At 39.7% G+C, this 57671-nt stretch carries 56 protein-coding genes and 3 tRNA genes (2 of these 59 running past the window's edge); 28 read left to right on the plus strand and 31 right to left on the minus strand.

The window, feature by feature from the left end:
* Both gss and DPV97_RS01785 read right to left on the minus strand, forming a co-directional pair.
* A protein-coding gene (gss, locus tag DPV97_RS01780) for a bifunctional glutathionylspermidine amidase/synthase (RefSeq protein ID WP_070715126.1) crosses the window boundary here: on the minus strand, nt 1–800 show its 5' end (the start). The gene continues 1090 nt to the left of window position 1, outside the view; 800 of the gene's 1890 nt are visible here — the first part of the coding sequence; it begins with the start codon at nt 798–800; its stop codon lies off the left edge, out of view.
* Nucleotides 801–968: 168 nt separating this feature from the next.
* A complete protein-coding gene (locus tag DPV97_RS01785) occupies nt 969–2042 on the minus strand; it encodes a tRNA/rRNA methyltransferase (RefSeq protein ID WP_070715124.1) in 1074 nt (357 codons plus the stop codon).
* A 149-nt stretch (nt 2043–2191) separates the two neighbouring features.
* Here DPV97_RS01785 and pssA point away from each other — a divergent pair, with 149 nt between their 5' ends.
* The 3 genes from pssA to bamJ all read left to right on the plus strand — a co-directional run bounded on the left by pssA (nt 2192) and on the right by bamJ (nt 5208).
* A complete protein-coding gene (gene pssA / locus DPV97_RS01790) occupies nt 2192–3559 on the plus strand; it encodes a CDP-diacylglycerol--serine O-phosphatidyltransferase (protein ID WP_070715122.1) in 1368 nt (455 codons plus the stop codon).
* A gap of 125 nt (nt 3560–3684) precedes the next feature.
* Nucleotides 3685–4554, plus strand: a complete 870-nt coding sequence (gene asd / locus DPV97_RS01795) for an archaetidylserine decarboxylase (RefSeq protein WP_070715120.1) — start codon at nt 3685–3687, stop codon at nt 4552–4554.
* A 21-nt stretch (nt 4555–4575) separates the two neighbouring features.
* On the plus strand, nt 4576–5208 hold the full coding sequence (gene bamJ / locus DPV97_RS01800) for a BamJ family beta-barrel-assembly machinery protein (RefSeq protein WP_070715118.1): 633 nt from the start codon (nt 4576–4578) through the stop codon (nt 5206–5208).
* Nucleotides 5209–5243: 35 nt separating this feature from the next.
* Here the strand turns inward: bamJ and DPV97_RS01805 are convergent, their stop codons facing one another.
* On the minus strand, nt 5244–5537 hold the full coding sequence (locus tag DPV97_RS01805; RefSeq protein WP_243585034.1) for a hypothetical protein: 294 nt from the start codon (nt 5535–5537) through the stop codon (nt 5244–5246).
* 197 nt (nt 5538–5734) lie between these two features.
* Nucleotides 5735–6844, minus strand: a complete 1110-nt coding sequence (gene proB / locus DPV97_RS01810) for a glutamate 5-kinase (RefSeq protein WP_070715116.1) — start codon at nt 6842–6844, stop codon at nt 5735–5737.
* A 141-nt stretch (nt 6845–6985) separates the two neighbouring features.
* Here proB and folA point away from each other — a divergent pair, with 141 nt between their 5' ends.
* A complete protein-coding gene (folA, locus tag DPV97_RS01815; protein WP_070715114.1) occupies nt 6986–7486 on the plus strand; it encodes a type 3 dihydrofolate reductase in 501 nt (166 codons plus the stop codon).
* Nucleotides 7487–7563: 77 nt separating this feature from the next.
* Here folA and pfkA read toward each other — a convergent pair whose 3' ends face one another.
* The 4 genes from pfkA to dprA form a co-directional block, all read right to left on the minus strand.
* Nucleotides 7564–8529, minus strand: a complete 966-nt coding sequence (pfkA, locus tag DPV97_RS01820; protein ID WP_049373141.1) for a 6-phosphofructokinase — start codon at nt 8527–8529, stop codon at nt 7564–7566.
* A 110-nt stretch (nt 8530–8639) separates the two neighbouring features.
* Nucleotides 8640–9233 (minus strand): HI_0983 family protein, encoded by a 594-nt coding sequence (locus DPV97_RS01825; protein ID WP_070715113.1) that lies wholly within the window; start codon nt 9231–9233, stop codon nt 8640–8642.
* Nucleotides 9226–10002 carry a peroxide stress protein YaaA gene (gene yaaA, locus DPV97_RS01830; protein WP_070715111.1) on the minus strand — a complete coding sequence of 259 codons (777 nt, stop codon included), beginning with the start codon at nt 10000–10002 and terminating at the stop codon, nt 9226–9228. The genes DPV97_RS01825 and yaaA overlap by 8 nt, the downstream gene beginning before the upstream one ends.
* A 63-nt stretch (nt 10003–10065) precedes the next feature.
* Complete coding sequence (gene dprA / locus DPV97_RS01835) at nt 10066–11184, minus strand: DNA-processing protein DprA (RefSeq protein ID WP_070715109.1); 1119 nt, start codon at nt 11182–11184, stop codon at nt 10066–10068.
* Nucleotides 11185–11706: 522 nt separating this feature from the next.
* Here dprA and leuA point away from each other — a divergent pair.
* From leuA to DPV97_RS01865, 6 genes are all read left to right on the plus strand, one after another.
* Nucleotides 11707–13254, plus strand: a complete 1548-nt coding sequence (leuA, locus tag DPV97_RS01840) for a 2-isopropylmalate synthase (protein ID WP_046953339.1) — start codon at nt 11707–11709, stop codon at nt 13252–13254.
* Nucleotides 13255–13429: 175 nt separating this feature from the next.
* Nucleotides 13430–14506: a 3-isopropylmalate dehydrogenase gene (gene leuB / locus DPV97_RS01845; RefSeq protein ID WP_070715107.1), complete on the plus strand. Its 1077-nt coding sequence runs from the start codon at nt 13430–13432 to the stop codon at nt 14504–14506.
* 77 nt (nt 14507–14583) lie between these two features.
* Complete coding sequence (leuC, locus tag DPV97_RS01850; protein WP_070715105.1) at nt 14584–15993, plus strand: 3-isopropylmalate dehydratase large subunit; 1410 nt, start codon at nt 14584–14586, stop codon at nt 15991–15993.
* A 10-nt stretch (nt 15994–16003) separates the two neighbouring features.
* Nucleotides 16004–16606 carry a 3-isopropylmalate dehydratase small subunit gene (gene leuD / locus DPV97_RS01855; protein ID WP_005696826.1) on the plus strand — a complete coding sequence of 201 codons (603 nt, stop codon included), beginning with the start codon at nt 16004–16006 and terminating at the stop codon, nt 16604–16606.
* 174 nt (nt 16607–16780) lie between these two features.
* Entirely contained in the window at nt 16781–20473 is a 3693-nt protein-coding gene (gene metH / locus DPV97_RS01860) for a methionine synthase (RefSeq protein ID WP_070715103.1), read from the plus strand.
* 92 nt (nt 20474–20565) lie between these two features.
* A complete protein-coding gene (locus tag DPV97_RS01865; protein ID WP_070715101.1) occupies nt 20566–21678 on the plus strand; it encodes a phospholipase D family protein in 1113 nt (370 codons plus the stop codon).
* A 93-nt stretch (nt 21679–21771) separates the two neighbouring features.
* Here DPV97_RS01865 and DPV97_RS01870 read toward each other — a convergent pair whose 3' ends face one another.
* On the minus strand, nt 21772–22974 hold the full coding sequence (locus DPV97_RS01870) for an ATP-binding protein (RefSeq protein ID WP_070715100.1): 1203 nt from the start codon (nt 22972–22974) through the stop codon (nt 21772–21774).
* 249 nt (nt 22975–23223) lie between these two features.
* Here DPV97_RS01870 and DPV97_RS01875 point away from each other — a divergent pair, with 249 nt between their 5' ends.
* A complete protein-coding gene (locus DPV97_RS01875) occupies nt 23224–23691 on the plus strand; it encodes a hypothetical protein (RefSeq protein WP_070715098.1) in 468 nt (155 codons plus the stop codon).
* A gap of 90 nt (nt 23692–23781) precedes the next feature.
* On the opposite strand, the gene DPV97_RS01880 is transcribed toward DPV97_RS01875, so the two are convergent.
* The 6 genes from DPV97_RS01880 to DPV97_RS01905 form a co-directional block, all read right to left on the minus strand.
* Nucleotides 23782–25203, minus strand: coding sequence for a sucrose-specific PTS transporter subunit IIBC (locus tag DPV97_RS01880; protein WP_070715096.1), 1422 nt, complete (start codon nt 25201–25203; stop codon nt 23782–23784).
* A 128-nt stretch (nt 25204–25331) separates the two neighbouring features.
* Nucleotides 25332–25417 (minus strand) — tRNA-Leu (locus DPV97_RS01885).
* A gap of 20 nt (nt 25418–25437) precedes the next feature.
* Nucleotides 25438–25785, minus strand: a complete 348-nt coding sequence (secG, locus tag DPV97_RS01890; RefSeq protein ID WP_049367934.1) for a preprotein translocase subunit SecG — start codon at nt 25783–25785, stop codon at nt 25438–25440.
* Between the two features lie 116 nt (nt 25786–25901).
* A complete protein-coding gene (locus DPV97_RS01895; protein WP_070715093.1) occupies nt 25902–27845 on the minus strand; it encodes a DNA topoisomerase III in 1944 nt (647 codons plus the stop codon).
* Between the two features lie 4 nt (nt 27846–27849).
* Nucleotides 27850–28452 carry a recombination mediator RecR gene (recR, locus tag DPV97_RS01900; RefSeq protein WP_070715092.1) on the minus strand — a complete coding sequence of 201 codons (603 nt, stop codon included), beginning with the start codon at nt 28450–28452 and terminating at the stop codon, nt 27850–27852.
* 61 nt (nt 28453–28513) lie between these two features.
* On the minus strand, nt 28514–28843 hold the full coding sequence (locus tag DPV97_RS01905) for a YbaB/EbfC family nucleoid-associated protein (protein ID WP_005696839.1): 330 nt from the start codon (nt 28841–28843) through the stop codon (nt 28514–28516).
* Nucleotides 28844–28978: 135 nt separating this feature from the next.
* On the opposite strand from DPV97_RS01905, the gene DPV97_RS01910 reads away from it, so the two are divergent.
* On the plus strand, nt 28979–30070 hold the full coding sequence (locus tag DPV97_RS01910) for a metallophosphoesterase (RefSeq protein ID WP_070715090.1): 1092 nt from the start codon (nt 28979–28981) through the stop codon (nt 30068–30070).
* 45 nt (nt 30071–30115) lie between these two features.
* Here DPV97_RS01910 and DPV97_RS01915 read toward each other — a convergent pair whose 3' ends face one another.
* The 7 genes from DPV97_RS01915 to mutY form a co-directional block, all read right to left on the minus strand.
* On the minus strand, nt 30116–31486 hold the full coding sequence (locus tag DPV97_RS01915) for an L-serine ammonia-lyase (protein WP_070715088.1): 1371 nt from the start codon (nt 31484–31486) through the stop codon (nt 30116–30118).
* A gap of 35 nt (nt 31487–31521) precedes the next feature.
* The gene (locus DPV97_RS01920; RefSeq protein ID WP_070715086.1) at nt 31522–32760 is read right to left on the minus strand and encodes an HAAAP family serine/threonine permease; all 1239 of its coding nucleotides are present in this window, start codon (nt 32758–32760) and stop codon (nt 31522–31524) included.
* Nucleotides 32761–33048: 288 nt separating this feature from the next.
* A tRNA-Asn gene (locus DPV97_RS01925) sits at nt 33049–33124 on the minus strand.
* A gap of 2 nt (nt 33125–33126) precedes the next feature.
* Nucleotides 33127–33202: transfer RNA gene (locus tag DPV97_RS01930), tRNA-Phe, on the minus strand.
* A 228-nt stretch (nt 33203–33430) separates the two neighbouring features.
* Entirely contained in the window at nt 33431–34510 is a 1080-nt protein-coding gene (gene mltC / locus DPV97_RS01935; RefSeq protein WP_049363303.1) for a membrane-bound lytic murein transglycosylase MltC, read from the minus strand.
* A gap of 9 nt (nt 34511–34519) precedes the next feature.
* A complete protein-coding gene (locus DPV97_RS01940) occupies nt 34520–34792 on the minus strand; it encodes an oxidative damage protection protein (RefSeq protein WP_005696845.1) in 273 nt (90 codons plus the stop codon).
* A complete protein-coding gene (gene mutY, locus DPV97_RS01945; RefSeq protein WP_070715083.1) occupies nt 34785–35903 on the minus strand; it encodes an A/G-specific adenine glycosylase in 1119 nt (372 codons plus the stop codon). The genes DPV97_RS01940 and mutY overlap by 8 nt, the downstream gene beginning before the upstream one ends.
* Before the next feature lie 192 nt (nt 35904–36095).
* On the opposite strand from mutY, the gene rpmE reads away from it, so the two are divergent.
* Nucleotides 36096–36308 carry a 50S ribosomal protein L31 gene (gene rpmE / locus DPV97_RS01950; RefSeq protein WP_070715081.1) on the plus strand — a complete coding sequence of 71 codons (213 nt, stop codon included), beginning with the start codon at nt 36096–36098 and terminating at the stop codon, nt 36306–36308.
* Between the two features lie 133 nt (nt 36309–36441).
* On the opposite strand, the gene DPV97_RS01955 is transcribed toward rpmE, so the two are convergent.
* Nucleotides 36442–38646, minus strand: coding sequence for a FepA family TonB-dependent siderophore receptor (locus DPV97_RS01955; protein WP_070715078.1), 2205 nt, complete (start codon nt 38644–38646; stop codon nt 36442–36444).
* Between the two features lie 253 nt (nt 38647–38899).
* Here DPV97_RS01955 and DPV97_RS01960 point away from each other — a divergent pair, with 253 nt between their 5' ends.
* The 3 genes from DPV97_RS01960 (at nt 38900) to DPV97_RS01970 (ending at nt 41986) form a co-directional block, all read left to right on the plus strand.
* The gene (locus tag DPV97_RS01960) at nt 38900–39607 is read left to right on the plus strand and encodes a 7-cyano-7-deazaguanine/7-aminomethyl-7-deazaguanine transporter (protein WP_070715076.1); all 708 of its coding nucleotides are present in this window, start codon (nt 38900–38902) and stop codon (nt 39605–39607) included.
* Nucleotides 39608–39621: 14 nt separating this feature from the next.
* Nucleotides 39622–40938 (plus strand): MFS transporter, encoded by a 1317-nt coding sequence (locus DPV97_RS01965; RefSeq protein WP_070715074.1) that lies wholly within the window; start codon nt 39622–39624, stop codon nt 40936–40938.
* A gap of 220 nt (nt 40939–41158) precedes the next feature.
* Nucleotides 41159–41986: a class II glutamine amidotransferase gene (locus DPV97_RS01970; protein ID WP_070715072.1), complete on the plus strand. Its 828-nt coding sequence runs from the start codon at nt 41159–41161 to the stop codon at nt 41984–41986.
* Nucleotides 41987–42055: 69 nt separating this feature from the next.
* Here the strand turns inward: DPV97_RS01970 and gorA are convergent, their stop codons facing one another.
* A complete protein-coding gene (gene gorA, locus DPV97_RS01975) occupies nt 42056–43426 on the minus strand; it encodes a glutathione-disulfide reductase (protein WP_070715071.1) in 1371 nt (456 codons plus the stop codon).
* Nucleotides 43427–43659: 233 nt separating this feature from the next.
* On the opposite strand from gorA, the gene DPV97_RS01980 reads away from it, so the two are divergent.
* Together DPV97_RS01980 and hemH are read left to right on the plus strand one after the other, a co-directional pair.
* Nucleotides 43660–44079 carry a hotdog fold thioesterase gene (locus DPV97_RS01980; protein ID WP_049375425.1) on the plus strand — a complete coding sequence of 140 codons (420 nt, stop codon included), beginning with the start codon at nt 43660–43662 and terminating at the stop codon, nt 44077–44079.
* A complete protein-coding gene (hemH, locus tag DPV97_RS01985; protein ID WP_049375424.1) occupies nt 44076–45047 on the plus strand; it encodes a ferrochelatase in 972 nt (323 codons plus the stop codon). Before DPV97_RS01980 ends, hemH begins: the two co-directional genes overlap by 4 nt.
* A gap of 238 nt (nt 45048–45285) precedes the next feature.
* Here hemH and DPV97_RS01990 read toward each other — a convergent pair whose 3' ends face one another.
* Together DPV97_RS01990 and epmA are read right to left on the minus strand one after the other, a co-directional pair.
* The gene (locus tag DPV97_RS01990) at nt 45286–46344 is read right to left on the minus strand and encodes a porin (RefSeq protein ID WP_049367034.1); all 1059 of its coding nucleotides are present in this window, start codon (nt 46342–46344) and stop codon (nt 45286–45288) included.
* A 191-nt stretch (nt 46345–46535) separates the two neighbouring features.
* A complete protein-coding gene (gene epmA / locus DPV97_RS01995; RefSeq protein WP_049375423.1) occupies nt 46536–47519 on the minus strand; it encodes an elongation factor P--(R)-beta-lysine ligase in 984 nt (327 codons plus the stop codon).
* 279 nt (nt 47520–47798) lie between these two features.
* Here epmA and frdA point away from each other — a divergent pair, with 279 nt between their 5' ends.
* The 4 genes from frdA to frdD are packed head-to-tail and all read left to right on the plus strand — an operon-like array spanning nt 47799 to nt 51138.
* Nucleotides 47799–49598 carry a fumarate reductase (quinol) flavoprotein subunit gene (gene frdA, locus DPV97_RS02000; RefSeq protein WP_032822607.1) on the plus strand — a complete coding sequence of 600 codons (1800 nt, stop codon included), beginning with the start codon at nt 47799–47801 and terminating at the stop codon, nt 49596–49598.
* Complete coding sequence (locus DPV97_RS02005) at nt 49591–50361, plus strand: succinate dehydrogenase/fumarate reductase iron-sulfur subunit (protein ID WP_005696861.1); 771 nt, start codon at nt 49591–49593, stop codon at nt 50359–50361. The genes frdA and DPV97_RS02005 overlap by 8 nt, the downstream gene beginning before the upstream one ends.
* A 10-nt stretch (nt 50362–50371) precedes the next feature.
* A complete protein-coding gene (gene frdC / locus DPV97_RS02010) occupies nt 50372–50782 on the plus strand; it encodes a fumarate reductase subunit FrdC (RefSeq protein ID WP_070715069.1) in 411 nt (136 codons plus the stop codon).
* An 11-nt stretch (nt 50783–50793) separates the two neighbouring features.
* A complete protein-coding gene (gene frdD, locus DPV97_RS02015) occupies nt 50794–51138 on the plus strand; it encodes a fumarate reductase subunit FrdD (RefSeq protein ID WP_070715067.1) in 345 nt (114 codons plus the stop codon).
* A 150-nt stretch (nt 51139–51288) separates the two neighbouring features.
* On the opposite strand, the gene rplI is transcribed toward frdD, so the two are convergent.
* The 5 genes from rplI to infA all read right to left on the minus strand — a co-directional run bounded on the left by rplI (nt 51289) and on the right by infA (nt 53095).
* A complete protein-coding gene (rplI, locus tag DPV97_RS02020) occupies nt 51289–51738 on the minus strand; it encodes a 50S ribosomal protein L9 (RefSeq protein WP_070715066.1) in 450 nt (149 codons plus the stop codon).
* A 14-nt stretch (nt 51739–51752) separates the two neighbouring features.
* Nucleotides 51753–51983, minus strand: a complete 231-nt coding sequence (gene rpsR, locus DPV97_RS02025) for a 30S ribosomal protein S18 (RefSeq protein ID WP_005696867.1) — start codon at nt 51981–51983, stop codon at nt 51753–51755.
* Between the two features lie 11 nt (nt 51984–51994).
* Nucleotides 51995–52321: a primosomal replication protein N gene (gene priB / locus DPV97_RS02030; protein WP_005627623.1), complete on the minus strand. Its 327-nt coding sequence runs from the start codon at nt 52319–52321 to the stop codon at nt 51995–51997.
* Complete coding sequence (gene rpsF, locus DPV97_RS02035) at nt 52308–52685, minus strand: 30S ribosomal protein S6 (RefSeq protein WP_005627620.1); 378 nt, start codon at nt 52683–52685, stop codon at nt 52308–52310. Before rpsF ends, priB begins: the two co-directional genes overlap by 14 nt.
* Nucleotides 52686–52876: 191 nt before the next feature.
* On the minus strand, nt 52877–53095 hold the full coding sequence (infA, locus tag DPV97_RS02040; protein WP_005627617.1) for a translation initiation factor IF-1: 219 nt from the start codon (nt 53093–53095) through the stop codon (nt 52877–52879).
* A gap of 326 nt (nt 53096–53421) precedes the next feature.
* Between infA and DPV97_RS02045 the strand changes: the two genes are divergently transcribed.
* The 6 genes from DPV97_RS02045 to DPV97_RS02070 all read left to right on the plus strand — a co-directional run.
* A complete protein-coding gene (locus DPV97_RS02045) occupies nt 53422–54099 on the plus strand; it encodes a glycosyltransferase family 25 protein (RefSeq protein ID WP_070715062.1) in 678 nt (225 codons plus the stop codon).
* Nucleotides 54092–55123: a glycosyltransferase family 9 protein gene (locus DPV97_RS02050; RefSeq protein WP_049374776.1), complete on the plus strand. Its 1032-nt coding sequence runs from the start codon at nt 54092–54094 to the stop codon at nt 55121–55123. Before DPV97_RS02045 ends, DPV97_RS02050 begins: the two co-directional genes overlap by 8 nt.
* Before the next feature lie 41 nt (nt 55124–55164).
* A complete protein-coding gene (gene rsmA / locus DPV97_RS02055; protein WP_070715061.1) occupies nt 55165–56028 on the plus strand; it encodes a 16S rRNA (adenine(1518)-N(6)/adenine(1519)-N(6))-dimethyltransferase RsmA in 864 nt (287 codons plus the stop codon).
* Between the two features lie 15 nt (nt 56029–56043).
* Nucleotides 56044–56871: a bis(5'-nucleosyl)-tetraphosphatase (symmetrical) ApaH gene (apaH, locus tag DPV97_RS02060; RefSeq protein WP_070715060.1), complete on the plus strand. Its 828-nt coding sequence runs from the start codon at nt 56044–56046 to the stop codon at nt 56869–56871.
* A gap of 9 nt (nt 56872–56880) precedes the next feature.
* Nucleotides 56881–57504 (plus strand): glucose-6-phosphate 1-dehydrogenase family protein, encoded by a 624-nt coding sequence (locus tag DPV97_RS02065; RefSeq protein WP_070715058.1) that lies wholly within the window; start codon nt 56881–56883, stop codon nt 57502–57504.
* A 100-nt stretch (nt 57505–57604) separates the two neighbouring features.
* On the plus strand, nt 57605–57671 hold the start of the coding sequence (locus tag DPV97_RS02070; protein WP_070715056.1) for an NAD(P)/FAD-dependent oxidoreductase. It continues 1268 nt past the right edge of the window; 67 of the gene's 1335 nt are visible here — the first part of the coding sequence; the start codon lies at nt 57605–57607; the stop codon falls past the right edge of the window.

Raw genomic sequence — 57671 nt, forward strand, 5'->3', positions numbered from 1 at the left:
AACTCATGTTGTGCTGTTTCAGATATCGTAAAATAGCGATATTGATCCGAATGGCTGACTTTATGCCCTCCCATAGCCTTCACATAGGCAGCTTCAAATTCATTTTGCTCATTCAGCCATTTATGCTCAAACTGACCGTTGTTTTCAATATGTTCTGCATGAATTTCAAGTTTCTCTTTTTCTGGCGTTGGCTGTGGCAGACTGTATTCGGTGTCTTCCGTTTGGATCATCCAACCTAAAATTTCGGTATCATCAAAGGTATCATGCAAAAAATAGCCTGTTTCAGAAACTGTCATCGGTAATTCACGCGTCCATTGCTGCCCGCTAGGTAAGCGAGAGTGAATCACGTTTTGCTCAGCAATGCGGATTTTATCCTCTAAGACTTCGGTAATGATCGCCACATGCCCCGTATGTTTAAATTCGCCTCCCTCTTGCCAAATTAAAAGGGCTCCAGCTTCAGGCTTACGTTTGCAGCCATTTGCAAAGGCTTGTAAGGGTAATAAGGCATCATTGACCACTTGACGTAAAAATCGTAGAGAAAAGATCTCATAAGCCATTCCCACATCAGTAAACACCATGCCATGATTGAGGTATAAATAACGGCGCGCAAATTCCACACACTGCCATTTATAGCCCATGTACTCTCTTCCTAAATAACTGCGAAAGGCAGCATCATCCGGATACTCTTTCTCATCGGCTGTATGATAATCGGATGAATAAATCGCAATGCCACCCGGCGCATAGCCTAATAAGCTCCCGAAAGGATCGTGTGTACTGATGTTTGCTGAACGTTCAGGCATAAAAACTCCCCGTTAAATAACAACTAGAAACAGTATAGATCTTTTGTCTGATTCCCCCAAAGGCTTTTAAAAGAAATATCAAAATTTGAATCCCATACAATTTTGAAAAAGAAAAAGGGCTGACGGATGTCAGCCCCAAAACAAACCTAAAAATAACCGCACTTAAGGTTATTTCACATACCAATGTGCTAATAAAATCCCTGTATTTACTGCAATATTTAATCCTGCTTTTAATGGATTGCTTAAAGAAAGACGCACATTTACATCTTGTTTCTCACGAATATCGTCCGTACTACCTTCACTCAATACCAACGCGACTTTCTCTGCAAATTTGAGTTGTTCCAACGCAACGCCTTGCTTATTGGTTGATACATGAATAATCTGATAGCCAGCCTTACGTAAAGCCTCTAAAGCGATTTCAGTACTTTCTGTTTCTAAAATACGAATATGCTCCATCCCGCCTTCAGCTACACGCATCGCAGCCGGTGCATAAAGCTGTTCAACTTGATTTGTTACCACATTTTTAATGCCATAGAAGGCACAAGTACGCACAACGCCACCTAGGTTTTGCGCATTATTGACTTGATCAAGCACGACTAAACAGTCTTCTTGATGCGGTACATCTAAATAACCTAGCAAAGAAAGAGTACGTTGTTTTTTCACTAACATACAAATTCCGCCATGATGCTCCGTGCCGCTTACTAAGCTTAGCTCATCACTATCCACCACGTGATACACTTTTTTATTTGCGGCTAAATAACTGAAAATCTCGCCAATTCGATGCGCCATTTGCACCGTTGCCCATACGCGAACGATGCTCTCTGGACGTTCTGCAAACAATTCTAAGCATGCATTTTCACCATACACTTTCATTTCTTCAGCGCGATTCTTTTTAATTTTCTCTGGTGCTCGTGGTGATAATGCGCCCGTTTTCTTTTCTTTCGCTTTATAACTCACGCCAGTGCTTTTTACTGTTACTTTTACCGAGCCACTTTCACCATTGGCTTTATTTAATGAAAGTTCAGCAATTTTCGGCTCTCTCACTTCTTGCTGTTGGAAACCTCGAGAAGGTTTACGATCATTCCATTTTTTATCAAAGTGCGGGCGATTTCCCTCACGTTTTTCATTATTACGACGATTATCAAAGCGACGTTCTTTGTCATTAAATGCGCGTTTTGGGGTACGCTCTTGAAAAGATTTGGTAGAATTTGCTTGTAATGACGGTTTGCGTGAATTGCTCATAATTTTCTTCTCGAAGGAATAATTGGATAATAATTCGCCAAAAAATGCGGAAATTTGTGAGCATTATAACGAAAAAAAACCTTTTTTCTATCAATCCTCAAAGGAAATATTGTAAACTAGGGCATTAATTTTTAGTGTAGAGATAGATTATGTTAATCAATAAAGCTAAACGAGCAGAACAAAATTTAAAAAATTTACCTTTTCTTCCTTTACAGGCAGAACAGGTTGAGTTTCTGTTTAGTCCACTTGAATTCAAAGCACAAATTATAGAATTAATTCGCCAAGCTAAAAAACGTATTTACGTGACTGCACTTTACTGGCAAAAAGATGAAGCGGGACAAGAAATTCTCAATGAGATTTATCGCGTAAAACAAGATCATCCTGAATTGGATGTGAAAATATTAGTGGATTGGCATCGCGGACAACGCAATTTACTCGGTGCAGAAAAATCTGCCACTAACGCTGATTGGTATTGTGAACAACGCCAAACCTATCAACTTCCCGATGAACCGAATATGTTCTTCGGTGTGCCAATTAATACCCGCGAAGTCTTCGGTGTATTACATATTAAAGGCTTTGTGTTTGACGATACCGTCCTTTATAGCGGTGCAAGTATCAATAACGTGTATTTACAACAACAAGATAAATACCGTTACGACCGCTACCAAAAAATCCATAATGCTGCACTGGCAGACTCGATGGTTAATTTCATCAATGATTATTTATTGGATTTCACTGCGGTACATCCATTAGATGTAGCTAATCGCCCTCGCACCAAAGAAATTCGTAGTGCAATAAAAGCTTATCGTAAAAACTTATCTGCCCATGCTGAATATCAGTTGGAAAGTGCGGTTAGTTTTTCAGATGTTTTAACCATTTCACCACTTTTTGGTTTAGGTGCATCAGGCAACGAATTAAACCAAGTTATCGAAGATTTATTCTTACAAGTGCAGGAAAAATTGGTGATTTGCACGCCTTATTTCAACTTCCCTCGCACGCTAAGAAGTAAAATTGCCCATTTGTTAGAACAAGGTAAACGTGTCGAAATTATCGTGGGTGATAAAGTCGCGAACGATTTCTATATTCCACCAGAGCAGCCGTTTAAAATGGCAGGTGCATTACCTTATTTATATGAAAGCAATCTTCGTCGTTTCTGCGAGAAATTTGATGCTTACATTAAAAATGGCCATTTAACAGTGCGTTTATGGAAAGATGGCGATAACACTTATCACCTCAAAGGTGTTTGGGTGGACAATCAGTATATTCTTTTAACAGGGAACAATCTGAATCCTCGTGCATGGCGTTTAGATGCGGAAAATGGATTATTAATCCACGATCCAAAACAAGAACTTCTGTCACAAGCGGAAAAAGAATTATCACATATCCGCCAACATACCAAAGTATTGCAAGATTATTCTGAATTAGAAGAATTGACGCAATATCCTGAACCGGTGCAAAAACTGTTGAAGAAATTTGCTCGGATTCAGGCAGACAAATTGGTCAAAATGATTTTATAAATACAAAAAGAAGCCGGCAAATGTCGGCTTCTTGCTTTCATCTTGCGCAAAAACATCGACTAACATTGCACAAGTGAAATAAGTTGTTATAATCGCCCGACTTTTTAATCTTATTGGAGAAATCAATGAACCCAATTTATTATTGGCAACGCCTAAAAGTTGCATTTCAATATGTGATGCCACAAATCTATATGACACAAGCAGCAGGTTGGTTAGCTAAACAAAAATGGGGCGCAGTGACACATTTTGTGATTAAAGCGTTTGCAAAAAAATACAACATTGATATGAGCATTGCTGAAAAAGAAAAATTCAGTGATTACGCCAGTTTTAATGAATTCTTTATCCGTCCATTAAAAGAAAATGCACGACCAATTAACCAAAATTCAACCGCACTTTGTTGCCCTGCGGATGGCCGTGTAAGTGAATGTGGACACATTGAAGATGACCGCCTATTACAAGCGAAAGGCCACTTCTTCAGCTTAAACGATTTATTAGCGGAAGATAAAGATTTAACCGAGACCTTTAAAAATGGGGAATTCATCACCACTTATTTATCACCACGTGATTATCACCGTGTACATATGCCATGTGATGGTACACTTCGCAAAATGATTTACGTGCCGGGTGATTTATTCTCCGTCAATCCATTTTTAGCGAAACATGTGCCGAACCTCTTTGCTCGTAATGAGCGTGTAATTTGTGTCTTTGATACTGAATTCGGCACCATGGTACAAATCTTAGTGGGGGCAACAATCACTGCGAGTATCGGCACGGTTTGGGCTGGCGTTATTAATCCGCCACGTCATAACGAAGTAAAAGTATGGACTTATGAAGGTGAAAGTGCGGTTAAATTAAGCAAAGGTCAAGAAATGGGTTGGTTCCAACTTGGTTCTACCGTAATTAATTTATTCCAAGCCGGCCAAGTGAAAATTACCGATCACTTAAGTGTTGATGAACCTGTTCGCATGGGTGAAATCTTGGCATTGAAAAAATAGTTTTACAACAAAGGAAAAAACATGACAGCTCAAATTTTTGAACAAGTAAAATTAGAAAGTATTTCTGAAAAAGGTAGCTATGGTATCGGTTTACAAATCGGTCAACAATTAGCAGATAGCCAAATGGATATTTCTGTTGAAGCGGTAGCAAAAGGCATTTTCGACGCGTTAAACCGCAATCAACCGGCATTAGAAATTAATGATTTAATGCATTCTGTTCAAGCCCTTCAACAACAAGCGGCTGAAGCACAACAAGCGCAATTTAAAGCGATTGAAGAAGAAGGTAAAAAATTCTTAGAAGAAAACGCGAAAAAAGCGGGCGTAAAAATTACTGACAGCGGTTTACAATACGAAATTCTAACCGAAGGTAACGGTAACAAACCAGCTGCAACGGACAAAGTACGTGTTCACTACACAGGTACATTACCAGATGGTACTGTATTCGATAGCTCTGTTGCACGTGGTACACCTGCTGAATTCCCGGTAAATGGCGTAATTCGTGGTTGGGTTGAGGCATTACAAATGATGCCTGTTGGTTCTAAATGGAAACTCACTATTCCATACGAACTTGCTTACGGCGAACGTGGTGCAGGTGCATCTATCCCACCATTCTCAACCTTAGTGTTTGAAGTCGAATTACTCGATATCCTTTAAAACGAAAAAGTGTGGTTAATTTTAACCGCACTTTTTTATTCTTCGTCGTCTTCTCTATAACGATCATTATCGTCATAATCATAGGTTAAGATCGCATCCTCATCATAACCCGCTATATCAATCTGAACGCCATTTGAGCCAGCATCAAATCCATTAAACCATGCGGTTCTCAGCTCCTCAGGTACTCGTCGGCCACAAAAGTTAATTCGTTTATTCAATTGAGATTGGCTTTGCGCTTGGAAATCTTTCCCTACTCGATAACCATCTAAGTACCAGTCATCTTTATCATGACAAGCCGCCGTATTTAAACATTTTACGCGTTTGCTCACTGAAATTGGGCTACAATGTTTTACATAATAGCCCTGTGTACAAGCACTATAGCCCAACAGCTAAAACGGTCGCTATTAATCTCATGTTGTCTCCTTTTACTACTTAATGTCGGGCTATCGCCCTTTTTATGGTTTTATAGACCGATAAAATAAAAGGAAGGTTCAGAAAATATGAGAGTTCTGATTTCTATTGCACGCTAAAGCACTATCATATCATCACGATGTAACGCGACAGCACCGTACTCATAACCAAGAATTTGCTCAATATCTTGAGATTTTTTCCCTTTGATTAATTCTAATGCATCGCTGTTATAACGAGGCATACCGAGTGCAATCACTTTACCTGAGGTATTCTTAATTTTGACGACTTCACCACGTGAGAAACGCCCTTCCACAGCCGTAATTCCTGCAGGCAGTAACGATTTATTCTGTACTAACATGGCATTTTCAGCGCCTTCATCAATCATTAACATGCCCGCTGATGGTGCTGCAAATAACCACTGTTTTCGGCTTTCGAGACGATCTGAGTGATGCGCAATAAATTTAGTGCCAATTGGTTTATCGTAGGCCAAATCCACAATGACATCTGAGCGACTACCTGGCGCAATAATGGTTTCAATACCTGAACGCGTTGCCACATCTGCCGCAATAATTTTTGTACTCATCCCACCAGTACCAAGATTTGTACCGCTACCGCCAGCAATCGAACGAATATGGTCGGTAATTTGCTCAACCACAGGAATTAATTTCGCATCTGGATTTTTACGAGGATCGCTTTCGTATAAGCCTTGTTGATCTGTTAATAAATAAAGTTGTTCCGCTTGCACTAAAATCGCAACTAGTGCGGATAAGTTATCGTTATCCCCTACTTTAATTTCAGCTGTCGCCACCGCATCATTCTCATTGATCACTGGAATAATGTGATTGTCCAACAACGCATGTAATGTATCGCGCGCATTTAAAAAACGTTCACGATCCTCAATATCGGCACGAGTTAATAAAATTTGTCCAATATGAATATCATAAATCGCAAATAATTTTTCCCAGGCTTGAATCAGTTGACTCTGCCCTACTGCGGCTAGAAGCTGCTTTGACGCAATAGTTGGAGGAAGTTGGGGATGATTTAAATAATGTCGTCCAGCGGCAATCGCACCAGATGTCACAATCACTACACGAAAACCTGCTTGATGAAGTTGTGCAATCTGGCGAACAATATCGACCATGTGAGGAGCATTCAATTTTGGGGAACCGTGAGTTAATGTACTAGTACCAAATTTTACGACGATTGTTTTGCGATTTGCCGACATAGTTTATCCTCAGTGAAAAAATAGAAAAGTGCGGTTAAATTAGCACTAAAATTAATAAAAATCACGAAAAATCCAACCTCATATACAGATTTTGTGAATAGCTATGATATAGTGCAAAAAAAGAAAAATAGGATAGAAAATATGACATTAAGTTTGATCGTTGCGATAACAAAAAATAACGTCATCGGAAAAGATAATCAAATGCCTTGGCACTTGCCTGCTGATTTAGCTTGGTTTCGTAAAAACACCACGGGAAAACCGGTGATTATGGGCCGTAAAACCTTTGAAAGCATTGGTCGCCCACTACCGAAACGGACTAATATTGTCCTTTCACGCACGCCTTACGAACATGAAGGTGTCATCTGGAAAGAGAATTTTGAAGGTGCGGTCGATTTTGTCAAAGAATTTGATGAAATTATGTTGATTGGCGGCGGCGAGTTATTTAAACAATATTTACCTAAAGCAGATAAATTGTACCTCACTCAAATTCAAGCAGACATTGACGGTGATACATTCTTCCCTGAAATTAATTGGGCTGAATGGAACATCGAGTTTGAAGAATATCGTCAAGCAGATGCAGATAATCCGTATGATTGTCGTTTTTTAATTTTGCAACGTAAGAGAAATAACCTAAAAGCTTAATCTAGGCATATAAAAATCGGGCTAAAACAATAACTGCTTTAGCCCGATTTCTTTTGTTTTAAATAACCTTTAAAAGATTATTCTAAGCGTTTAGCCATTTCTAACCAATCTGCTTTAAATTCACGGCGCATATTGTTGATTGCATCAATAATATCGTGGTGAACTAATTTTTCATTTTGAATACCCACACAGTAGCCACCTTTGCCTTGTAGCAATATATCTACCGCATATACGCCCATACGTGAAGCTAAAATACGGTCGAAGGCACAAGGTGAACCACCACGTTGAATATGGCCTAATACGGTTGCACGGGTTTCATGGCCTACGCGCGCTTCAATTTCACGAGCAAGAGAATGTACGTCTGTGATTAATTCAGTAATCGCAATAATGGCGTGGCGTTTTCCACGAATAATACTGCGTTCAATTTGGCGAATTAATTCTTCGCGATTAAATTCCATCTCAGACGCCACAATATACTCACAACCACCAGCAATACCTGCAGAAATAGTTAAGTCACTACAGTGACGACCCATGATTTCTACGATAGAAATACGTTGGTGAGAACTTGAGGTATCACGTAAACGGTCAATAGCATCAACGGCTGTTTGTAATGCTGTTTCATAACCAATTGTGTAATCTGTTCCAGCTACATCGTTATCAATTGTGCCAGGGATACCTACGCAAGGGAAACCATGTTCTTCAGTAAGCAATTTTGCCCCCATGTAAGAACCGTCACCACCGATAACAACTAAAGCATCAATACCGTGAGAACGTAAAATTTCTGCACATTTTTCACGTACTGCTGGATCTTTAAATTCAGGGAAACGCGCAGAGCCTAAGAATGTACCGCCACGGTTAATAATATCTGATACACTATAACGGTTTAACTGTTTGATTTTATTGTTGTATAAACCTTGATAACCGTCATAAATCCCAAATACTTCAAGCCCTTCTGCAAGAGCTGCACGAACAACGCCACGAATGGCAGCATTCATACCTGGTGCATCACCACCACTGGTTAATACAGCAATTTTTTTAATCATATTTACCTACTTTGAACTCTAAGAATAATTGGCGTCAAGATTACACCATCCATTATTTCTGCTCTAGAAAAATTTTTAAAATTTACGTGGAATTTGATCTAGTATAAGTTTTAGTGATGGAAATAACTTTCACATTTCCAAGAAAGATCGGCTTTTTGTAATGTCTTGCTTTCTTTCGCCACCAAATACTTTTGTAAGTTTTTCACAATTTTTACTGTGTTTAAACGCTGAAATTTCTTACCTTGTTCCACTTTTTGGGAATATTGATATTGCACAAAACCACAACGTGGCACATTTTTGCCCTTAGCAATATCCACTTGCCAAGATGGATTTTGTTCTGTCGGAGCATAAATGACATAACCGTTTAACTCTGTGGCGGGCTTTTTCGGATTCATTGAATTAGCAAGAACTTTGAAATCTTTCACCCCTAAATTACGGTATACCTTCTCACGCAATGCTACGCGTTGCTCAATAGAACGGGATAAATCACGATCAAGCAACACTTCAATTTGAGATTGCCAATTTTCTAAGGTATCTGGCTCGGCAAGATAAACATAACGCGCAATCGTATCCAAATCTTGGCTTGCGGTAAGTTTATAAGTTTTGCCGTTGTACTCAATTTTTTCAGGAGTTTGAAGCTGACTCACTTTTGCCGCACAACCTGAGAGTAAAAGTGCGGTCAATATAACCAGGATTTTATTCATTGATATCTCGCTTAAATACAAATTCTTTTTCCGTTGAGGATGTCGCATCAAACCAATAACCACCTAGGTCAAACTCTTTCAGTTGTTCAACACGTTCCAAACGATTTTGAATGATAAAACGACACATTAAACCACGGGCTTTTTTCGCATAAAAGCTGACCACTTTGTATTTACCATTCTTATTATCTAAGAAAACAGGCTTCACAATTTGTGCCTCTAATTGGCTTTCTTTCACTGATTTATAGTATTCATCGGAAGCTAAATTGATCAACAGACGATCGCCTTGCTCATCAAGTGCTTGTTGTACGGATTGAGTGATAATGTTCCCCCAAAAAGCATAAAGATCTTTCCCTTTTGGATTCGCTAACTTCGTGCCCATTTCCAAGCGATAAGGTTGCATTAAATCAAGGGGTTTAAGTAAGCCATATAAGCCAGAAAGCATACGTAAATGGCGTTGTGCGAATTGCACATCTTCATCAGATAAGCTATCCGCATCCAAACCGGTGTAAACATCACCTTTGAATGCCCAAATAGCTGCACGTGAATTTTTTTCGTTGTGAGATTTTGTCCATTCAGCAAAACGAGCGGCATTTAAGCCCGCAAGTTTATCGCTGATAGACATTAAGGAAGAAAGATCTTGGGGAGATAATTGACGACAGATTTCAATCAGTTGCTCACTATAATCCGTCAAGTGTGGTTGAGAAGCAGGAAGATTTCTGACCGCACTTTCAAAATCTAAGGTTTTTGCCGGGGAAATAATGGCTAACATAGGTTCTCCTTTCTAAAACTGAACCGTATCTTAGCACAGGATTGCCTCATCGCTCTACCCCGTTTATGCTATCAGCTTATAGAGTCCATTCTCATTGACGATTAAATCTTGTAACTCCAAATCCAATAACTGCACTAAAAGCAAATCCACCGACAAATTCAATGCTGCAGATAAATCATCAAGGCTTATCGGCGTATAACTGATATGTTGATAAAGTTCAGGATGACTTGGTTCCACGGCTAGTGTTTTTGCTGTGAGTGGTTGAGCTATCGGCTTATTAATTTGCGTATTATGTACTGGAGGCTGAAAAACAACGCTGTGATTGAGGCTATCTAAAATATCTTTGACATTTTCCACCAACATCGCCCCTTGCTTAATCAGTTTATGGCAGCCTTGACTGTATTCACTTTGAATATTCCCTGGTAAGGCAAAAATGTCGCGGTTTTGTTCTAAGGCATAGCGTGCTGTAATGAGTGAACCGCTTTTCTCTGTGGCTTCAATCACTAACGTTCCTAATGAAAGCCCGCTGATAATGCGATTACGACGAGGAAAATTTTCAGCAATCGGCGCTTGCGTAGGGATAAATTCAGAAACTAATGCCCCGTTATTTTCGATAATTTGCTCGGCTAATCGGCGATGTTTAGCGGGGTAAATGTGATCTAATCCGCTGCCCAATACGGCAATGGTTTGTCCTCGAATATCCACCACAGCCTGATGACTAAATCCATCGATACCTAATGCAAGCCCACTCGTCACCGCCAATCCTGCAAGAGAAAGTTCTGTCGCAAAATATTTTGCCCAATATTCCCCATAAGCCGAACAATAGCGGCTCCCAACCATGGCAATTTGCTGGGCAGAAAGTGCGGTCAAATTGCCTTTCACAAATAATAACGGCGGAAAACCACTAATTTGTTTAAGTAAAAAAGGATAGTCATCTGAAAAACAATGTATTAAATGATGCCCTTCTTTTTCGGCCCAACTCAAAGCTGGCTCAATGAATTTCATTTCAGGCTGAAACCAACGACGAATCTGCAAAGTATTCCAGCCCATTTGTTGAAATGCCACTTCATCATAATTTAACAAGTCTTCTATATTCACATGGGCCAAAATTTGTTGAATTCGCACACTGCCTAATTTGGGCACTTGAGCTAATCGCAACAAAATCGACGTAAAATCGCTCATAATTCTCTCCTTTAAAAAGAAAATTATGGCGAGATTGGTTTCAAAAAATAAAAAGTTTGTCTTAATTCTGCGATTCAGATCGCAAAAAGAGAAAAAATTTTAGAAAAAATCGGCATACCAGAAACAAGGAATAAAACAGGACAAAAATAGCTTTTTAAAAGCCATTTTCAGAGATTAATTCTGATAAAAAACTTATATTAAGAGAAATACACTTTTAAGATTGTGTAGAGATATTCATTTTAGATATAAATCACTGATAAATGATTTGACAGCAACATTTTTATCCGTAATATGGACAGCGTTTTACAGAATTTTTTACAGGATTATCTTTTTATGTACCAAGCTGTTTCTTTATCTCTCAACCTCCTGCTCTCACATTCTTTGTGCGGCTAAGTTGTGGATAAAAAACACCTTTATGTAAAAAATCTATTATCAACCCGCACTTTTAAGATTGCGGGTTTTTTCGTTTTAAAATCACGGTAAAAATGACCGCACTTTGAGTGATAAAAGAAGGAAAACATTATGACAGATCGCGTTATTATTTTTGATACCACCTTGCGTGATGGTGAACAAGCGTTAAAAGCAAGCTTAACCGTTAAAGAGAAATTACAGATTGCTTTAGCCCTTGAACGTCTCGGCGTAGATGTGATGGAAGTCGGTTTCCCGGTTTCTTCTCAAGGTGATTTTGAATCTGTTCAAACCATTGCGCGCCATATCAAAAATAGTCGTGTTGCGGCACTTTCCCGTGCGGTAATTAAAGATATTGATGCTGCAGCTGAAGCCTTAAAAGTGGCAGAAGCGTTTCGTATCCATACATTTATTGCAGTTTCAGCATTACACGTTGAAGCCAAATTAAAACGTACCTTTGATGATGTGGTTGAAATGGCGGTAGCCGCAGTAAAACATGCACGTAATTATACTGACGATGTAGAATTTTCTTGCGAAGATGCAGGCCGTACAGGTATCGACAATATTTGTCGTATTGTTGAAGCGGCAATTAATGCAGGTGCAACAACTGTAAATATTCCTGACACTGTTGGTTTCTGCTTACCTAATCAATTCGGCAATATTATTGCTGAAGTACGTAACCGCGTACCAAATATCGATAAAGCTGTGATTTCCGTACATTGCCACAATGACTTGGGTATGGCAACGGCTAACTCCTTAACCGCTGTACAAAATGGTGCACGCCAAATTGAATGTACTATCAACGGCATTGGTGAACGTGCGGGTAATACCTCACTTGAAGAAGTGGTAATGGCAATGAAAGTTCGCCAAGAATTTATGGGCGTGGATACACGTATCAACACGCAAGAAATTCACCGCGTCAGCCAAATGGTGAGCCAACTTTGTAATATGCCTATTCAGCCAAACAAAGCAATTGTGGGTGCAAACGCCTTTGCTCACTCTTCCGGTATTCACCAAGATGGCATGTTGAAAAACAAAAATACCTACGAAATCATGTCACCAGAAACTATTGGCTTGAAGAAAGAGAAATTAAACTTAACCGCGCGTTCTGGTCGCGCAGCAGTAAAAGGCCACATGGCGGATATGGGTTACACCGAACAAGATTACGATTTAGACAAATTGTATGAAGCCTTCTTAAAATTGGCGGATAAAAAAGGCCAAGTGTTCGATTATGACTTGGAAGCCTTAGCCTTTATTGATATGCAACAAGGTGATGAAGATCGTTTAGTGTTAGATAAACTTTCTGCACACTCCACTAAAGAATATCCAGCAACTGCTTTTGTTCAAGTAGAATTGGATGGTAAAAAATTAAGTACCTCTTCTATCGGTGGTAATGGTCCGGTTGATGCTGTCTACAATGCGATCTTGAATTTAACCGGCTTAGATATCAAAATGTCCCACTATAACTTAACAGCAAAAGGCGAAGGTGCTGAAGCGTTAGGTCAGGTAGATATCGTGATTGAACACGAAGGCCGTAAATTCCATGGTGTTGGTTTAGCGACAGACATCGTTGAATCTTCCGCACTTGCTTTAGTTCATGCAATTAATGCCATTTATCGTGCGCATAAGGTGGCAGATATTAAGAATCATAAACATCATTAACTCAATCCCCCTCTTTAGCAAAGAGGGGTTAGGGGAGATTTGGCAGAAGTAACATCAACCTCAGTGGTGAATTTTATATCGTTAAAATCTCCCCCCAGCCCCTCTTTACAAAAGAGGGGAGAAAATATGAAGAAAATTAACCGCACTTTAGTGTGAAAGAAATAGGAAAAATAATATGCAATCATACAACATCGCAGTTCTACCGGGAGACGGTATCGGTCCGGAAGTCATGGCTGAAGCAATCAAAGTATTAAACAAAGTCCAAGAAAAATTTGGTTTCAAACTTAACTTCAATGAGTTTTATGTCGGCGGTGCCGCAATCGATAATTGCGGTAGCCCATTACCGGCAGACACCTTAAAAGGTTGTGATGATGCGGATGCAATTTTGTTTGGCTCTGTAGGCGGTCCTAAATGGACAAATTTACCACCCGATCAACAACCGGAACGCGGTGCATTGTTGCCATTGCGTAAACATTTCAAATTATTCTGTAATCTTCGTCCTGCAACCCTTTACAAAGGGTTGGAAAAATTCTGTCCATTACGTGCAGATATTGCAGCGAAAGGATTTGATATGGTGGTTGTACGCGAATTAACGGGCGGGATTTATTTCGGTCAGCCTAAAGGTCGTGAAGGTGAAGGTGCTCAAACCAAAGCATTCGATACCGAAGTTTATTACAAATATGAAATCGAACGCATTGCGCGTGCAGCTTTTGATGCGGCAATGAAACGTCGTAAACACGTCACTTCTGTGGATAAAGCCAACGTATTACAAGCTTCAATCTTATGGCGTGAAACTGTGACAGAAGTGGCGAAAGACTACCCTGAAGTCACCTTAGATCATATTTATATCGACAACGCAACCATGCAGTTAATCAAAGCGCCTGAATCTTTCGATGTACTCCTCTGCTCTAACATTTTCGGCGATATTATTTCTGATGAAGCGGCGATGATCACGGGCTCTATGGGCATGTTGCCATCGGCTAGCTTAAATGAAGAAGGTTTCGGTTTATATGAACCGGCTGGCGGTTCTGCCCCTGATATCGCAGGCAAAGGTATTGCCAACCCAATCGCACAAATTCTTTCTGCTGCGATGATGTTGCGTTACAGCTTCAATTTAAATGAAGCAGCAGATGCCATTGAAAATGCGGTACAAAAAGTCTTAGCAAACGGTCACCGTACAGGTGATTTAGCCGATGACTCTATACCTGTTTCAACCGCAGAAATGGGTACATTAATTGCTAACGCAATCTAATCAAAAACAATTAAAGTGCGGTTTAAAACACTGTCAAATTTAACCGCACTTACTACTCTAACGAATTGAGAAAAATTATGGCAAAAACTCTTTACGAAAAATTATTCGACGCCCACGTGGTGTATGAAGCCGAAGGCGAAACACCGATTTTGTATATTAACCGTCATTTAATCCATGAAGTGACTAGCCCGCAAGCCTTTGATGGTTTACGCGTTGCAGGTCGTCAAGTACGTCAAGTAAGTAAAACTTTCGGCACCATGGATCACAGTATTTCCACGCAAGTACGCGATGTGAATAAACTTGAAGGCCAAGCAAAAATTCAAGTATTGGAGCTTGCAAAAAACACGAAAGCGACCGGTATTCAATTATTCGACATGACCACGAAAGAACAAGGTATCGTGCATGTGATGGGACCGGAACAAGGCTTAACTTTGCCAGGTATGACGATCGTCTGCGGTGACTCTCATACTGCTACCCACGGCGCCTTTGGTGCTTTGGCATTTGGTATCGGCACCTCCGAAGTAGAACACGTTTTAGCGACACAAACCTTAAAACAAGCCCGTGCAAAAAGCATGAAAATTGAAGTGCGAGGCAAAGTGGCGCCAGGCATTACCGCAAAAGACATTATTCTTGCCATCATCGGTAAAACAACCATGGCGGGCGGTACAGGCCATGTAGTGGAATTCTGCGGTGAAGCCATTCGTGATCTTTCCATGGAAGGCCGTATGACCGTTTGTAATATGGCGATTGAAATGGGTGCGAAAGCGGGCTTAATCGCGCCTGATGAAACGACTTTCGAATACTTAAAAGGTCGTCCACATGCCCCGAAAGGGAAAGATTGGGATGATGCAGTTGCTTATTGGAAAACCTTAAAATCCGATGATGATGCGAAATTTGACACGGTCATCACATTAGAAGCGAAAGATATTGCGCCACAGGTTACTTGGGGAACAAACCCAGGCCAAGTAATCGGTATCAATCAGCCAGTGCCAAACCCAGCAGAAATGACCGATCCCGTGACTCGTGCCTCAGCAGAAAAAGCATTGAATTATATTGGCTTAGACGCTAACACTGATTTAAAAGATATCCCTGTAGATCAAGTCTTTATCGGTTCTTGTACTAATGCTCGTATTGAAGATTTACGTGCGGCAGCGGCTGTCATGAAAGGCCGAAAAAAAGCCGATAACGTAAAACGTATTTTAGTGGTACCAGGTTCCGGTTTAGTGAAAGAACAAGCAGAAAAAGAAGGCTTGGATAAAATCTTTATCGAAGCGGGCGCAGAATGGCGTAATCCGGGCTGTTCCATGTGTTTAGGGATGAACGATGACCGTTTAGGCGAATGGGAACGTTGTGCTTCTACTTCAAACCGTAACTTTGAAGGTCGCCAAGGTCGTAATGGTCGTACTCACTTAGTGAGCCCAGCCATGGCTGCCGCCGCGGGAATGTTCGGTAAATTCGTTGATATTCGTGACGTCACATTAAACTAAGGAGCAGAAAATGGCAGGATTTAAACAACTTTCAGGCTTAGTAGTGCCATTGGATGCCGCGAACGTGGACACGGATGCGATTATTCCAAAACAATTTTTACAAGCGATTACGCGCGTAGGTTTCGGCAAACACTTATTCCATGAATGGCGTTATTTGGATGTAGAAGGCACCAAGCCAAATCCAGATTTCGTATTAAATTATCCACAATATCAAGGCGCGACCATTTTATTAGCACGTAAAAACCTTGGTTGCGGTTCTTCTCGTGAACATGCACCCTGGGCGTTAGCTGATTACGGTTTTAAAGTAATGATCGCACCAAGTTTTGCGGATATTTTCTACAACAACAGCTTAAACAACCACATGTTACCGATTCGTTTAAGCGAAGAAGAAGTGGAAGAAATCTTCCAATGGGTGTGGGCAAATGAAGGCAAACAAATCCATGTAGATTTGGAAGCGATGACCGTCACTGTAGGTGACAAAGTCTATCACTTTGAACTGGATGAATTCCGCCGTCATTGTTTATTAAACGGCTTGGATAACATCGGTTTGACGTTACAACATGAAGATGCCATCAGTGAATACGAAAAAAATATTCCGGCATTTTTACGTTAATCTGTTTTTTTACTCGGACAGCAAATATTGCTAACCATTCGGCGGACAATTTGTCCGCCTTTCTTTTTGAAAACATTCCATTTTTTACCGCACTTTCTCCCCTTTTATTTGACAGCATCCATGCTTATCCCTATTATTCCGACCAATATTGATTGATTTTAAAAAGAGCTGTCTATGCCACATAATCAAACCGAATTACTGAAAAAATCTCTCGCTGAACGCATCCTCATTTTAGATGGTGCGATGGGGACGATGATCCAAAAATATAAACTTACCGAAGCTGATTTTAGAGGCGAGCGTTTTAAAGAAAGTGCGGTTGATTTACGTGGCAATAATGACTTGCTCACCTTGACCCAACCGCTGTTAATTTCTGCGATTCATGAGAAATACTTACAAGCAGGCGCCGATATTATTGAAACCAATACCTTCAGTTCTACCACCATTGCGCAAGCGGATTATGATTTACAGCCTATTGCCTACGAACTGAATTTTGCTGGGGCAAAACTAGCCCGTTTAGCCGCAGATAAATACAGCACACCAGAAAAACCAAGATTCGTCGCGGGGATTCTCGGCCCGACTAACCGCACTGCGTCCATTTCCCCGAACGTAAACGATCCGGGTTTCCGTAACGTCACCTTTATGGAATTGGTGGATGCCTATTCAGAAGCAACACGTGGTTTAATTGAAGGTGGTGCTGATTTAATCATGATCGAAACCATTTTCGACACGTTAAACGCAAAAGCCGCCATTTTAGCCATTGAAACAGTATTTGAAGAATTAGGCGTGGAATTGCCGATTATGATTTCCGGCACCATTACCGATGCTTCTGGCCGTACCCTTTCAGGGCAAACCACCGAAGCGTTCTACAACTCGCTTCGCCATGCCAAACCGCTGACGTTCGGTTTGAACTGTGCTTTAGGGCCGAAAGAATTGCGTCAGTATGTCGAACAACTCTCTAAAATCAGCGAAACCTATGTTTCCGTCCACCCAAATGCAGGCTTGCCAAATGCCTTTGGTGGTTATGATTTAGGTGCAGAAGAGATGGCTACACACCTTAAAGAATGGGCTGAAAGTGGCTTTGTAAACATTGTCGGTGGTTGTTGTGGTACAACGCCAGAGCATATCAAAGCCTTTGCGGATGCAATGCAAGGTATTGCGCCGCGTAAACTGCCAGAAATTAAAACTGCGATGCGTTTATCAGGCTTAGAACCACTCAATATTGATGATGAAAGTCTATTCGTGAACGTGGGCGAACGTAATAACGTGACGGGTTCGGCAAAATTCAAACGCTTAATTAAAGAAGACAAATTTGCCGAAGCCATTGAAATTGCTATAGATCAAGTAGAAAACGGCGCACAAGTGATCGACGTGAACATGGACGAAGCCTTGCTCGACGGCAAAAAATGCATGACCCGTTTCCTCAACATTATGGCGACGGAACCCGATGCGGCCAAAGTGCCGGTGATGATCGACTCCTCCAAATGGGAAGTGATTGAAGCAGGCTTGCAATCGGTGCAAGGTAAACCAATTGTGAACTCCATCTCGTTAAAAGAAGGCGAAGAAATCTTTATCGAACACGCTAAACTGGTGCGTAAATACGGTGCAGCTGTGGTGGTCATGGCGTTTGACGAAGTGGGTCAAGCCGATACTGAGGCTCGCAAAGTAGAAATCTGTACCCGTGCCTATAACATCTTAGTCAACCAAGTCGGCTTCCCACCCGAAGATATTATTTTCGATCCAAACATTTTTGCCATCGGTACGGGGATTGAAGAACACAACAACTACGGTGTAGATTTCATCAACGCCACTGGTCGTATTAAACGTGCGCTACCGCATGCGAAAATCTCGGGCGGGGTGTCGAATGTGTCTTTCTCCTTCCGTGGTAACAATGTGATGCGTGAGGCTATTCATGCGGTCTTCCTCTATCACGCCATCAAGCAGGGTATGGATATGGGGATTGTGAATGCGGGGCAGCTCACGATTTATGACGATCTCGATCCTGAATTACGTGAAATTGTGGAAGATGCGGTATTAAACCGCAGCCCTGATGCCACCGAAAAATTACTCGATATTGCGGAAAAATATCGTAACCAAAGCAACGATGAAAGTGCGGTCGATTCTGTGGCCGAATGGCGTACGTGGCCGGTGGAAGAACGCTTAAAACACGCCCTTGTGAAAGGCATTACCACACATATTATTGAAGACACCGAAGAAGCCCGCCAAAAATTACCAACGCCGTTAGAGGTGATCGAAGGCCCACTCATGGCGGGCATGGATGTGGTGGGCGATTTGTTTGGCGACGGCAAAATGTTCCTGCCGCAAGTGGTGAAATCCGCACGCGTGATGAAACAATCCGTGGCGTATTTAGAGCCGTTTATTAACGCCACCAAACAAAAAGGCTCAAGCAACGGTAAAGTAGTGATTGCAACCGTAAAAGGCGACGTGCATGACATCGGCAAAAATATCGTGAGCGTGGTATTGCAATGTAATAACTTTGAAGTGATTGACTTAGGCGTGATGGTGCCGGCAGACAAGATCATTCAAACGGCGATTGATGAAAAAGCCGATATTATCGGCCTAAGCGGTTTGATTACCCCGTCCCTTGATGAAATGGAATATTTCCTCGGTGAAATGACTCGCTTAGGTTTGAATTTGCCTGTGTTGATTGGCGGAGCAACTACATCGAAAGAGCATACTGCGATTAAACTTTATCCAAAATACAAACAACATGGTGTGTTCTATACCTCAAATGCATCAAGAGCGGTAACGGTTTGTGCAACTTTAATGAACCCAGAAGGCCGTGCGGCATTGTGGGAGCAATTCAAGAAAGATTACGAGAAAATCCAACAATCCTTCGCCAACCGCAAACCGTTACGTAAACAACTTAGCATTGAAGAAGCGCGCGCCAACCGTTTCGACGGCTTTAGTGGCGAATGGGCGGATTATGTGACGCCAACGCCAAACCAAACCGGCATTGTGGAATTCAAAAGCGTGCCGATTGCCGAACTGCGCAAATTTATCGACTGGTCGCCGTTCTTCCGTGTATGGGGCTTGATGGGTGGCTATCCGGATGCCTTTGATCATCCGGAAAGTGGCGAAGAAGCCCGCCGCGTGTGGAATGATGCGCAAACGATGTTAGATGCTTTCGAACAAAACCACAAACTTAACCCAAGCGGCGTGTTGGGTATTTTCCCTGCGGAACGTGTGGGCGATGATGTGGTGCTTTTCTCTGATGAAGAACGCACGCAAACCATCGGCACCGCTTACGGCTTACGCCAACAAACGGAACGTGGCAAAAACAGCAAAAGCCAATTTAACTTTGCCTTGAGCGACTTTATCGCTGATCGCGAAAGCGGCAAAAAAGACTGGATGGGCATGTTTGCCGTGTGTGCCGGCATTGAAGAAATGGATTTAGTAGAAGGCTACAAAGCCTCAGGCGATGACTACAACGCCATCTTGCTACAAGCCGTGGGCGACCGCCTCGCCGAAGCCATGGCAGAATACCTGCACTTCGAGCTGCGCACCCGCATTTGGGGCTACACGCAAGAGGAATTCAACAACCAAGGGTTAATCAACGAAAACTACGTCGGCATCCGCCCTGCACCGGGTTATCCAAGCTGCCCTGAGCATACCGAAAAAGCCTTGATTTGGGATTTATTAGAGGTTGAACAACGTATCGGTATGAAACTCACCGAAAGCTACGCCATGTGGCCGGCAGCTTCCGTATGCGGTTGGTACTTCACCCACCCGGCAAGCAACTATTTCACCCTCGGTCGCATTGATGAAGACCAAGCTCAAGATTATGCCAAACGTAAAGGTTGGGATGAGAGAGAGATGATGAAATGGTTAGGTGTTGCGATGAAGTAGTTTTCTAATTTAATACCTAGATAGTATATGATCTTATCTTAAGCAAAATATATTTTTAGGAAATTTAATAATCTATATGGGAGGAATCAAGAATGAAAGAACCAAAATTATTTTTACATACAAAAGAAAATGAATCTGAATTATTAGATTTTTATCAAAAAGCAATTACTGAGGCTATTGAATTATATATTGTTTCTGCATACCTAACTGAGTGGAACATAAATACAAAACTTAACCCCAAAATAAAACCTTCTAAGTTTAGATTTATATTTGGTAAAGATTTTGGTTTATCTAGAAAGAAAGCTATAAAAAATGTACTAGATTGGCTTCCTTCAGAATTTCAAGAAAAATTTCTTGTTGCAGAGCATATTCAAGGATTTCATCCCAAAGCTATTTTTTGGAAAAATAGTAACAATGAATACTATGCATTAATAGGTTCGTCAAATCTAACAAATGCAGCATTTAATTCAAATTGTGAAGCTAATATATTAACTTTTCTTTCTGAGAAACAATTTTTAGATGTTATAAAATGGATATCTAGTATTGAAAAAGAATCAAAAGTAGTTACAAAAGAATGGGTAGATAAATATAACCAAGCAATACCACTTAGAATTGAACAATTAAATATGTATGAAAAAACATTAAAAGATTTACTCTCATATGATGAAGAGTTAATTTCATCGAGAAGAAAACAACTTGAAAACTATAAAATTCATCAAAAAGAACTAAAAAAACTAATTTCAAAATGCGCTAATGGTGAAATAAGCCACGAAAATTTTTATGAAAATTTAAAAGAAATATTAAAACAAGGTATCAGTTTTCAGCCTAGATTTGATTGGTCTAGACGTGGGAGTCGTGATAACTTTAAGTTATTATGCCAAGCATTAGATAGAATATACAAAACCTCATCTGATGAGAGGGATAATATAGTAGAGAAAGAAATTAACAACTTACAAAATAAAAAGATTTCAAATAGAAAAGCATTACTATCTGAATTGCTTTCTTTAGAATATCCTCATGAATATCCATTATTCAATAAACCAGTTAGAGATTTTCTAAAAAGTTTAAATAGAACGATACCAAAATCTACAGATGGAAAAACTTATATTGTTACATCTCAAATTCTTAGAGATATCTTGAGTGATATGGACAAAATTGAAAATCTTGCTGAATTAGATGCGTTAATTCAGAGCAAATATCGTTAATTTTATGGTGGAATCATCTTCCCTGATAGGCACAAGATCATAGCTTGTGCCTATTAGCTAAAAGTGCGGTGAAAATTTTCAACGTTTTTAGATTTATTGCAGCAACCAATCCACCACATAAATCACTTCAATCCCATCAATCTCCGTTTGTTCGTAATATTTTCCCGTAATTAAAATCTTTTTATAGTTATCTTTAATATGCAAAAGATTATCTGTTTCGTGGGTATTTTCAGGGATTTCAAAGGCGACTTGTACATATAGAATTTCATCTGCTTTTCGGGCAATAAAATCAATTTCTTTGCTGTCGAGTTTGCCCACATCAACGGTATAACCACGTCTGAGTAATTCAATAAAGACGATATTTTCTAGGCGATTGGCATAATTCGCGCCTTTTTTGCCAATCGCGTGTCGTCTTAAACCGTTATCCACAATAAAATATTTGGCATTGGTTTTTAAATAACCTTTTCCGCGAATATCGTATTGTTTTGCTTTATAAAAAAGAAAGGCATTTTCTAATAGCTCAAGATATTTGCTGATGGTGTGGTTTGAAGTGGGGACACGTTCGGAAGTGAGCGTGTTGCTAATTTTGCTTGGATTCACCAACTGCCCTACGTTATCCGCTAGAAAGAGAATCACGCTTTTAAGAATATGGGTATCTTTTACACCAGCTCGATGAGCAATGTCATTCAGCACGATAGAATCAAAAATGCCGGATAAAATCGTTTCTTTTAAAGGTTCATCAGCAATAGCAACACTGGGAAAACCGCCATATTTTTCATATTCCGAATAGAGTTTATCCACCAATCTTGATTGGCTATCCACATTTTTGGCGTGCAAAAATTCTTTAAAAGAAAGCGGGTAAATTTTGATTTCTACATACCGACCGCTTAACAACGTCGCAAGTTCACCGGAAAGCAAGTTGGCATTGGAACCCGTAATCACAATATCGGTGTTAAAACTCACGTGAAGCGCATTGACGATTTTTTGCCAACCTTCCACAAACTGAATTTCATCAATCAGAAAGTAGATTTTCTCTTGAGAAGACGGCATTTTTTCTTGAATAAGCTGTTGGAAGTCTTGAGCGTCTTTCACCCATTGATATTCAAAAGATTCAAAATTGAGGTAAAGAATATTTTCAGGGGAAATTCCTTGTTGTTGAAGGTAATCACGGTATTGCATGAGTAACACTGATTTACCTGAACGACGAACACCCGAGATGACTTTGATAAAATCAGTATCTTTAAATTGAATCAGTTGTTGTAAATAATTTTCACGAGAGATCATAGTTTTACTCATTGGAAGTTAATTTCATATTTTTGAGAATTATACACAAAATGGAAATTAATTTCCAACTAGTGAAAAATTAATAAAATTTAGAATTAAACTTCCATTAGTAAAGTATGTCGCATATTTTCCTTGCTTCTGTCTGAATTCAAGAAAAACACTTCAAAAACTCACCGCACTTTATCCTTTCTATATTGCACAATCCCCAATTTCCGCTATCATACTCCCTTTCTCATTCACTCTACTCTCGGAACTTTATCGATGAATAAATTGAAAATAGCATTACTCACGGCTGCATTCGTAGGTTTGTTTGCTTGTACAACAACACAACAACCAAAGAAAACCGTTAAAACGCGATACCTTAAAAATAACATTAGCCAAGCGGAATTAAACAATCCGAAAGATTACAAACGTTATTATTATTCTTGCCGTAATTCAGAAACAGGTTCGAATTCTTATTTAACCACTTACTTCCCACTTTCAAGAGAAAGCCGCATGAAAGATAACTTTGGTATTTATTTCCAATTAGATGGTGGAAAAGCAGTGCCGTTTGATCATGTGGAAAATCGAACCTTAAATGCACGCGGAAATCGTTTTGAAGTGATTTATCGCTCTTATGAACCAATTGATGGCAGTTATGTTGATTTAATCGCTCATGAAAATAATTCCGTGTATTACAAAAACAATCAAGGCATGAGAACAGCTTGGTTAAATTGTCGAGAAGGCTAATTCTCACTGAAAGTACGGTCATTTTTAGACTGCATTTTTCCAAACAAAAAAGCACGAGGTTAAACTCGTGCTTTTTCTTTTTTATTTCGATTATGCTTTTGCTTGTGCACGTTTCACGAAAATGACTGAAAGCGTGAATGCCACCACAAATGAAATCACCATACCAATGCTGTACATTGCAAGGCTATCCGGTTTGATCGATGGAATACCTAAGAAACCTGCTGCGCCTAATGCAATGGCTTTTACATTGAAGAATGCGATAAAGGCACTTGCTAAGCCTGAACCAATCATCGCCGCAAAGAAAGCCTGACGATAACGTAAGTTCACCCCGAACATTGCCGGTTCAGTAATTCCTAATAATGCAGAAATACCTGATGGTACCGCTAAACCGCGTACTTTTGGATCTTTTAATGCGACTGCCACACCTAAACAGGCCGCACCTTGTGCGATATTTGACATTGCGGCGATTGGGAAAATAAAGGTACCGCCTGTATTTGCCATTTCAGCTAATAATTGTGTTTCAATCGCAATGAAGGTTTGGTGCATACCCGTGATAACGATTGGTGCATAGAATGCCCCGAAGATCGCGCCGCCCACGAAACCTAAGGTGTCATATAACCAAGTTAAGCCTGATGCAATTAATGAACCTGCTTCACGACCGATTGGACCAATTACGGTGAATGCTAAGAAGCCCGCAATAAAGAGCGAGAATAATGGGGTAATGAGGTTATCTAAGTAAGAAGGCACAAATTTACGGAAGGTTTTTTCTAAGGTTGCTAATACCCAAGCAGAAACTAATGTTGGGATAACCGTGCCTTGATAGCCGACTTTTTCAATTTCAAGACCGAATACATTCCAGTATTGGATTTTGCCTTGAGCAAGAGTTAATGCGTAGTTCCAACCGTCTGCTAATGCAGGGTGAACCAACAACATCCCAAGTGCTGCCCCTAAGAACGGGTTACCACCGAATTTACGGGTTGCAGAGAAACCAAGTAATACAGGTAAGAACACAAATGGTGCGTTCGCGATGGTATTAATGAAGTCCACCAAATCCGCAAGACCTAGATGCATATCAATCACGCTTAATTCATCAACGAAGAAACCTTTCGCTGTAAGCATGGAGTGAATACCCATTAACAAACCACCAGCGACGATTGCCGGAATGATTGGCACGAAAATATCCGCTAAGCCTTTCACCAAACGTTGCAATAAGTTCTGATTGCCTGATGCTGCTTCAGCCACTTCGGCTTTACTCACATCGCCGATACCAAGTAATTTAGTAAGTTCAGCATGGACTTTATTCACCGTACCTGAACCAAAGATAATTTGATATTGACCGGCGACAGCAAACTGCCCTTTCACGCCTTCAATATTATCAATGCCTTCTTTGTCCACTTTGCTTTCATCGTTTAACACAATACGTAAACGCGTTGCGCAATGTGCTGCAGTGGCGATGTTGTCTTTACCGCCAAGTTTATCAATCACTTGTTGGGCGATTTGAGGGAAGTTCATAGTGCTCTCCTAATGGGTTTCTAAAGAAAAAGAAATTGACCGATTGTAACTAAAACAGGGGATAATAACTAGCGGTCTAAACAAATTTTAGGCGAAAAAAAACCGACTTGATTAAGTCGGTTTATAGTTGGTGCTCTGAGCGAGACTTGAACTCGCACGGCCTGCGGCCACTACCCCCTCAAGATAGCGTGTCTACCAATTCCACCACCAGAGCGTTTATTCTGTTTTTATTCCTTATTGCGGAATGTCATTATTTTTGTTTTCAACTGCTGGAGCAACTTGTTGTTGCTGTTGTTGAACTTGTTCAGCAGTTTGAGATAAATCGTCAAACGAACCTTTTTGTACGTTGCCACGGTGAGAGTTAATGTTACCTAACACTAAAGCAATCACAAAAAAGCCAGTTGCTAAGATTGCACTGGTACGGGTTAAGAAGTTACCTGCACCAGCAGAACCAAACATCGTACCTGATGCACCGCCGCCAAATGACGCACCTGCGTTCGCGCCTTTACCTTGTTGAATAAGGATAAAGCCGATTAAGGCGATACAAATTAATACATAAACAAATAATAAAATATTGTACATTATTCTTTCTTCTCTAAATTGCGATTTCGCAAGAAAACTGGGAGCAAATGTTATATAAAATTCACGCTTTTCGCAAGCGCTTTCCCATTTTTTTTACTTAATTGTATTAAGTTTAATCAATTTTCAGCGTTTAAATCTTCCGATTTTTTGACCGCTCTTTTTCGTTTCGTTGGCGACGCATTTAAACCTTTTGAAATCTGACTTAAACGACGTAATGCGGTGAAATCAACAAAACGCACTAAATCCGGCAGCATTTGATTAAGCGTAAACATAAATTGCTGATAACTCGCCTGTTTTTGACTGATATCCGTTAATTGCGCTTCCCAATGTGCCGTCATGTCAGGTTGTGTGGCAATATCAGGTAAAGCTGAAATGAGGATCCGCCCCGTTTCTGTGCTGTGAATATTGCGTCCTTTTTTGGTCAAAAAACCGCGTTTAAATAGCAATTCAATAATACCTGCACGGGTGGCTTCTGTGCCAAGACCATCCGTTTCACGCAGAATTTTTTTCAATTCTTTATCTTGTACAAAACGCGCAATCCCTGTCATCGCTGAAAGCAACGTCGCATCGGTAAATGGTTTCGGCGGTTGCGTTTTTTTGCTCACCACTTCACCTCGTTCGCAATACAGAATCTGCCCTTTTTTCACGATCGGCAATAACGGCTCTTGATTTTCATCTTCGTCTTCTTTGCCAAGTAACTCTTTCCACCCTGCTGTTTGCAAGTTGCGTGCTTGTGCCACAAAAGTACCACCTGCAATACTTAAGGTAATTTTGCTTTTACGATATTCTGCATCTGGACAGAACTGCAATAAATACTGGCGAGCAATCAGTTCATAAATACGCTGTTCATCAATGCTTAAATTGATCGAACGCGTATTAGCCGTCGGAATAATTGCATGGTGTGCTTCCACTTTTTTATCATTCCAACAACGATTACGCTGCTCAGTATCTACCACCGATGGCAGGGTTTGATAAGTCTGACAATGCTGTGAAATTGCATTCATCACTTTATGTCGTTCAGCAAAATGCTCTTCTGGCAAATAGCGACAATCAGAACGCGGATAGGTAATCAATCGATGGGTTTCATATAACCGCTGACAGGTATCTAACACGCTTTGCGCTGACATGCCAAAACGTTTTGCTGCATCAATCTGCAATGCTGACAACGAATAAGGCAAAGGCGCCGTTTCTTTCTCGCGCTTATCCACATATTCGGTCACTTCGGCAGGTTGTTCGGTAATGCGTTTCACCACATTTTCGGCTAAGCCTAAAGATAGTACGCGACCATCTTCATCTTGGTAATCTTCACAAGCTTTACTCGGTTGCCAAAGTGCAGAAAAAAGTGCGGTTGGATTTTCAGACGTTTTTTCTTCTTTCACCCATGCCAACACTTCATAGAAATCTTTTGGTTGGAAATGTTCAATTTCCAAATCACGGCGAACAATCAAACCTAATACGGGAGTTTGTACTCGCCCAACGGAAAGCACGCCATCATAACCGGCTTGGCGACCCCGAATGGTATAAGAACGAGTCATATTAATACCGTACAGCCAATCCGCACGAGCGCGCGCCAGTGCAGAGGTGGCTAATGGAATAAAATGACGATTCGGTTGGAGTTTTTGTACGGCTTTTTCGACCGCACTTGGGTTAAGATCGCTAATCAAACAACGCAAAATGCCATCACGTTTTTCCGCTGATAAATTGGCATAACTAAACACTTCATCCACCAGCAACTGGCCTTCTCTATCCGGGTCACCTGCGTTAACTAAAACATCGGCTTGATGAATAAGTTTTTCCACCACAGAAAGTTGTTTTTTCACTTCTTTTCGCGGTAACAGAATCCATTTTTCAGGAATGATAGGTAAATGTTCTAAACGCCATTGTTTGAATTTCGGATCGTAGGCATCCGGCTCTGCCTGTTCGAGCAAATGTCCCACACACCAAGTCACAACATCATCAGTACCGCATTTAATAAAACCATCACCCCGTTGATGAGGTTTTGGCAATACATCAGCAATAGCTCGCCCAAGACTGGGTTTTTCGGCAATAAACAGGCGCATAAAATTAGTCGATCTGACGACGACCTAAGAAAGAGTGGGTTAAGGTAGTGCCATCCACGGTCTCTAATTCCCCACCGACAGGGATCCCGTGAGCAATACGGCTCACTTTAATATTATGTTGATGGCAAATTTCAGCAATATAATTAGCTGTGGCATCGCCTTCCACCGTTGGGTTCGTGGCTAAAATCACTTCGTGGAAAGATTCTTCAACCAGACGTTTTTGCAATAAATCTAAACCAATTTCTTTTGGACCAATACCATCTAAAGGCGATAAATGCCCCATTAAAACAAAATAACGTCCAGAAAACTGGCCGGTTTGCTCAATGGCTTGAATATCCGCCGGCATTTCCACCACGCAAAGTAAGCCTGAATTTTGGCGACGAGGATTGTTACAAATATTGCATGTTTCCTCTTCGGTAAAATCGCGACACTGTGAACAATGTCCAATTTTAGACATCGCTTCCGTTAATGCACGTGCTAAATTCATCCCACCGCTACGATTGCGCTGTAAGAGATGATAAGCCATACGCTGCGCTGATTTCGGACCGATACCCGGCAAGCAACGAAGGTTTTCAATAAGATGTTCTAAAAGTGGACTGCTTTGCATAATATTTATGATGGGAGAAAATGAATAGTGTGTGAACGTGTAAATTCACACACCCGATGAATTAAAATGGAAGTTTCATTCCTGGCGGTAATGGCATGCCTGCGGTTACAGACGCCATTTTTTCTTTTTGCAATTCTTCTGCACGACGGACTGCATCGTTGAATGCTGCAGCGATTAAATCTTCCAACATTTCTTTGTCGTCTTCCATTAAAGAAGGATCGATCTCAATACGACGACAGTTGTGTGCACCATTAATCGTGATTTTGACTAAACCCGCACCGCTTTCGCCTGTTACTTCTAATTGGGCAATTTCTTCCTGCATTTTTTGCATTTTTTCTTGCATTTGTTGGGCTTGTTTCATCAAGCCGCCTAAACCGCCTTTTCCAAACATTGGATTTTCCTTCTTAAATTAACTAAAACGAGCCGCATTTTAGCGAAAAAAATTGCCTTTGGGAACAGAGAAATTTATTATTCCATACTTCAAAACTGGGTCAAAAACGACCGCACTTTTATTTAGGAATTACTGATGGAAACTCGTTATTACTTTATATTTACGGCAGCTATTATTTTGTTACAACTGCTGATTTATATTTTTAATAAAACGCTGATTTGGTGGCTTAACAAACCGTTATCCAAAAAGGCAAGACGATCTATCATATTTACCAGTTTTTTGCTTCCTAATGTTTTGGTTATTTGCCATTTTTTAAAGCTTTTTACGGCATTTCGACTTCTTGCTTTAGTGCTCGCACTATTGCTTTTTTCAACCTTTGCGAGTATCGCCGTGGGATGTATTCATTTTCTTTTCCGAAAATCCAAATCCATCACAAAAATCGATCACACTTTGCGTATAGCTTATCCAGTTTTATTTATTGGTATCATTACCTTAAGTGTGTATAACGCCTATGTAACCCGTGTTATTCATTATGAAATTACGTTAGATAAACCCATTAAACCATTGCGAATTGGCATGGCAAGCGATCTCCATTTAGGCAAATTATTTGGCGGGAAAGAATTGGATAAACTGGCTGAGATTATGCAGCAAGAAAAGGTGGACATCATTTTACTGCCTGGCAATATTATGGACGATAACGTCAATGCCTATTTAGCTGAAAAAATGCAACCTCATTTAGCCAAACTCAAAGCGCCAATGGGCGTTTATGCCACACTAGGTAATCATGATTTATTTGGAGACCAAGATCGAATTGATCAAGAAATTCGCAAGGCAGGTATTACCGTATTAAGAGATGAAACATTAACGTTAAATAATGAATTGGTGCTTATTGGACGAAATGACAATCTTGCTCACGATAGACCAAGTACTGAGACCTTACTAAAACAGGTGGATACTAACCTACCAACTATCCTATTGGATCACCGCCCAACAGATATTGAAAAACATGCTTCACTCCCGCTTGATATTCAAGTTTCAGGGCATGCACATAAAGGGCAAGTATTCCCGGCCAGTTTAATCACGAAAATGATGTATCGTCTGGATTATGGTCATGAAAAAATTGGCAATCCACATGTTTTTGTCACTTCTGGTTATGGCTTCTGGGGCATTCCAATGCGATTAGGATCTCAATCGGAAGTAATCATTATCGATGTGAAAGGAAAATAAAAAAGAGCGGTCAAAAATGATCGCTCTTTTATTATCAATGAAACCTTAAGAACACACTACTTTCACTGCTAAGCCACCTTTTGATGTTTCGCGATATTTAGCATTCATGTCTTTACCTGTTTCATACATGGTTTCGATCACTTTATCCAAGGTTACGCGAGGGTTTGTGGTACGACGTAATGCCATACGGCTTGCGTTAATCGCTTTCACCGAAGCAATTGCGTTACGTTCAATACAAGGCACCTGTACTTGGCCTCCAACAGGGTCGCAAGTTAAGCCAAGATTATGTTCCATCGCAATTTCAGCTGCAATGCACACTTGTACCGGCGTACCGCCTAAGATTTCTGTTAAACCCGCCGCAGCCATTGAACATGCCACACCCACTTCACCTTGGCAGCCAACTTCAGCGCCAGAAATAGAGGCATTCATCTTATAAAGTGAACCAATCATACCTGCTGCTAATAAGTAGCGTTCAATCACGTCTTGTGTTAACGGTCCTACAAATTTTTCGTAATAAGAAAGCACAGCTGGCACAATACCACAAGCACCATTTGTTGGTGCGGTCACAACTCGTCCACCCGCAGCATTCTCTTCGTTTACCGCAAGGGCAAACATATTCACCCAGTCGATTACATGCATTGGATCATTTGCAAGACGATTACTATTGGCTTGCAAGAGACGATAAAGTGACGGCGCTCGGCGTGTCACTTTTAATGGTCCCGGTAACACGCCTTCTGTATGAACACCATGTTCAATACAATCCTTCATAGTTTTCCAAACATTATGTAAATGCGCTTCAACCTCTTTTTTACCATGTAATGCCAACTCATTTCTCATCATCATCGTAGAAAGCATTAAGCCATTTTCCTGACAATGTTTTAAAATATCCTCAGCATGTTGGTAAGGATACGGCACTGTCACTGGATTTTCTTCCTCTTGACCAAAATGTGCTTCATCCACGATAAAACCACCACCAATGGAGTAATAGGTTTGGCGGTAAATTACCTGACGATCAGCATCTAATGCAGTAATGGTCATGCCGTTTTCATGCAACGATAAAAAGGAATTATGGAATACCATATTAGTATCCCAGTCGAAATTAACCGTTTTTTTACCTTGTGCAATCGACAGCGTTTTGGTTTGTTTAACTTGTTCGATAAATGTTGGGATTAAATCAATATCCACATCGTGAGGTAGATAGCCAGCTAATCCCATAATGATTGCAATATCGGTATTATGGCCATGTCCTGTCATAGAAAGGGAGCCATACACATCCACATGCAAGATCGCGACCGAATCAAATTTACCTTGTTCGATTAAATCGTCAATAAACTGCTTGCCTGCTTTCATCGGACCAACAGTGTGGGAGCTGGATGGCCCAACGCCCACTTTAAACATATCAAATACACTAATCATATTATTTTCAATCCTAAGCTAAACTAAAAAGTCGCTTATAATAATCCATATACGACCGCAGAGATAGCAATTAATCCCATTACTGTTACAAATACATTACTAAAACGACCTTGATAGCGTTTCATCGCTGGAACATTGCGGATAGCATACATTGGCATAATGAAAAGGATCATCGCAATAATTGGGCCGCCAAGTGATTCAATTAAGCCTAAAATACTTGGGTTAATGATTGCTACTCCCCATAAAGTGAGTAAGAAGAATACTGCGGTACTGTAATTTAATTTTTTACGATTTACACTTTCACCTTTCATTTTGAGGTATAAACCTTCTAGACCTTCACGAGCCCCTAAATAATGGCCAAAGAATGAACTGGTAATTGCCAAGAACGCTACTAACGGACCAAAATAAGAGATGTATGGATTATCAAATTTGTTCGCAAGATAAGACAAGATACTGATATTTTGTGCCTTTGCCTCTAATAACTCTGCCGGTGTTAACGTTAATACGCAGCTAAACACAAAGAACATCACAAAGAAAAGTAATACGGTTGAAGTACCTTTTTCTGTATGACCAATGTGATATTCCGTTTTATCAAAATCTTTATATTCACGTTGTTGAGAAAGTGTGAAAGAAGAAATTGCCGGAGAATGGTTAAAAGAGAAGACCAATACTGGGATAGTTAACCACAATGTAGTTACAAAACCACTCGCTGTAGGAAGCTCATAAAGCATTGATGCATTCCATTGAGGAATGAGATAGATTGATAATGCAAAGAGAATCAATACCAATGGATACACCAGTAATTCAGTGATTTTTAACATTACTTTTTCACTGAATAACATTATCGAAATCAAGATCGCAATCAATACAAAAGAAAGAATCACACGGTTTGGTGAAGCCATACCTAATTGGTTGACGATAAAAGAATCAACCGTATTGGTGATCCCGTTTCCATAAATCAATAAAATTGGGAAGATCGCAAAGAAATATAATAAAGTAATTAATTTCCCTGCAGTCGGGCCGAAATGTTCTTCTACCACTTCGGTAATATCACTGCCCGGTTTAGAAGAAGACAAAACGAAATAAGCCAAACCACGATGAGCAAAATATGTCATTGGTCCGACTAAGATAGCCATTACCACTAATGGCCAGAAACCGCCCATCCCTGCATTAATTGGTAAAAATAATACCCCTGCGCCCACCGCAGTACCAAATAAATTTAATACCCAAGCGGTATCAAATTTATTCCATTTTTTGTTAATTGTAGTGCTCATATATCACCCTCTAAAGTTAAAATTATAAAATCGTTCATTTAATGACTATTCATTCATTAAATTAGTGGCTGCATTATGATGAGATTAGGGATTGATTGCAAAGTGCAAAATAATAAAGTGTGATCTTGCTAACAATTTTATGTGACTTTTTTACATAAATATTTATCTAGATCAAAAAAGTGTGGTGAAAAATTTAAGCACATTTGAAAGAGAAGAAAAATAACAGAATAATGGCTGAATTATGAAAAGCAAAAAGCCGCTAAATTTCTTTAGCGGCTTTTTAGAATTTGGCTCCTCCTGCGGGACTCGAACCTGCGACATATGGATTAACAGTCCACCGTTCTACCGACTGAACTAAGGAGGAAATGGTGCCTCGAGGCGGAATCGAACCACCGACACGGGGATTTTCAATCCCCTGCTCTACCGACTGAGCTATCGAGGCGTTATCGTTATTGGCTACTGCCTGACAACGGAGCGTATTAAACTATTTTTTCGGGTATCGGTCAACAACTAAATTAAAAAAAAGTGAAAAAGTTGGTGTGTTTGAGTGGTTAATAACCAAAACGACTATAAAAAGAACGTATTTTGTAAAACTCAATCAAAAATAACCGCACTTTTTCAAAAAATAATGCCCGAAATTTCTTTCGGGCATTATTTTTAATAGCTGAAATTATCGTCTTACACGGAATTTCTTCTGCGCCGCATCAACTTTCAACAAGTAGTTTCTTGCTTGTGAAGATGGGTGTGCGGTCGTTAAAATACGATACACTTGTTCAGGATACATTTGGTTGATCTTATAGATCGCCTCATCTTTATCCTCATCGAATACACGTAATACTGCACCTGCACCACTGTTGTAAGCAGAAATCATTGCAAAACGTTTAGAGGTAGGATTCGTAATACCATCTAAATATTGATTTTGCAGAATCCATAAGTAAGAAACCCCCGCATCAATGTTATTTGCAGGATCATAAAGGTAACGCGCAGATGGTTGTCCCCCCTTACCTTTCATCGCAAATACATCGCGACCTGCTGTGCTTGGTACCACTTGCATTAAGCCGATTGCATTCGCATAACTGATCGCATACGGGTTGAAGCTAGATTCTGTTTGCATAATACCTAAAATCAAGCTTTCATCAATACCATAGCGTTCTGCGGCTTTACGAACTAATGGAATATATTTTTGTGCACGCACCTCAACGTGGTTTGCAATCATTGAGATCACCACAAATTGCACGGTGTTACCATTTTGCAGGCGGCGAGTTTGTAATTTATTTTGAATTAAATAAGTCGCAAAGTTACTTGCAATCACTTGGTTAGCAATTTGCTGACCATTGTTATCCACAACCTGACCTAATAAGAAAGGACGCGTACTGATCGGTACATCACCAGAAGCGAATAAGTCGATGCCTTTCGCATCCGAGCCCATCAATAAAGTATGGACAATCGCATTATGTAAGCGATTAAGATCTTGTTGAGTTTCAACAATAATCGTACCTTCATCAAAGCTTACGTGACTACGCGTATAAAAAGAGTCCGTATATTTCACATAGTCTTTGCGGCTCGCCACTAAAAGCTCATTTACCCCCCAAATACGATCGATATTGTGAGAGAATTGACCTGTTAAAATATCTAAACCTTGAGTGTCTTTTGCAAACACTTCGTCATAATTAACACCGCGTCGATGGGTTGGCGAGTCGCTACACGCATATAAAAGCGGAAGTAGCGCCAATAATAAATACCTTTTCATAATCTTTTGTCATTTAGATGGGGGAACGTAACCTTCAATATGCACATCTTTGCCTTCAAATAAGAAATTCACCATTTCTTCTTCTAATAATTTACGATGTTCGGCATTCATCATATTGAGTTTTTTCTCGTTCACTAACATGGTTTGTTTTTTGATCCATTCACCCCATGCTTGTTTACTAATTGAATTAAAAATACGTTTACCTAATTCACCGGGATACAGTTGAAAATCCAACCCTTCTGCATCTTTTTTCAAATATTCGCAAAAAACGGTTCTAGCCATAATAATTCCTTACAAATTGCGTTAATAAATTTTTCACAGGCTGAGCTAACCCGATCTGTTCAGGTGACGTTGGATCATACCAATATTTGACCGCACTTAATAGACCAGATCGAGATTCTTTTCCTTTTTCTGACAATTTTTTCCAATCTGAACGATCGCCATCTTCAGATTTTAGATCAACCTCAACATAAATAGGATGAATGTCTAAGTGAAAATGGCTAAAGGTATGACGGAAAGTCACCCATTCTTGATACTCAGTAATCCCTCGTTCTTTCAGATAATTCAGCAATGTTTGTTTATCATCAAACTGAGGAAAACAATATAATCCACCCCATAAGCCTTTGCTTTCGCGCTGTTCCAGCCAAACTTTTCCTTGATGAGATAAAATCAAAAAATAGCTTTGTTTTTCCGGCAACGATTTTTTGGGTTTCTTTCCTGGAAATGCCATCCACTTTTCAAGTTTATTGGCTAAACAATCATTACTTAGAGGACAAAGATCACATTTTGGTTTCGTTCGAGTACAAATAGCCGAACCGATATCCATCATCGCTTGATTAAATTCAGCGACTCTCGTTGTTGGAGTAACCTGTTCGCTTAACTGCCATAATTGATTTTCAACTTTCTTCTCGCCAGGCCAACCTTCAACAGCAAAATAACGAGAAAGTACACGTTTTACATTGCCGTCTAAAATCGGATAAGGTTGATTTTGCACAGAAGATAAAATTGCCCCTGCCGTCGATCGCCCTACGCCTGTTAATGCCCAAACTTGCTCAAATTGCGTAGGAAATTCGCCTTGATATTCATCTCTAATGGTTTGAGCGGCTTGATGTAAATTTCTCGCACGGGCATAATAACCTAGCCCCGTCCACAAATGTAATACTTCATCTTGCGAAGCATTGGCAAGTGCGGTCACATTAGGAAAGGTCTTTATAAAGCGGTCAAAATAAGGGATCACCGTAGCAACTTGAGTTTGTTGTAACATCACTTCAGAAAGCCAAACACCATAAAGGGTTTTATTTTGCTGCCAAGGCAAATTTTTACGCCCAAACTTGTCATACCATTGTAAAACAGAATGGGCAAAAGGGGCATCAACAGAGGATTGAGCTAACATAACTTTCCTAAAGTACGGTCAAAATAAGCAAAAATTTTGTGATGATTTTATCACTAAAGCACACCACTTGATCAATTTGATTTTTTCAGTATAATTCGCAGTCTATTTGGTGCCGGATTGTCGGTGATTATTAACTCACGCGGTGTAAGTGGAAAGCATTTATAGCGGCGTGGCTTCAATTTGAGGTTTTCTATGAAACAAGGTATTCATCCTGAATATAAAGAGATTACTGCAACTTGTTCTTGCGGTAACGTGGTCAAAACTCGTTCAACTTTAGGCAAAGACATCAACCTTGATGTGTGCGGTAGCTGCCACCCATTCTACACTGGTAAACAACGTGTTGTTGATACTGGTGGTCGTGTTGAACGCTTTAACAGCCGTTTCAAAATCCCAGGTACAAAATAATTTGAATCTGTGTGAAGAACCCTGCCCTATGCAGGGTTTTTTATTATCTAAAATTCACTATTTTCCAAATTCAATCAATAAAAAAGTGCGGTCAAAATCGACCGCACTTTTTCTATCAGTTCTAAATGCTCAATTAAAATGAATATTTTACTGTTGCATAATATGCTCGACCTGGCTCATTGTAAGTGCTTGCTCCATTATTTTCGCGATAAACACGTTTATCAAATAAGTTGCTCACACCAATACGTACACTAATCGTATCTTTCCAGTTATAACCTGCACTTAATCCCCAAACGGCATAACTACCGATTTCAGTTGAATTAGCTAACGCTGCTGCATTTTCCATTCTTAACTCTTTTACTTTACGGCCGGTTTGTTTGCCATATTGCGTATAAGTCAGCATTGCATCAAAACCGTCAGTAATCTGATAGCTCAAGCTAGAGTTTAATGTATATTTCGGCACAATAGAAAGCGGATTGCCTGTGTCTTTATTTTTGGTTTTGTGCATATAAGTGAAGTTATTCACCCAAGATAATTTATCTTCAATTAGTGGTAAAGTGAAGTTTCCTTCTAGACCTTCAACAAGTGCACGATTTGCGTTACTCCATTGATAAACTGAATTACCTGCCGTAGTCGTTCCAATGTAAACACCATCTGAAATAATTTTGTTACGATAATCATTACGGAAATAAGCAATCGATGCTAAATAGCCACCTTTAGCGTATTCAACCCCAATTTCTTTATTCCAGCTTACCTCAGGTTTTAAATTCTCATTTCCTTGGAAATAACAGGCCCCTTTTGCAGCACCATCTACAGGACAACCATTTCCGCGCGTGTAAAGTAAGTAATTAGGATTACTTTGATAAAGGTTAGGGGCTTTATAAGCTCTTGCAATACCACCTTTTAATTTCCAACTATCTGTTAAGCTATATAAGAAGTTTAATCCGCCACTGACATTCGAACCAGATTTTGTGTTGTAGTCGTAACGAACTGATGGCGTTAAAATTAAACTTTGAGTTGCTGCAATATTATCCTCTAAGAATACTGCCCACTCACTTTGGCTCGTATAACTATTACGGTTTTTACTAATGCCATTAAAACTTTCTGATTTGACACGGTCACCCAATTCTTGCGTCATTGAATGTGCATCATCTAAAGAACTATGTACACCTTCAAAACCAAGTGTAACCATATGATCGACACCTAGTGTAAATGGAATATAGAATTCTGAGCTAAAACGGGTATTTTTTAACACTGAATCCGAGAAACCCGTTGTACTTAAATAACTTCCTTCCGGACCGCCTGCTAGCCCTTCAGGTAATCGACTATTTTTAGTTTTATCAAACGCGATATAAGTTTTATTATCAAAATGATCAAACTTACCTTCATAAGTTAACGCATAGTTTTGACGATAAAGACGAGCTGTTTCCGCATTTGAATCAGCAAGTGCGGTTGTGGCTACTGGTTTTTTCGTTTTTTGATTAACCAAGCCATACTGATTACTATTTTGCGTATCACCGTTATAAATATTGCCTTGACGACTGAAACCAGAATCCAAGGTTAATTTATTTTTCTCATTGATATTCCACACTAAACGGCCATTAATATCTTTATTACGTACACCTTCACGACCAGCAATTGCAGGATTACCATTAATGCCGACTTCATCTGCTTGTGTTTTGTTCCAGTTACCATATAAACGGAATTGCAATACGTCTTTAATTAACGCTCCGCTTAGATTAAAACCGACACGGTTCGTTGCGCCTTCTTTGCTGTCTTCTGGTTGATTGGTGTAATAACTTAAGCTACCGTGTAAATCATTGGTAACTGGTTTAGTGATAATATTAACTACCCCACCCATTGCACCTGAGCCATAGCGTGCAGCCGAAGGACCACGTAATACTTCAATTTTTTCAATGGCTTCAACTGGCACCCAGCTACTGTCACCACGAGAGTTACGTTCACCACGCACACCATAACGTTCTGCATTACGAGAGGTGACGGGTTTACCATCCACTAAAATCAATGTATTTTCTGGTCCCATACCACGAATATCAATTTGACGTTTATTTCCGCGTTGTCCTGTAGATGAGTTACCCGTCAAATTCACACCAGGCATGGTACGTAATACTTCAGATACATCATTCGTTGCTGGGCGTTTTTCAAAATCTTTTGCCGTAATAAGAGAAGAACCAAGTGATTGCTTTACCTGATCTTCCGCAGTAACTTTAATTTCCTCAAGTTTCTCTTCTGCATAAGAATAGTTTGAAAAAAGAGCGATTGTTAACGCACTTAATGCGAAGAATGATGTTGTTTTTAAATGATTGGATTTATACATTGAAATGCTCTCCTGGCATATGTGGAATAAATAATGCCCGAGGATTTTAGTACAATATTATTTTCATGTAAATAATAATTCTTATCATTATAATAAGTGCATTAACTAGAATAGGTAAAAATACCAAAATTTTTGACCGCACTTTCTTGCAATCTCAACAGATTCTAGTATCATTCACGGCTCGCTAATTTGGCGAGTTTATTTCTATTGTCGGGTTCCCTACCCCCGATTAACCAACTAAAAAGGTCTTAAAATGAAAATTAATACCCCAATCTTTAATGATCAACAAAAACGTTTTGCTTTAATTTTATTAAGCTTATTTCATATCTTCATCATCACAGCCAGTAACTATTTCGTTCAAATTCCATTTGAAATCAATTTAAAATTTACCGCACTTGGCTTTGCTGATGATTTTTCATTCCATAGTACATGGGGCACACTCACCTTCCCATTCATTTTCTTAGCCACTGATTTAACGGTACGCGTATTCGGGGCGAAAGAAGCCCGTTGGATCATTTTTATTGTGATGATTCCAGCGCTTATTGTCAGTTACATTGTTTCGGTTGTTTTTTCTAATGGACAATATCAAGGATTAGGTGCATTGAGTGAATTCAATATGTTTGTTTTTCGTATTGCGTTCGCCAGTTTCTGTGCTTATGTTTTCGGACAATTATTAGATGTGTTAGTATTCAACCGTTTACGCCAGTTAAAAACGTGGTGGATTGCACCGAGTAGTTCAATGACATTTGGTTCCCTAGCAGATACCTTTATGTTTTTTGCCGTAGCGTTCTATCAAAGTAGCGATCCTTTCATGGCAGAACATTGGTTTAGCCTTGGATTCGTCGATTACTTATTTAAATTATTTGTCGGTATTGTCTTGTTTGTACCTGCTTATGGTGTGGTACTGAGCATGATCTTACGTAAACTTCAATCACTCGCAGACTCTCGTCAGTTTGCTTAACTTAAGGAAATAAAATGACTGAAACGCTTTCTCTTAGAGCCAAAATAGAACAAAGCCCAATGGGGGCTTATCAATGGATGATTGTGGTCATGGCTGCCATCATGAATTTACTTGACGGCTTCGATGTATTAGCCCTCGCCTTCACCGCAACAGCCATTCGTGGCGAATTTGGACTCACGGGGATTGAGTTAGGTTATTTATTAAGTGCCGGCTTGTTTGGGATGACAGCCGGCTCACTTTTCCTCGCTCCACTCGCCGATAAAATCGGTCGCCGCCCATTGTTATTAATGGCAGTATCACTCTCTGCTATCGGTATGTTAGGCTCTGCGTTTATTTCACAATATCAATGGCTCGGTTTCTGGCGCGTTATCACTGGTCTTGGTGTCGGCGGTATTTTAGTGGGCACAAACGTGATCACCAGCGAATATTCCTCTCGCAAATGGCGTAGCTTTGCGATCAGTGTCTATGCTGCTGGTTTTGGTATCGGTGCAGTATTAGGTGGTATATTCGCCGTGATGTTGCAAGGTGAATATGGCTGGCGTTCCGTGTTTTTAGCGGGCGCTATCTTGACCAGTTTACTTTTAGTGGTTTTATTTATTTGGTTACCGGAATCTATTGACTTCCTCACCTCCAAACAACCTAAAAATGCTGAAGTGCGGTTAAATTTAATTGCAAAAAAAATTGGTTTAGCCGGTGATTGGAAACTTCCTGAAAAAGCAGAAAAAGTTAAAACTAAATTGCCTATTAGCCAATTATTTAGCGAAAAATACTTACATTCTACCCTGTTAATTTGGACGGCTTTCTTTGCAATCATGTTCAGCTTCTATTTTATCAGCTCATGGACACCAGCCTTATTAAAAGAAGCAGGCATGACGACAGAGCAAAGTGTGAGCGTCGGAATGATGATCTCATTAGGGGGCACTTGTGGCGCCTTAATCTATGGCTTACTGGCTAGCCGTTGGACAGCACGAGGCGTGTTAATTTTATTCACCGTCTTATCTTCTGCAGCAATCATTACCTTTATCTTATCCTCGTCCGTTTTATGGATTGCGATGGTATTCGGTATTTTAGTTGGTGCACTCATGAATGGCTGTATCAGCGGTCTTTATACCTTAAACCCACTTACTTATGATGCCGATATTCGTAGCACCGGTGTGGGCTGGTCGATTGGTATCGGTCGTATTGGTGCAATTCTTGCTCCAACGATTGCGGGTCAATTATTAGATATGGGCTGGGACAAACAGAGTTTATATGTTGGCGTTGGCTTTGTGATGTTGATCTCAACAGTCGCACTCTTTTTCTTAAAAAGCCGCTCCGAAATTAAAGCATAATCTTAAAAAATATAACAAAAGGCGTGATAAACACGCCTTTTTTATTAACTTAATAAAGTGCTCATCCATAGCCTTCAGATCAGAAAGATTTTCAGGTTATTTTATGTAACATTTTCTTCTAAAAATCCTTTGTTATCCATCTTGAATTTCAACGCATTATGGTGTTAAATCAGCACACATTATAAGGTTATAAAAATATAAAAATAAGTTGTAGGAATTTATGTGCCAATTACTCGGAATGAACTGTAATACACCGACGGATATTGTCTTTTCTTTTGAAGGTTTCCGTCGTCGTGCCGGTCTTACCGACTGCCATTCAGATGGCTTCGGTATCGCTTTTTTTGAAGGTCGTGGTGTGCGTATTTTTCGCGATAACCACGCTGCCTCACAATCCCCTATTGCGGATTGTGTAAAACAATACAAAATTAAATCGCTCAATGTGATTGCTCACATTCGTAAAGCAACACAAGGTGGTGTCACCATTGAAAACACCCACCCCTTTATTCGTGAAATTTGGGGACAAAACTGGGTGTTTGCTCACAACGGTAATTTAAAAGAATTACCGGATATGTCTGAGAGTTTCTGTCAGCCGATTGGCTCAACTGATTCAGAAGCGGCCTTTTGTTATATGGCGGAATATTTGAAAAATCGTTTCCGTCGTAAACCATCTGAAATGGAAATTTTTGAAGCTATTCAAGACATTACCAAAGAGCTTTCACAAAAAGGCACCTTCAACTTTATTCTTTCGAATGGAGAATGGATGATTGCCCACTGCTCAACCAATTTGCATTACTTAACACGTAAAGCCCCTTTTGGTAAAGCACACCGCATTGATGATGATGGCGTCATTGATTTTAATGATTACGCAAAAGATGGCGACAAAGTCACCATCATTACGACGTTCCCTCTCACCAAAGATGAACCTTGGGTTAAAATGGAACATGGTGGTTTCGTATTCTTCAAAGAAGGAGACAAAATTGCTGAGGTCGTCGGTGTGGCTAAAGAAATGGAAGATGATGGTACATTAGGCAATCGCGTTGCAGCCTAATAACAAATCACAATAAAAAGTGCGGTCAAAAACATCAGAGATTTTTAACCGCACTTTCTTTATCTGCAATTAACGCATTGTGACAAATTCTTCAGAACCTGTTGGGTGAATCGCGACTGTATTATCAAAGTCTGCTTTAGTTGCCCCCATTTTGATTGCCACAGCAAAACCTTGAATCATTTCATCTACACCGAAACCAATGCCGTGTAAGCCCACGATTTTCTCTTCTTTGCCGACACATACTAATTTCATTCGGCAAGGTTGACGATGTTCAGTGACAGCGGTGTACATTGCGGTGAAAGAGGATTTATACACTTTCACATTTTCTTCGCCATATTGCTCAATCGCTTGCGGTTCAGTTAAACCGACTGTACCGATTGGCGGATGGCTGAATACAACGGTTGGCACAAGATTGTAATCTAAATGCTCATTTGGTTTGTTATTGAATAAACGCTCAGACAAACGACGACCGGCCGCCACGGCAACTGGTGTTAATTCAATACCACCTTCGATAATATCACCTACCGCATAAATGCCAGGTACGTTTGTATTTTGATATTTATCGACAATAATTTGTCCGCGTGAATTGGTTTTCACACCGGTGACTTCAAGATTAATCACATCCGTTGCAGGTTCACGACCAATCGCCCAAATTAACGTATCCACTGTAGTTTCTCGGCCATCTTGTAATTTCAAGGTAAGCGAACCATCCGCATTTTTAACCACTTCCTCTGGTAATGCTTTGGTATGTAATTGGATACCATCTTGTGCTAACACTTCAAGTAAAGTTTCCACAATCAATGGATCTTGATTACGCAATGGAGCATGTTGGCGCACAAATAAATGCGTTTCGCTGCCTAAGCTATTTAAAACACCCGCTAATTCAACTGCAATATAACCTGCGCCTACTACTGCGACACGTTTTGGCAATTCATTTAAAGCAAATACACCATTTGAATCAATTCCGTATTCTGCACCTTTTACTGCAGGAATACTTGGGCGGCCACCCGTCGCAATTAAGATATGATCGGCGGTCACTAATTCTGTTGAACCATCTGCATAGCTCACTTCAATCGTTTTCGCATCTTTAAAACGCGCAAAACCATTTAGAACATCCACGTTATTTTTCGCTAATACATTATTGTAAGACGTATGAATACGACCGATGTAAGCTTGACGGCTCTCGACTAATTTCGCGTAATCAAACTTTTTCACTTCTACATCAAAACCATAAGCAGGTGCATAGTTATTAATGGCTTCTGCAACTTGTGCGCCATAGAACATCACTTTTTTCGGTACACAACCTACGTTTACGCAAGTACCACCGAGATGTTTTGCTTCAATAATTGCACATTTTTTGCCATAGCTTGCCGCACGGTTAATTGAAGCAATCCCACCTGAACCGCCACCGATCGCAATATAATCATAATGTTTAGTCATTGTAATGATCCTTTTTTACTTACTAGAATTTTCTCCTATTTTGCCTAAAACTAAAGAAGAAAGCTATAAATTGATTTAATTGGGATTGTCTATATGAAAAGAAAGATCGCTCATTTTCAGCATAAATATCAACATAAAAAGTAGATTTTCGTTATAATGCCAACTTGCCTCTAGCAAAAAAACAAGCATAAATCATCTTAAAAACTAAGATGCTTACCAAAGGAAAAACCGATATGGCAATCTGGAAAAAAGCATTCACACTTAAGCAGCTCAATGAAATGGGAAAACATTGTGCCGTTGACCATCTGGGGATTGAGATTTCGGCTTATGGAGAAAACTGGATTGAAGCAAAAATGCCCGTTGATCATCGCACTACTCAGCCTTTTGGCTTATTACATGGTGGTGTGTCTGTTGCTTTGGCTGAAACTATTGGTTCATTAGCGGGATTTCTCTGTATAGAAGAAGGTCAAGCTGCCTTAGGATTAGATATCAACGCCAATCACCTTCGCCCAGTAAAACAAGGCGTTGTGATCGCTAAGGCAATGCCTATCAGTTTAAGTAAAAATATCCATGTCTGGCAAATTGACATTCGTGATGAACAAGATAAACTCTGCTGCGTTTCTCGATTAACGCTTTCTATCAAATATTTATGACTATAACTCAAAAAATTGGCATCATTTTAGCAAACCTTGGTACGCCTGATGCCCCGCAACCCGCTGCGATCTCCCGTTATCTGGCCGATTTTTTAATGGATCCCCGTGTGGTCGATTTACCTCGTTGGAAATGGTATCCCCTTTTAAAAGCCATTATTTTACCTATGCGTTCTAAACGCATTGCACAAAATTATCAATCTATTTGGACAGAACAAGGTTCTCCCCTGCTTGCGATTACAAAGCAACAACAAGCCGGTTTACAAGCTTATTTAAATGAAAAAGGCATCAATGCACAGGTCGAAATTGCTATGACTTACGGCAATCCATCGATGCAAAGTGCGGTCAAAAATTTACTTAAAAATGACGTGGAACGCATAATTGTGTTGCCACTTTACCCGCAATATTCCAGCACAACAACCGGTGCATTGATTGATGCGTTCAATCGTGCCATTGCACAAGAACGTAATATTGTGCCTTTTGAGTTTATTCATTCCTATCATCTTAATGAAAACTACATTAATGCCTTAGTGGATTCGATTAAAGTGCGGTTAAAACCGGATGAGTTTTTGCTTTTTTCTTATCATGGCATTCCATTGCGTTATGAGAATATGGGCGATTATTATCGCCAGCACTGTAAACAAACCACGATTGCAATTGTGGATAAACTTGGCTTAATAGAAAACCAATGGAATATGACATTCCAATCACGCTTTGGGCGTGAAGAATGGTTACAACCTTATACCGATCACTTTTTAGAAGAAGCGGCTTCTCAAGGCATTCAGAAAATAGCTGTGATCTGCCCGGGCTTTTCGGTGGATTGCTTAGAAACCTTAGAAGAAATAGAGGTTGAAAATAAAGAGAAATTCTTGACACATGGCGGCGTTTCTTATCACTACATCCCTGCATTAAATGCAGAAAAAGCCCATATTGAAATGATGGGAGAATTGATTTTGGATAAGTTGCAGTAGTAAATCTCCTTTAATTAAATCTCCCCCTAGCCCCCTCTTTACAAAAGAGGGGGTATTTTATTGGCAAATAAATGCTCTATGTTCTATGCTCTTAGTCCTCTCAAATACTCCCATAAAATATTAAAAGTAACTCATAAAAAAGCCCCTCTTTTGTAAAGAGGGGTTGGGGAGATTTAAAAAGATAAACAAAAAGGCGAACCTTTCGATTCGCCTTTTAAGATTTCTTTCTAATCAAAGATTAGAAGTATACACGCATACCTACACCGATAGCTCTGTCTTTAGTTTTACCATCGTAAGCATAACCACCATTTGCATTTTCAGCATAATTTTTAGTTGTTACGTATTTACCTTCTAAGAACACTACGACTTGTTTATGAAGTTTGTAGTCTGCACCAAGTAAGAAACCGTGAGTTTTATCTTTGGTAGTTTCACCTTTTACGCGTTCATATAGGTAGTTACCATATACTTGAGATGCTGGAGTTACTTGATATGCAAAGCCTGGAGATACGTAGAATTTATTGGTTTTTGCATCATTTTCTTTTTCATGAGCATAACCAAAGTCACCAGTTAATGTGAAGTCGCCAAATTTATAACCTAATGATGCTAAAAAACCATCTAAACGGTGTTTATATGACGCATCAGTTTCAAAGCTAGTGTGGCCATAAGCGAAACGTGCATCTAAATCACCCACTGTATATAATGCACCTACAGCATAAGCATTTTTAATACCTGGTTTTAGCAGTTTGCCTTTTTCATTATTTCTTTGACCAAAGTTATAGTTTGCACTTAATTGCAAACCTTCAATACCTTTATAGTCATAACGAACTACACCAGTACCCGCAGTAGGAATATATTTACCTTTTGGAATGAAACCATATTCATAGTCAACCGCTTGGCTTAAATCATCTGCAATAGTTAACTGACGACCAAATGTGATATCACCAGTTGCTTTACTACCTAAACCTACATAAGCACGTTTAGCGTAAAGTCTACCAAACTCATCACGAGAATCAGTATCATCAAAACGGAATTCTAAACGACCTAATGCATAGAAATCGTTATCTAAATTATGTTTTACAGTGATGCCGAAACGTGAACCTGCATTACGTAAAGCTGAGTTAGCTGTTTTAGTTGACTTACCAGCGGCATCGTATTTTTTGCTATCCGCTTTTTCCATGATTAAACGAAGAGAACCGTTTAACTCAACTTTAGTACCTTCGTTGTCGTAAACTACTGCTGCGTTTGCTGCTGAAGCGGCAAATGCAGAAACGATTAATGCTGCTAGTGTCTTTTTCATAATTGTTATTCCTTTTGGTTGTTACCGATGATTTTTGATTGAAGCAATTTTTCATAAAAGTTCAATCTCCGAAATAGACGTCGCAAATATTACAAAATAAACCTATAGTGTCAATGGAGGATCCCGACCAATGTTCTAAAATCCGATCAAGATCACATTTTTTGAACAAAAAAGGATATTTTTTGAGCAAACTAAGCGCATTCCACCGAAAATGAAATCACCTCTTTAATGCTTTTAGCGCCTAATGCAATCATAATTAAACGATCAACACCTAAAGCAACGCCTGACGTATTCGGAATGCCCGCTTGTAATGCAGCAAGAAAACGATGATCAATTTCACGTTGTGGCAAACCAGCTCTTGCACGTAGGCGATTATCTTGCTCAAAACGATGTTGTTGTTCACGAGCATCTGTAAGCTCATGAAAACCGTTGGCTAGCTCTAATCCTTTATAATAGAACTCAAAGCGTTCTGCTACTCGGCTATCTTCAGGACTAAGCTGCGCAAGTGCCGCTTGGGAAGAAGGGAAATGATAAACGGCGACTGGCGTCTCTTGACCAATTTTAGGTTCTACCACTTCACTGAATAGAAATTGTAATAAAGTATCACGATCCTCATCTTCATCTGCCATAAAGTTGTATTTACGTGCAACTTCCACCAATTCTTGACGAGTCGCTGATAATGGATCTAATCCTACATATTCTTGGAAGACAAATTGATAACTTAAAGTTTCTGCGGGTTTACAATCGAGAATCTGTTGTAGTAAATCATCGACTTCATTCATCAGACGGTACATATCAAAGTGCGGTCGATACCATTCGAGCATAGTAAATTCCGGATTATGGCGATTGCCCGCTTCTTCATTACGGAATACTTTACCAATTTGAAAGATCGGTCCACTGCCTGCCGCCAGTAAACGCTTCATGTGATATTCCGGACTTGTGGAAAGCCAGAGCATTTTCGACAGTTCATCAAAAGGGGCAACAAATTCTGTATTAAAGGTGGAAAGATGAAGATCCGTCACGCCAAATTCACTTAAAACTGGAGTTTCTACTTCTAGTAATCCACGTTCAGTAAAGAACTGGCGAATATCAGCAATAATTTTGGCTCTCGCCAATAAGTTTTTAATTGATGCGGAAGGTTGCCATTCTATTTTTTTATCGCTAAGTGCGGTCATTTTTTTCTCCGTTTTCACCTTTAAAATGAATTAGACTATTGTAAACAAGAGTAATTTTTAACTCAATAATCCGACTAAATCATTCTTAAACGAAAACGGTTATCATCTAAAAATATATAAAAAAGTAACTTTTTTGAGTTAGATCACACTTTTGATATTTTATCCGTTTATTCGGGAAAAAAGGTTACTAATTTGTGAACAAAAGTGGCAGAATGACAACATATCCCCTATTTATTTAGGGCATTTTATTTTTTTACTTTCTATTGATTGGAGGATATCGTGCAAACGGTTAATGTCGATATTGCTATTGTTGGCGCTGGTGGTGGCGGTTTACGTGCCGCAATTGCAGCAGCAGAAGCAAACCCTAACTTAAAGATCGCATTAGTTTCTAAGGTTTATCCTATGCGTAGCCATACGGTTGCAGCAGAAGGTGGTGCGGCCGCAGTAATTAAAGAGGAAGATTCCTACGATAAACACTTCCACGATACCGTTGCCGGTGGTGACTGGTTATGTGAACAAGATGTGGTGGAATATTTCGTTGAACATTCTCCAGTGGAAATGACTCAACTTGAACGTTGGGGCTGCCCTTGGAGCCGTAAAGCCGATGGTGATGTAAACGTGCGTCGTTTCGGTGGGATGAAAATCGAACGTACTTGGTTCGCAGCAGATAAAACCGGTTTCCACTTATTACATACTCTTTTCCAAACATCCATTCAATATCCACAAATTCAACGCTTTGACGAGCACTTCGTTTTAGACATCTTAGTTGATGATGGTCACGCTCGTGGTATGGTTGCGATGAATATGATGGAAGGTACACTTGTTCAAATCAACGCAAATGCGGTTGTGATTGCAACAGGCGGTGGCTGTCGTGCATTTAAATTTAACACCAACGGCGGTATCGTAACAGGTGATGGCTTATCAATGGCATATCGTCACGGTGTTCCACTTCGTGATATGGAATTCGTCCAATACCATCCAACCGGCTTACCGAACACCGGTATCTTAATGACTGAAGGTTGTCGTGGTGAAGGCGGTATCTTAGTGAATAAAAACGGCTATCGTTATTTACAAGATTATGGTCTAGGTCCTGAAACCCCAATCGGTAAGCCTGAAAACAAATATATGGAACTTGGTCCACGTGATAAAGTTTCACAGGCGTTCTGGCAAGAATGGAAAAAAGGTAACACCTTAAAAACGGCAAAAGGTGTTGATGTGGTTCACCTTGACTTACGTCACTTAGGTGAAAAATATTTACATGAGCGTCTTCCATTCATTTGTGAATTAGCCAGTGCTTATGAAGGTGTAAACCCAGTTAATGAACCAATCCCAGTTCGCCCGGTTGTTCACTACACCATGGGTGGTATTGAAGTGGATTACAACAGCGAAACTCGCATTAAAGGTTTATTTGCTGTGGGTGAATGTGCATCTTCTGGTTTACATGGTGCAAACCGTTTAGGTTCTAACTCGCTTGCGGAATTAGTGGTTTTAGGCCGTGTTGCAGGTGAATATGCCGCACAACGTGCAGCAGAAGCTCAATCTACAAATCGTGCTGCAGTTGATGCACAAGCGCAAGATGTTGTCGCTCGCCTTAAAGCGCTTTATGACCAAGAAGGTAATGAATCTTGGTCTGAAATTCGTGATGAAATGGGTACCGTAATGGAAGAAGGTTGTGGTATCTACCGTGACCAAGAAAGCATGCAAAAAGCAGTAGATAAAATTGCTGAGCTTAAAGAACGTTATAAACGTATTCGTGTTGCAGACCGTTCAAGCGTATTCAATACCGATGTGCTTTACACTGTAGAATTAGGTTACATCCTTGATGTGGCACAATCTATTGCCAACTCTGCAATTGAACGTAAAGAGTCTCGTGGTGCACACCAACGCTTAGACTATACTGAACGTGATGATGTGAATTATTTAAAACACACCCTTGCTTACTACAATGGCGATGATGCACCGCGTATTGAATACAGCCCGGTGAAAATCACTAAATCTCAACCAGCAAAACGTGTTTATGGTGCTGAAGCAGAAGCGGCAGAAGCGGCTGCGAAAGCTAAGGAGCAAGCAAATGGCTAATTCACCAGTAATGACTGTAGAAGTATTACGCTACAACCCAGAAAATGATCAAGAGCCACATTTAAGCTCTTATCAAGTACCTTATGATAACCAAACTTCTCTTTTAGATGCGTTAGGTTACATTAAAGATAAACTTGAACCGTCTCTTTCTTATCGCTGGTCTTGCCGTATGGCGATCTGCGGTTCTTGTGGGATGATGGTGAATAACAAACCTAAATTGGCTTGTAAGACATTCTTACGTGATTACAGCGGCCATATGCGTATTGAACCATTAGCAAACTTCCCTATTGAACGCGACTTAGTGGTTGATTTAAGCCACTTTATAGAAAGTTTAGAGGCAATTAAACCTTATATTATTGGTAACGAAGCACCAGCATTAGATGGTAAACCACATCCATCAAAAGAATTGCAAGTAAGCCGTACTAAACAAACGCCGGCACAACTTGAAAAATATCGTCAATTCTCAATGTGTATCAACTGTGGTTTATGCTATGCGGCTTGTCCACAATTTGGTTTAAACCCTGAATTCTTAGGCCCTGCAGCGATTACAATGGCACACCGTTACAACCTTGATAACCGTGATCATGGTAAGGCACAACGTATGCCATTATTAAATGGTAAAAACGGTGTTTGGAGCTGTACTTTCGTTGGTTATTGTTCTGAAGTGTGTCCAAAACACGTGGATCCAGCTTCAGCAATCAACCAAGGCAAAGTGGAAAGTGCCAAAGATTATGTTATCTCAATGCTAAAACCAAAAGGCTAAGGGGAAGAATATGTCAGTAACAGTAAGTAAACGCAAAAAATATGTTCGCCCAATGACGGCTACTTGGTGGAAAAAATTGGATTTCTACAAAGCATATATGGTGCGCGAAGCAACCTCTATCTTTGCTGTATGGTTCTGCATTGTATTGCTTTATGGTGTACTTTGCCTTGCAAGCAATCCTGAACCTGGCTTAGGTATTGTTGATTTCATTGGCTTCTTAAGAAATCCAATTGTGGTGTTCTTAAATATCATCACATTAATTGCGACCTTATATCACACTGCAACTTATTTCGTGATGACCCCAAAAGTGATGAACATCATTGTTAAAAATGAGCGTTTACCACATCACGTGTTAAGAAATGCACTTTGGGCAGTTACAGCTGTGATTAGTGTTATCGCATTAATTTTAGTTTATATGTAGGGAGAGAAAAAATGGTCGAACAAAATCCAAAACGCTCTGGTGAACCACCAGTATGGTTGATGTTTGGTGCTGGCGGGACTGTCAGTGCGATTTTCTTCCCTGTGGTAATCTTAATCCTTGGTTTATTGTTACCATTCGGATTAATTGATCCACATAACTTAATTACATTCGCTTATTCATGGATCGGAAAATTAGTTATCTTAGTTTTAACCATTTTCCCAATGTGGTGTGGTTTACATCGTATCCATCATGCGATGCACGATCTTAAAATTCACGTGCCCACAGGCGGATTTATCTTCTACGGCCTCGCAACCATTTACACTGTTTGGGTGTTATTTGCCGTATTAGGTTTGTAATTTAAAAATACTAAATTGATAGGTAAAAGTGCGGTCAAAAAATGACCGCACTTTTTTATTCTCAAAGAATCACTAAAATATTTTCTTAATCCAGAAAAACAAAAAAACCCGACATAACGTCGGGTTTTCTTTTATCAAAAACTTTGATAATTATTCTGCAACAACGATAACATCTAATGTTGCAAATACTTCGCCGTGAAGTTGGAAACGAACATCGTGGTCACCAAGAGTACGGATTGGACCGTTTGGTAAACGAACTTCACTTTTCGCAATTTCAACGCCTGCTGCAGTTACTGCTTCTGCTACATCACGAGTAGTGATTGCGCCGAATAAACGACCTTCATCACCTGCTTTAGATGCGATAGTTACAGAACCTAATGCAGTCACTTGTGCTGCGCGAGCTTGAGCTGCTGCAAGATTTGCTGCTGCCGCTGCTTCTAACTCTGCACGACGTGCTTCAAAGTGTTCAATGTTAGCTTTAGTTGCCATAACTGCTTTACCTTGTGGGATTAAGAAGTTACGAGCGAAACCAGATTTAACATTAACTTGATCACCTACGTTACCTAGGTGAACGATTTTATCTAAAAGAATTACTTGCATTTCCTAACTCCTTCTTAATTGTGATGAGAATCAGAGTAAGGTAATAACGCTAAATAACGAGCGCGTTTGATTGCGCGTGCTAATTGGCGTTGGTACTTCGCACGAGTACCGGTAATGCGGCTTGGTACAATTTTGCCGCTTTCAGAAATGTAGTTCTTTAATGTAGCGATATCTTTGTAATCGATTTCAACAACATTTTCCGCTGTGAAACGGCAGAACTTACGACGACGGAAATAACGTGCCATTTGGCTGTCTCCTAATCTATAAATTCGATTTGCTCGGCATGTAATACTAACTGCGTTAAACCATTTGAGGTTTTATGTGAAGTAATAAACCCTACCACAAGAAGTTTACTGCCGACCGTAATGCTTTGAGTTTTTTCTATTAACTGATTGCCACTGACTTGAACTGGCATCTTTAACCACGCTTGGCGTGATAAACCACTTTCGACTTGTTCGGAACGATGTTCTAGCCAAAATTGGCAATGCGCAATCCCGTTAGGGCTTTTGCTTCGCTTGGGTAATTGACACACAGTGCCGATTAACGAGAAGCGATTATCAAGTTTTGAATTACTCTTCAGCATCCTCAAAATCGTTGTTTTCAACTTCAGCTAAAGGTTTACGTTCTTCTTTAGCCGCTTTCATTGGGGACGCTTCGGTTACGGCGTGCTTAGTATGGATAACAAGACTGCGTAATACAGCATCGTTATAACGGAAAGTCGTTTCTAGCTCGTCGATGACTTGTTGAGGCGCTTCTACATTCATAAGCACATAGTGTGCTTTGTGTAATTTGTTAATTGGGTACGCTAATTGACGACGACCCCAATCTTCTAGGCGATGAACTTGACCACCAGCTTCTTTAACAGAACCTGTGTAACGTTCGATCATACCTGGTACTTGCTCGCTTTGGTCCGGATGAACCATAAACACGATTTCGTAGTGACGCATTACTGCTCCTTACGGGTTAATCAGCCTTTGACGTAGATTAGCCACCAATCTGCAAAGGCAAGGAACGAAAAAATGAACGTGGCTAAGGGCGCTGATTATACAGATTTTTTTCTAGACTTCAAATAATTTGTATGCTTTTCAAACAAAAAAAGCCGATATCAACATATCGGCTTTTCTTTTTCATTTCCATATTAACGGCTACGGAAAATGATACGCCCCTTGCTCAAGTCATAAGGTGTCATTTCTACGGTTACTTTATCGCCCGTTAAGATACGAATATAGTTTTTACGCATTTTGCCAGAAATATGGGCAGTCACTACATGACCATTTTCTAACTCAACGCGGAACATGGTATTTGGTAAGGTTTCCAAAATTGTGCCTTGCATTTCAATGCAATCTTCTTTTGCCATTTTATCCTCTAAAATTATGATTTTTTTGACCGCACTTTTTGCGGTTATAAATGAAAAACGGGCGGATTATAGCCGTTTTTAATGTTAGACGAAAGATTAAAATGGTATTTTATTGAAATGCACATTATTTTTTTAATAATTCGATTATAATGTTCCACTAACAGTCGATTAGATAAAGAATTTAATTTAGCATACGAGGCCAAGATGTAGCCTTATACGGTATCACCTTTCCCAAGATTGCACCCTATCTAAAAAGCTAAAGTAAACTTTACTATGATGTTCGTTAATCTGTATGTAAAACAATAACTTCAACCCAAGGGTTATTTATGGCTATACCTAAAATAATTGTAATTAGCTTAAAAAACTCAACAAGAAGAGAAAACATTGCTAAACGTCTTTCAGGATTAGGATTAGACTTTATTTTTTTTGATGCAACTGATGGAAAAACACTGCCAACTTCAGTTTTAGAATCTGTTGATTATGATTTCTATCCAAAACACTATTTATCACCGAAACCATTAACACTTGGCGAAATTGGTTGCGCCATAAGCCACATTAAGGTTTATGAGCATATTGTAGAAAACAATATTGAAAGTGCCATTATTCTTGAAGACGATGCTATAGTTTCACATTATTTTGAGGAAATTGTTCAGGATGCGTTAAATAAAGTTGGAAAAAAGTATGATTTGATCTTTTTAGATCATGGAAAAGCCAAATCACATCTTTGTAAGAAAAAACTTTATGAAGGCTATCGACTTGTACATTATAAGTCTCCTTCGAAAAATTCTAAGCGGTTTATTACCTGTACTGCCGCATATTTAATTACACATTTTGGGGCTTCAAAATTGCTTAACTATGCTTATCCTGTACGAATGCCTTCAGACTACTTAACAGGACTTATTCAAAAAAACAAAATGAATGCCTATGGAATCGAACCACCTTGTGTATTCAGAGGGTTGAGTATTGATTCTGAAATAAATCAAGTAGAAGAGAGATATGAATAAGTTAAAAGCCCTAAGGTTAAAAATAGGGAAATGGATACTCGATAAATCATCGAGAGTAAATAATCCCCAAAGTTTAGAACATCCTAAGAGTTTATTATTTTTGCGACAAGATGGGAAAATTGGCGACTATATCGTGAGTTCTTTTGTTTTTCGGGAAATAAAGAAATTTAACCCTTTGATAAAAATTGGTGTCATCTGCACGAAACAGAACGCTTATCTGTTTCAAAGAAACCATAACATTGATGAGATTTATCTTGTAAAGAAAAGAAACATTCTCGACTACATCAAGACGGCACTGTTCATTAGAAAAGAAAGATATGATGTTGTCATAGATCCAACTCTTGTACTTAGAAACCGAGACTTGTTGTTATTGAGAATACTCAATGCCCGTAATTATATCGGCTATAGAAAAGCAGATTATAATATTTTTAATATAAATATTACTAAAGACGGCCATTTTTCAGAAATTTACAAAGGAGCTTTAGCTCTGTCAAATATTAGTCTAAGTGATGATCGCTATGACGTTCCGCAAGATGACTTAATTAAAAAAGAAATTCTTCAGTTTATTACGGACAACAAGTTAAATAACTTTATTGCCATTAACTTCTATGGAAATGGCAAAAATAGAAAGTTTGATGAGACTCACATTGTAGATTATTTAACATATATTAGAGACTCTCATAAACATCAATTAGTATTACTTTCAACGCCTGATACTTATGAGCATTTAAGTAGAATCGCTACTCAATTTAATGATATATTTGTTTATCCAAATCCTCACACAACGATCTATCATACAATTGAATTGATTAGAAACTGTGCTCTACTTATTTCGGTTGATACATCAACGGTTCATATCGCTTCGGGGTTAAATAAACCTATGATTTGTTTTTACTCGCAAGACAAAGAAAATTTTACGCACTGGCATCCCAATTCTAAGAATGTATGCCATATTATTCATTACTACGATAATGTTAATGAGATCTCCCCGAGAGAAATAAAACCAGAATGGCTAGATATTTAAAAATGCCTGCCACAAACTTTATCATTTATTAGATTATTTTTATGAATTCAAAAAAACACTTAGGTCATACCGCCCGTAAACGCTTCGGACAAAACTTTTTACATGATGCTTCTGTGATTCAAGGTATCGTGGCGGCGATTTACCCACAACCTAATCAATTCTTAGTGGAAATTGGTCCGGGACTTGGCGCATTAACAGAGCCAGTTGGTGAACTTGTCGATCATCTAACAGTGGTAGAGCTTGACCGAGACCTTGCAGAACGTTTACGTCACCATCCATTTTTACATCAAAAACTCACCGTTATTGAAACGGATGCGATGCAATTTGATTTTGGTGAGCTTTATACAAAAGAAAATTTGGCAGAAAAAGGTCAGAAATTACGTGTGTTTGGTAACTTGCCATACAACATTTCTACGCCATTAATGTTCCACTTATTTAAGTATCATGATGTGATTCAAGATATGCACTTTATGCTACAAAAAGAAGTGGTAAAACGCTTATGCGCAGGGCCAAATAGTAAAGCTTACGGTCGCTTAACTGTTATGGCGCAATATTTCTGCCAAGTGATGCCTGTACTTGAAGTGCCACCTTCTGCATTTAAACCTGCCCCGAAAGTGGATTCAGCTGTTGTGCGTTTAATTCCGCATAAGGAATTGCCGCACCCTGTAAAAGATTTATATTGGTTGAACCGTGTTTGCTCCCAAGCGTTCAATCAACGCCGTAAAACGCTGCGTAATGCACTCTCAACATTATTTTCACCTGAAAATCTGACCGCACTTGGTATTGATTTAAATGTACGCGCAGAAAATTTGGCTATCGCAGATTATGCACATTTAGCGAACTGGTTGGCGGATAATCCACCAGCCGATATCAATAAAGATGAAATCTTATATTCAGAAGAGTAAAAAGAGCGGTCAAAAATGGCAACCTATTTCGTCGGTGATTTGCAAGGCTGTTATGATGAATTACAGCTTTTATTAGAACGTGTAGATTTCAATCCTACGCAAGATAAACTTTATCTTGTTGGGGATCTTGTCGCGCGTGGGGATAAATCACTTGAATGTCTTCGTTTTGTAAAATCCATTGGCAATGCAGCACAGACAGTGCTGGGCAATCATGATTTACATTTAATTGCGACCGCACTGGGTATTAAAAAAGTAAAACCGCGTGATCGTGTTGATGCCATTTTTAATGCACCGGATTTTGATGAACTGATTCATTGGTTACGCCATCAGCCATTACTTGTGCATAATAAAGAATTAAACTTCCTGATGGCACATGCTGGTATTTCGCCTGATTGGGATTTGGAAACAGCGAAATCTTGTGCGGCTGAAGTTGAACAGATTTTACAGTACGGCGATTTTCATTATCTCATTGAAAATATGTATTCTGAACAGCCCGATCGTTGGTCGCCAGATTTGCAGGGCTTAGCGCGCCATCGTTACATTATTAATGCTTTCACTCGTATGCGTTTTTGCTATTTGGATCATCGCTTTGATTTTGCCTGCAAATATCCTTTAAAAGATGCGCCAGCCGAGCTCACACCTTGGTTTAATTTAGATAATCCACTTTATAAACAAATTCCCATTGTCTTTGGACATTGGGCAAGTTTAGTTGATGAGCTTACTCCGCTAGGTATCTATGCCCTAGATACTGGTTGTGTGTGGAATAATCGAATGACCCTGTTACGTTGGGAAGACAAACAGTTCTTCACGCAAAGTGCGGTCAAAAATTACAGTGATTTTTAAGGAAATGCTATGCTCTCACTTACGGCTGAATCTTGTGAATTGTTCAATATTCCTTTCTATCAATTTGCCCAAATGAAAAAATTCTGTCCGGAAGATATTCCGGCGATTAAAGGTGATTACAAATTACATTGGGATAACTGGAAAGCGATTATTCAAGAAGTGGCGAAGCAACTTGGCATGCCTTTTGCAAAACCGCATATCGAAAGTTGGACCAATGGCTGGCAGGTTCGAGCACATTTCTTCGCTTATTTTAAATACGAGTTTAATCAAAATTCTGCAGTAATCTTTTCTGTGCTATTAAATCGTCGCCGACTAAGAGTATGTTTAGATTGGCATTGCTATCGTGCTGATCGCTCACAAATTAATGTGCAACAATATAATCAGTGGCTTGATCAATTTGATTTCAAACAATTTGCTGATTTTGATATTTGGCGAGAAGATGAAAGCGAATATGATGATTTTCGCCAAGTGAAGCGCATTTCTGAAAAAGATCTTCTCTTACGCTCAGATGAGGATTTTTGGTGCATAGGGAAAAGCATTGAAAAAGCTGAACTTTATCAAATTGATCCCGTTTCATTTATCACAAAAACCATCCAACAGTTACAACTGCTTTACGATCGCTGCCATCAATAAAGTGCGGTCATTTCCATTAAATTTTTTCGTCTTGTTTATTTGTTATGCTATCATTACACTAGTTTAACATTTTTAACAATTTTGCTTTTAGGAGTACTTTATGAAAAACGTCGTGATCGTTGGCGGTGGTGCTGGCGGCATTGAATTAGCGACATTTTTAGGAGACA

The organism is Haemophilus parainfluenzae (assembly GCF_003253005.1).
Classification (GTDB): Bacteria; Pseudomonadota; Gammaproteobacteria; order Enterobacterales; family Pasteurellaceae; genus Haemophilus_D; species Haemophilus_D parainfluenzae_M.

Coding starts and splice junctions, on each gene's coding strand:
- epmA (WP_049375423.1), bottom strand. CDS start 47,519: ATGACCGCACTTAGCGATAAAAAAATAGAATGGCAACCTTCCGCATCA.
- frdC (WP_070715069.1), top strand. CDS start 50,372: ATGTCAGTAACAGTAAGTAAACGCAAAAAATATGTTCGCCCAATGACG.
- gorA (WP_070715071.1), bottom strand. CDS start 43,426: ATGACTAAACATTATGATTATATTGCGATCGGTGGCGGTTCAGGTGGG.
- rsmA (WP_070715061.1), top strand. CDS start 55,165: ATGAATTCAAAAAAACACTTAGGTCATACCGCCCGTAAACGCTTCGGA.
- DPV97_RS02065 (WP_070715058.1), top strand. CDS start 56,881: ATGCTCTCACTTACGGCTGAATCTTGTGAATTGTTCAATATTCCTTTC.
- DPV97_RS01990 (WP_049367034.1), bottom strand. CDS start 46,344: ATGAAAAAGACACTAGCAGCATTAATCGTTTCTGCATTTGCCGCTTCA.
- leuB (WP_070715107.1), top strand. CDS start 13,430: ATGCAATCATACAACATCGCAGTTCTACCGGGAGACGGTATCGGTCCG.
- mltC (WP_049363303.1), bottom strand. CDS start 34,510: ATGAAAAGGTATTTATTATTGGCGCTACTTCCGCTTTTATATGCGTGT.
- secG (WP_049367934.1), bottom strand. CDS start 25,785: ATGTACAATATTTTATTATTTGTTTATGTATTAATTTGTATCGCCTTA.
- DPV97_RS01965 (WP_070715074.1), top strand. CDS start 39,622: ATGACTGAAACGCTTTCTCTTAGAGCCAAAATAGAACAAAGCCCAATG.
- bamJ (WP_070715118.1), top strand. CDS start 4,576: ATGACAGCTCAAATTTTTGAACAAGTAAAATTAGAAAGTATTTCTGAA.
- DPV97_RS02005 (WP_005696861.1), top strand. CDS start 49,591: ATGGCTAATTCACCAGTAATGACTGTAGAAGTATTACGCTACAACCCA.
- hemH (WP_049375424.1), top strand. CDS start 44,076: ATGACTATAACTCAAAAAATTGGCATCATTTTAGCAAACCTTGGTACG.
- DPV97_RS01910 (WP_070715090.1), top strand. CDS start 28,979: ATGGAAACTCGTTATTACTTTATATTTACGGCAGCTATTATTTTGTTA.
- recR (WP_070715092.1), bottom strand. CDS start 28,452: ATGCAAAGCAGTCCACTTTTAGAACATCTTATTGAAAACCTTCGTTGC.
- rpmE (WP_070715081.1), top strand. CDS start 36,096: ATGAAACAAGGTATTCATCCTGAATATAAAGAGATTACTGCAACTTGT.
- leuC (WP_070715105.1), top strand. CDS start 14,584: ATGGCAAAAACTCTTTACGAAAAATTATTCGACGCCCACGTGGTGTAT.
- DPV97_RS01875 (WP_070715098.1), top strand. CDS start 23,224: ATGAATAAATTGAAAATAGCATTACTCACGGCTGCATTCGTAGGTTTG.
- pfkA (WP_049373141.1), bottom strand. CDS start 8,529: ATGATTAAAAAAATTGCTGTATTAACCAGTGGTGGTGATGCACCAGGT.
- leuA (WP_046953339.1), top strand. CDS start 11,707: ATGACAGATCGCGTTATTATTTTTGATACCACCTTGCGTGATGGTGAA.
- rplI (WP_070715066.1), bottom strand. CDS start 51,738: ATGCAAGTAATTCTTTTAGATAAAATCGTTCACCTAGGTAACGTAGGT.
- infA (WP_005627617.1), bottom strand. CDS start 53,095: ATGGCAAAAGAAGATTGCATTGAAATGCAAGGCACAATTTTGGAAACC.
- frdD (WP_070715067.1), top strand. CDS start 50,794: ATGGTCGAACAAAATCCAAAACGCTCTGGTGAACCACCAGTATGGTTG.
- proB (WP_070715116.1), bottom strand. CDS start 6,844: ATGTCGGCAAATCGCAAAACAATCGTCGTAAAATTTGGTACTAGTACA.
- rpsF (WP_005627620.1), bottom strand. CDS start 52,685: ATGCGTCACTACGAAATCGTGTTTATGGTTCATCCGGACCAAAGCGAG.
- DPV97_RS01785 (WP_070715124.1), bottom strand. CDS start 2,042: ATGAGCAATTCACGCAAACCGTCATTACAAGCAAATTCTACCAAATCT.
- DPV97_RS02045 (WP_070715062.1), top strand. CDS start 53,422: ATGGCTATACCTAAAATAATTGTAATTAGCTTAAAAAACTCAACAAGA.
- dprA (WP_070715109.1), bottom strand. CDS start 11,184: ATGAGCGATTTTACGTCGATTTTGTTGCGATTAGCTCAAGTGCCCAAA.
- DPV97_RS01905 (WP_005696839.1), bottom strand. CDS start 28,843: ATGTTTGGAAAAGGCGGTTTAGGCGGCTTGATGAAACAAGCCCAACAA.
- DPV97_RS01865 (WP_070715101.1), top strand. CDS start 20,566: ATGAAAGAACCAAAATTATTTTTACATACAAAAGAAAATGAATCTGAA.
- mutY (WP_070715083.1), bottom strand. CDS start 35,903: ATGTTAGCTCAATCCTCTGTTGATGCCCCTTTTGCCCATTCTGTTTTA.
- folA (WP_070715114.1), top strand. CDS start 6,986: ATGACATTAAGTTTGATCGTTGCGATAACAAAAAATAACGTCATCGGA.
- DPV97_RS01920 (WP_070715086.1), bottom strand. CDS start 32,760: ATGAGCACTACAATTAACAAAAAATGGAATAAATTTGATACCGCTTGG.
- pssA (WP_070715122.1), top strand. CDS start 2,192: ATGTTAATCAATAAAGCTAAACGAGCAGAACAAAATTTAAAAAATTTA.
- priB (WP_005627623.1), bottom strand. CDS start 52,321: ATGCTGAAGAGTAATTCAAAACTTGATAATCGCTTCTCGTTAATCGGC.
- DPV97_RS01980 (WP_049375425.1), top strand. CDS start 43,660: ATGGCAATCTGGAAAAAAGCATTCACACTTAAGCAGCTCAATGAAATG.
- asd (WP_070715120.1), top strand. CDS start 3,685: ATGAACCCAATTTATTATTGGCAACGCCTAAAAGTTGCATTTCAATAT.
- DPV97_RS01915 (WP_070715088.1), bottom strand. CDS start 31,486: ATGATTAGTGTATTTGATATGTTTAAAGTGGGCGTTGGGCCATCCAGC.
- DPV97_RS01895 (WP_070715093.1), bottom strand. CDS start 27,845: ATGCGCCTGTTTATTGCCGAAAAACCCAGTCTTGGGCGAGCTATTGCT.
- DPV97_RS01970 (WP_070715072.1), top strand. CDS start 41,159: ATGTGCCAATTACTCGGAATGAACTGTAATACACCGACGGATATTGTC.
- DPV97_RS01870 (WP_070715100.1), bottom strand. CDS start 22,974: ATGAGTAAAACTATGATCTCTCGTGAAAATTATTTACAACAACTGATT.
- DPV97_RS02050 (WP_049374776.1), top strand. CDS start 54,092: ATGAATAAGTTAAAAGCCCTAAGGTTAAAAATAGGGAAATGGATACTC.
- DPV97_RS01960 (WP_070715076.1), top strand. CDS start 38,900: ATGAAAATTAATACCCCAATCTTTAATGATCAACAAAAACGTTTTGCT.
- yaaA (WP_070715111.1), bottom strand. CDS start 10,002: ATGTTAGCCATTATTTCCCCGGCAAAAACCTTAGATTTTGAAAGTGCG.
- apaH (WP_070715060.1), top strand. CDS start 56,044: ATGGCAACCTATTTCGTCGGTGATTTGCAAGGCTGTTATGATGAATTA.
- DPV97_RS01825 (WP_070715113.1), bottom strand. CDS start 9,233: ATGAATAAAATCCTGGTTATATTGACCGCACTTTTACTCTCAGGTTGT.
- leuD (WP_005696826.1), top strand. CDS start 16,004: ATGGCAGGATTTAAACAACTTTCAGGCTTAGTAGTGCCATTGGATGCC.
- DPV97_RS01955 (WP_070715078.1), bottom strand. CDS start 38,646: ATGTATAAATCCAATCATTTAAAAACAACATCATTCTTCGCATTAAGT.
- metH (WP_070715103.1), top strand. CDS start 16,781: ATGCCACATAATCAAACCGAATTACTGAAAAAATCTCTCGCTGAACGC.
- DPV97_RS01940 (WP_005696845.1), bottom strand. CDS start 34,792: ATGGCTAGAACCGTTTTTTGCGAATATTTGAAAAAAGATGCAGAAGGG.
- DPV97_RS01880 (WP_070715096.1), bottom strand. CDS start 25,203: ATGAACTTCCCTCAAATCGCCCAACAAGTGATTGATAAACTTGGCGGT.
- rpsR (WP_005696867.1), bottom strand. CDS start 51,983: ATGGCACGTTATTTCCGTCGTCGTAAGTTCTGCCGTTTCACAGCGGAA.